Here is a 57,671-nt window from a genome sequence, read left to right on the forward strand (position 1 = left end):
CCAAATAAAAAATTAAATATTCGTCCTATGAAAATGTTTTCATTGGGGTATAAAACTCATAAATTTTTCGGTGCTTGTGATATTTACTTAGGTATTGTGAGACCATTTTTGATAAAAGGAAGGTTATTTTTGGGAAGAGAAGGATCATTTTGACATTGCCTCTTCTTCTTTATCAGTGTATAACACTTTCAAATTTTATGGTGTTTTTAAATAAAGCATTGTCATCTTTGGCATTGCTTTTTCTGTTTTAATGGATTTGGAGTGTCTTTTTATGGCTGTACCTAAACGAAAAACCTCTCCAGCGAAGAGGGGCATGCGCCGTTCGGCTGATGCTCTGAAGGCGCCGACTTATATCGAGGATAAAAATTCTGGTGAATTGCGTCGCCCTCATCACATTGATCTGAAAACCGGAATGTATCGTGGTCGTTCCGTTTTAGTGGTTAAGGATTGAGCATTTTATCTCTTTTGAGAATCGGGGTATGTGCCGTTTGGCTGGTGCTCTGAGGACGCTGGCTTATATCGATGATAAGAATTCTGCTGAATTGCGTCGTCCTCATCACATTGATCTGAAAACAAGAATGTAGTGTGGTCGTTCCGTTTTAGGGATTAAGACTTTAGCATTTTATCTCTTTTGAGAAGCGGGGCATGCGCCGTTTGGCTGATGCTCTGAGGGTGCTGGCTTATATCGAGGATAAAAATTCTGGTGAATTGCGTCGCTCTCATCATATTGATCTGAAAACAAGAATGTACCGTGGACGTTTTGTTCTCGTGGTTAAGGCTTTAGCGTTTTACCTCTCTTCACAAAAGAGAGGTATGCGCCGTTTGACTGGTGCTCTGAGGGCGCTGGCTTATATCGATGATAAGAATTCTGCTGAATTGCGTCGCTCTCATCACATTGATCTGAAAACTGGAATGTAGTGTGGTCGTTCCGTTTTAGGGATTAAGACTTTAGCATTTTATCTCTCTACCAGTGGTAGGTTTCTTTTGCTTCATTTGTGAATGCGCATGGTCGTGTGTGTTTTGTGTTCCTTGAAGGGTATGGGGGGTAAGGCTTTCCCGTAGACAAAGTGATTCTATTGTGGGGGATGATTTTCTTGTTTTCTTGAGAGAAGATAAAGAATTGTTGGTGTGCAGTGTCTTTTATGATGACTTCGTTAAGAGCGTGGGTATCGATATAAGCTTGTTCAATCATAGAATCATTTTTCTTAAAAATATTCTTAAAGAGCTACTTTCTAGGGAAGGTAAAAGGAAAGTATAAAAATAATTAATGCTGCCAGAAGGTGTAAAACCGTATATCCTACTTGTATCTCACTTCATTCTATACTTTAAGGGAGCACCTATTTCTTGCTCTATGAGACCGTAAAATATCGTCATTGAGGATAATTGATTCAATACTTTAAGCATGAGGTGTGTTTGTTAAGAATTTGTGATGAATAGCCAATGGTTTATCCATAGAGTTTATAGTGTAACACACGTTTCTCAGTAAAAGAATGGTGATTTATATCCACACAACATTGATTTATAAAAATCATTCATTGTTTTGCGTCTTAAATGAAAGGCCTCGATTTTTTCATTTCAAATCTGTTCTACGCTGAATCAATAACAATTATTTGCTTACACATTATAAGCGGGGCTTTGGCCTATGGGTAAAAATTGTATAAGAAAGAAAAATACCTATAATGGACACGCTCAAATGGAAGGGTGTTGAAGCATTGAGGACTCAATGGCTGTTGGGATCTTATAAGCAGAAAAAACTATTGTAAGACAGAAGGGGACTTATTCAATAATCTTTCGTGCTTTTGATGATAAAGGCGCATGAGATTTTTTTATGAGCATCACGCTTTCTTTTCATATTTTTGAGCTCATAACTTTTCAGATATCACGATCAATTTGATCTTATGCATAGTGATACAAAGAATATGAACGAACGCCTATCATGCTAAGCACACGCAAAGCCAATTGTATCATTGTTTTTTAACAGAGAGTTTGATCAAAAGCTGGAATATCTTTCTCATTTATCGCTGGTATGGTTGTAACCTTATGACGTTATTTTCCTTCAGAGAGCATGTACTTTTTCTATTGCTGGTAAATCAGCATCTAGTCCTAATGCTGTAGTTATGTGTGAGATAAAGATTGAAACGGATAAGGGCTGCTGTATTAACTTTTGTATGCTAAATCGGGGCGGGGTATTGGTGTATTTCTGTTTTGTGTCATTTCTAAAATAAGAAGGCGGCCTCATTTGGAAAGAATATAAAAGCTGTAAAAGTGCAAACCAACTTTCATTTTTAATTCAGTTTTACGGCTAAAACATCTATGGCAATGTCTTTTAAAAAATTGGAGATTATGGCTTGTTTCATACTTTTTTATCGTTCTTTTATGGGATCATGAGCATTATAAAAAATAAAACGCCCCAAACGGAATATAGAAATATAAATATACTTGTGTTGTACATCCACGTGTTTTTTTTTAAACCTCTCTCAATGTGCTTTTCAGCCCATTTTGCGACGGTACTTCTTGAAGGGTATAACGATAAAGCCCTAGGGAATACTATGAAATTTATTGCCCCTCTCTTTAGGCTTCATAAAAGTGTAAGCCAGCAATTATTATACACTTTGCCATCTCTCAATGTTTCAAAAGCCAAGAGCTGTTGAATGGTTCGTAAGAGGCATGCCTTTTTTGTAAAGCTTTTACTCACATGATTTTTCCGCTTGTCGTGGGTAAGCGAGTGTTTTTTATTGATTCAACATGGAATAGATTTGGAGTGAAAGAATTTTGCGATCTTCGGGATTTTAATTGAATATAAAAAACGATCTTTTTATAAATCAATATCTTGAATTATATGGGACGTGTAAGGAAGTCATTCAATGGTTTCATGTGAGAGAGTCTTCCTGTATTCAGCCTTATGATTAAAGATAAAAAATGATGCATGATGATGATTCATCAATGCGCTGGCTGTGAAGTAAAGCGCATGAGGCGGCGGCGGGGTCGAATTTATCAAAAAGTTAGATTGTTTATTGGTGCTTTAAGAAACTTTATCCTTGAGAGTGCAGAGGATGATAAAAAAATAAAACCAGCAAAGAGCTGGTTTTATCAAAATATTCTGTTTTTATGAAAGAATGTATTATGCAGCGTAGACAGCTTTGCTGTTTTCAACGGTTTCTTCTCTCTCCGTTTTAAATTCGCGTTTCGGCTTGTTGGAGAGATGCATCTCTATGAGATTAATCGCTTCTGTTTCAGAAAGGCTATTAATAACCGCAATTTCGCGGGCCATTCTTTCAAGAGCAGCGGTATAAAGTTGACGCTCAGAGTAGGATTGTTCAGGCTGTAGGTTAGAGCGAAAAAGATCACGGACCACCTCAGCAATACAAATAAGATCTCCTGAGTTGATTTTAGCATCATATTCTTGAGCACGGCGTGACCACATGGTCCGTTTAACACGTGCTTTTCCGCGTAAGACTTTTAAAGCGCGTTCGACGGAATCACCAGCAGATAATTTACGCATTCCAACGGAAAGGGCTTTTGCAATGGGAACTTTGACATCCATTTTATCTTTCGCAAAATGAATGACAAAAAGTTTTAATTTATGTCCTGCAACTTCTTGATCTTCAATCGCTATAATTTGCCCTACTCCATGTGTAGGGTAGACGATATATTCAGAGGTTGCAAATTCTTTAGTCTTGGAGGACGTTCCATGTTGGGATGCCATAATCTTAGTTTACTCCCTTATGATCAATAAATGCATCGGAAAACAGGTTATAAACCTGAGGGTTGAGTTTTCTTTAACCAAGTATATTGTACCAATTAAGTGAGCATAAAAGCCGAGTACTTTTAAATCCAAAAAAAATACATTGCTTTACTAAAAAAAGCAAAGAAAAATACTTAGAAAGATGATCATGTTAGAATAACACTAACATCAAACTTCAAAAGAATCAATCATTTCGCTTGAGGATTTTTTATTTTTACAAAAGAAGTCTTTCAATTGTTGAAGGAGGAAGCTGTACACTGTATCATTACTCTTCTCCACTTCCTGGATTTTCTGAAAAATACTTTTCTAGTTTGTTTGGAACACCATCCATTTCTTTTGCTTGAGGAAGAGGATCTTTTTTTGTGGTTAAATTGGGCCATTTGTTTGCATAAAGAAGATTAAGTTCTAACCACTTTTCTAGTCCTGGTTCTGTATCAGGTATAATGGCTTCTGCTGGGCATTCTGGCACACAAACACCACAATCGATGCATTCATCAGGATGAATGACCAACATATTTTCACCTTCATAAAAACAATCAACAGGACAAACTTCAACGCAATCCGTATATTTGCAATGAATGCAGTTGTCGGTTACTACGTGGGTCACGATCAAACTCCATTTGTTATTTTAATGCTCTTTAGAGGAAAGTGTTTGCGTGTTTTTATGGTTGGTGAGTTGATCGCGTAGCACAGCTAATTTTGCAAAAGGTGAATCAGGGTTAAGACGCTTTTCTTTTTGGAAAGGTTTATAATTCGCACGCTTGTCTTGGGATTTATGGAACTTATGAGAACGTTTGGTTTGTGATGGTGCTTCTTGAGGGGAATTTCCATGCGCATTGTTCCCTTTTTTTACAGCGCCCTTCGGTTTATTTTTCCATTGATGTCCAGATTTGTCACGTTTTTTTTGTGTGTGGTGGTGAAATGGGGGCCTATAATGCCATAATAAAATAACTTTACCTTCTGCTGTAGGAGGCGTGGGCTTGGCAAAATTTCCAACAGGTTCAGCAGCTGGTAAAGCATTGGTGTTATGGGCGTGTTTTTCAATACAAGAGGAGAAAGTATTCAAGGATGAGGTATTCTTTTCTTCTTGTGTTGTTTCTGAAATATTGATTGTTTGCCATAGACTGCCAACGCATTCTGCTGGTCGAACTGCTTGTGTTGTTGCATGGACAGAAAAAGAGCCTTGGTGTGCAAGAAGATTTTGTTCAAACACAGTATTGCTTATGCTGTATGATTGATAGCCAAGCCCTTTGAGAATTTCTTCCATATCATTTCCATTGGCTCCAAGAATGGACATCATGGCAGGGGTCACAAAAAAACTTTTGCCGTCATAGGCACCATCGGGTTTGGGATCATTTCCTTGTTTCCAATGAAGGGCGGGGCGGATAAGATTGGCAAGACGTTCTAAAATATCAATCCGTACAGCACGTTGTCCTAAGATTCGGTAACCGGCTAATTGATAAAATTGGCGGTTATAGGTAGGGTCAACAACCAAAGAGGTTCGACCAGCAGATAACGCTGTAAAAATTTCAACCAAACCCCTTTTGTCTTGTCCTGCATTTTGAAGATTCCACAAAAGGGTAATGGCTTGGACCGGAGCGGGTTTAAGCATTCCTGCAACATAGATATGAAAAGCGCCAAAACGCACACCTAGACGCCGAAGCACGGCACGTGATTCTTGCGCAAGGTTTTTGACAAGGTCTAAAACTTCACGGCGGGGTATAATCCCTAAAGAGTTAACCAGTTGTAAGGCAAGACTGTTGGTTGAATCTGTTAAATTATCAGCATTGCGCAAATCAAATAGGGGCTTTAAAGCCGTTTCAAAATGAAAGGTTACAAAACGCTCTAATCGTTTTACGACGTTGTCGCGGCCTTCTCCGATGAGTTGTGTGTCTGCTAAAACAATCAGTTTGGGGTTGAAAAAATCTTCTGTGGCAACAAGTTGCCCCACAGGTTGACCAATCCAGCGCACAATGCCATCAGAACTGAGGGTAAAATCGCCATTTGCACAAGTACAAAAACGTGTTGCACGTTTGGAAAACGCAAGAATCAAATTTTCATTCTCTATTGAACATTGCTGCTCAGCTGTTTGATCGCTATTGTTTTTTTTCGCATAAAAACGAAAACCTTCAAATTTACCTCTTCCGTATTTTTCAATGAGAATATCATCCTGAAGAATCTCATTCTGTTGAACAATCTTGCTATCCATGATCATTTTCTTTCTCAGTGCGACACTGGTAAAAAGCCTTTTGCGACAACTCCATAATGCTGCTCTTTAACACGTTTGTTGCGCTTGCTTCAATCACTCTTGTCGCTTTTTGATGTTTCTTTTTGCGCCTTTAAAACTTAAATGCTTCTTTTTTATTCAGTTTTCATTCAGTTGGGATATTTTATGTTTGTAGATTACACTTATTAGTTGTATTGTAAAGCTGAAAGCATAAATAGATTTTTTAAACTTACAAGGAAACGGAATCGGTCATCAAAAAAACAGCATGTGTTTTGTCTGATCATTTTATTTTTTTTTGCTGTTTTGTCATGAAAAGTGAAGAGAAAGTTTTTTTCAAATATTTCATAGGCTAAAAGGCATATTGCAGGGGCGTTTTGCAAGTGAAATTGTGTCTTATGAGAAGAAGTTTTACCCTGATAATGAAAAAAACAATTGCGATTATAAAATTACACGCTAAAGTAGTGAGCGCAGAAGTAGACAACTTTTGCGTTCTTTTTGAGAAAGAACAATGATGTCGTTGCCAAATCAATTTTGATAATTTTAATCGCAAGGGGTTATTATGGGTAATCTTTCAAATGCTGTTTATAAAAGCAGCAAAAATTATAGCGATGCAGACAAAAGCTTAGGACGTAATATGATGCGTTCTGCTATGCAAGCACCTTATCTTGAACGACAAAAAGAGCATGATTTGGCTCTGCGATGGAAAGATAAACGCGATGATGATGCCATGCATCAAATTGCGGCGGCTCATATGCGTTTGGTGATTGCTATTGCAAACCGCTTTAAACGTTTTAAAATGCCCTTAGGGGATTTGGTACAAGAAGGATATGTAGGACTGTTGGAAGCCGCTGCACGTTTTGAACCTGATCGGGAAGTGCGTTTTTCAACCTATGCAACATGGTGGATACGGGCTTCTATCCAAGATTACATTTTGCGAAATTGGTCAATTGTTCGAGGGGGGACCAGTTCTTCGCAAAAAGCACTTTTCTTTAATCTGCGGCGTTTGCGCGCAAAACTGGTGCAAGATGATAGTGCTTTATCAAAACAGGATATTTTTCGCACAATCGCTGAAAAACTCGGTGTTTCCGTACGCGATGTTGAAACAATGGATTTTCGTTTTTCCAGTTCGGATAATTCCTTGAGCGTTTCTGTTTCTGAGAACAGTGATAATCCTATTGCGAAGATGGATGTTTTGGTCGATGAGAGTCCTCTTCCTGATGCTTTAATTGAGCAAATGATTGATGGTCAACGGCGCACGCAATGGCTTTACGATGCGTTGCAAATTCTCAATGAACGGGAGTTGGAAATTATACGCTTTCGTCGCCTCAATGAAGAGGGGGCTACTTTGGAAGTTTTGGGTGAAAAATTAGGAATTTCAAAAGAGCGTGTGCGCCAAATTGAAGCACGGGCTTTGCAGAAATTGCGTGCTGCTCTCCTGACCGTTCATTCAGAAGATGCTTATGACATATAAGCTGTGAAAGGTTTTTTAGGGGGGATAGGCGCGGGGCGGCGTAAGGCATGATGAAGCTTCTGGTTAAGGGTTTGCGAGCTTTATCAAGTAAGACGCCTCCCTTGCTGGTGCCAGTGAGCAGTATTTATGAGCAGAGGGAGATTGCAGGGTGAGTTTGGTTTGAGAAGGTCTGTGCAGAAATACGCTCTCTTCTCCTTATGATTCATTTTAGAAGATCGTTACGATATATAAGCCGTGAAAGACTTTTTAGGGGATATAGATGCGGGCGGTGGGGCGCATGATGGAGCTGGTTGAGGGTTAGCCAGCTTCATTTGCGAATATATGGAGGAGGGCGTGATTAAGGACAGAAAAGAATCAAGGCTGTAGCAGATGAAAAAGGAAACTTATTCGGTGATAATTTTTACTTTTGTACCGGCGCGTAAAGTTTGAGTTGGTGAGAGGGCGTTGAGAATACGAAAGAGTTTTTCTTTGTCTGGTGTGTGTTGCATTTTATTGGCAAGGTTTGCAACATTTTCTCCTTGTTTAACGCGGACAACACTGATTTTTAAGGGTTTTAATTTTTTTAACTGTGAAGTTGAAAGAGGGTGAAAGCTTTGGACTGTTTTTTTGGCAATCTCTGCAAAATTTTGAGAATTATAGGGGGCGGCTGTCAGAAAACGAAAAATATAATTATTGAACAGAATGACAACAACATCAAATTGCCATTGTTCATGGGTTGCACGAGCTTGCGCTCCAAGTAAACTTTGGCCTAGGTATCCTTGATGAGTGAATCCTGGACGCGTAAATTCTTGATTGGGGCGCCCTTGAATTGTGAGGAGGCGGATCGATGATGGGTCTAGACCGATAATCCAACCGCTTTGCAAATAATCACTTGCAGACATTCCGGTGAGGCAGGGAACAGCATCAAAACGAATCGCAATTTTATTTGGTCCGCTGGCCCAAACTGTTTGTGCTGAATGTTCTATTGTAAAATTGTTGGGAACAGAAAAAGCAATGCGCCATTGTGGGTGAATAAATTGGTTGCCTCGTACAAACCCTGTATCAAAGCTTCCTCCAAAAGTCATGCCATCAATGCTTGTGAGAAAAGAATCACGATCAGTATTTCCACTATTTTGTTTACTGATTTTACGTGCTTTTTCTATTGCAAGCCGAATACGTTGAGGGGTGGTTGGGTGAGAGGTTAGAAAGTCTAAGGGAGCATTTTGGGTGCCAGAAATATTCTGAAAAGCACTATAGGCTTCCATTGTTTGAAGAAAGCGCGGTGAAGCAAATGGATCATATCCTGCTTGTTGGAGCATTTCAAGGGCAAGGGAATCAGCTTCTAGCTCTTGATTGCGGGAAAATTGCGCGAGTTGTTGCTTGTTGTGTATGGAATTGGGGAGTTTTTTGCCCATAGAAGAAAGAAGACGTGGAGATGTATGATTTGCCATCTTCAATTGGGCTTTTTTTTGCAGGCGTAAAATACCATGATTGGCTCTGATATGTGCCATCTCATGGGCTAAAATTGCTGCAACTTCTGAAGAATCATTGGCGAGGGACAGCATACCACGGGTGATGTAGATCGAACCATTGGGGAGTGCAAATGCATTGACACTTTCTGAGTTTAAAATTGTTACAGAATAGCTTTGATGAGAATGGTGGGATGCAATTGTTAGTTTACGGATAATTTTTGCTAAAAAGCGTTCAAGTTTCGCATTATGATAGACGCCACCATACATTTGCAAAATACGGGGGTGTTGCAGAGCACTTAATGTGACATAGATATTGTGATTGTTGGTACGTTTGATTGTTTCAGAAGAACTGGAAGAGGGCTTATCATTTTGGGAAAGGGGCGTGTGACAAGCAGAAAGGAGAAGCATAAAACTGATGAAAGTTGCTTTATACAGGGGAGAGCGAAAAAGAAAATTTCGTTGAAAGGCGGTGTGTGTTAGATAGCGGTGTAGGTTCGTTCTGTGGTGTAATTTGGCAAATTTCATGAGTATCTTTGTATCGTGTGTGTTTTTTTAGAGAAGCTTTAAAGATAAGGATTCGTTTGGCTATATCACGGTTATCGTTTATAAAAAATAGCTCTCATTGATAAAAGGATGCTAGAAAAAAAATTGTGAAAGGCAAAATATGTATGACAACATTTACGATATTGTTAAATGGCGCTCTTTTTATCACTGATCGTTTGCTTAATCAAATTCAAAACAGTCGAGTGATTGCTGCGGATGGTGGTATGCGTCATGCTGCCGCGCTTAATGTGAAGCCTGAGTTGTGGCTGGGAGATTTTGATTCGTCTGATCAGACTTTGATAGACAAATATAACCATATTCCGCGTGATGTTTTTCCCTCTGATAAAGATATGACAGATAGTGCTTTGGCTTGTGAAAGAGCGCTACAAAATGGTGCTAAAAAGCTTATTTTATGTGGAGCTTTGGGAGGGGAGCGAAGTGATCATAGCCTTTCTCATATGACGCAAGCGTTGATGATGGCTGAGAAAGGCATTTCAGTGTTGTTGACAAGCGGTTTGGAAGAAGGGTGGCCGGTTTTGCCAAAACTTGTGTCATATGATTTGCCTAAGGGGTGTTTGTTTAGTCTTATTGGTTTTTCTGACTTACAAGGCTTAACACTTGAAGGAGTAAAATGGCCAATTTGTGATAAAAATGTGTCATTTGGCTCTTCTTTAACACTTTCTAACCGTATTTGTGGAACCTTTTCTTGCCATTTAGGTTCTGGAAAAGCTATATTGTTAGCGTCTGTGCCTATTCCGTAAAGCTCTTCCGATATATTTTGAATAAGGCAGGGGGGGGCTTAGTGATTAAGTGCCGACATAAACGATATATTATGTATTTATCTTGAGAAGGAAAGGTTTTGATATGTTAAAATCAATTTTAAAAGTGGCCGTCGTTTCAGCGATTGGTTTCAGTTCGGTGGCTTGTACGACAAATGATGAACGCGTTGCACGTTACGGTGTTGGGGGAGCAGCAATCGGTGCTTTGGCTGGGACTGCTATTGGTGGAAGTACTGCTGGAGCAGCGCTTACTGGTGCAGCATTTGGTGCTTTGGCTGGAACAGTAACAGGGGCGGCTGCAAATCAAAAAAGACAACAAAAACAGGCATCACAATTGTGCACGTATCGTGGTCGTAGAGGACATGTTTACCAAGCACCTTGTGCGCAAAGAGTCCCAGTACAACAATTATGTACTTACCGTGATGCAAGAGGGGTGATGTATAAAGCACCTTGTCCGCGCCGCGTTCGTTAATGGCGGTGCCATTGCTGCGGCTTGACCGCATTTTCTTAAACGTGGGGACAACGCCTTTGCTCAACCAGGCATGTTTATCGGTTGAGCAGAGAGCACGTATCGCCTTGGTGGGCCGTAATGGTTGTGGAAAATCGACTCTGTTAAAAATTGCCGTAGGAATATTAGAGCCTCATGGTGGCGAAATTTTTCGCCACCCTCGGGTAACACTTCGTTATGTCGCTCAAAATCCGGATTGTTCAGGTTTTGAAAATATTAACGCTTATATGGAAGCGGGGTTGAATGAGACATCTGATGTCCAGTGGATCAATACACTTCGCACAAATTTAGGGTTTTCGGGGTCGGAAAAATTAGAAACGCTTTCGGGGGGTGAAAAGAGGCGTGTTTCATTATTACGGGCTATTGCAGCCAAGCCTGATATTTTGTTCTTAGATGAACCAACCAATCATCTTGATTTACCAACCATTGAATGGTTGGAAGGAGTTTTGTCTTCTTTGCCTTCAGCGATTGTGGTGATTTCCCATGATCGGCGATTTTTAGAAAATGTTACACGTTCAACGGTATGGCTTGATCGTGGCACAACCAAAAGACTGGAAAAGCGTTTTTCAAAATTTGAGAGTTGGCGTGATAAAGCACTGGAAGAAGAAGCCATCGAGCAGCATAAATTGGGGCGCCAAATTGCCCGTGAAGAGCAATGGTTGCGTTATGGTGTGAGCGCACGGCGTAAACGTAATGTACGGCGCTTGAGCGAATTAAAAAACTTAAGACAGCGTCATCAAACTTATAAAGGGCAGCCGGGAAGTGCACTGTTGAGCGCGGTTAAAAGTCATGACTCTGGTCAATTGGTGCTCGAAGCAAAGAAAATTTCAAAATCTTATGGTGAGCGCGTTATTGTGAAAGATTTCTCTTTACGCATTCAGCGGGGTGATCGAATCGGTTTGGTAGGGCCTAATGGTATCGGAAAGACAACGCTCCTTTCCGTATTGATTGGGCAAGAAGCTGTGGATAGTGGAACGGTGAGGCATGGCTATAACCTCTCCATGGCATTGCTTGATCAGCAACGCATTATCAATGAAGAAGAAACTTTGGCGCATTATCTCACAGGGGGGCGGGGTGATACTCTTGTGATCAATGGGCAGGAACGGCATGTGGTTTCTTATATGAAAGACTTTTTATTTTTGCCGGAACAAGCGCGCACCCCCCTTAAAGAATTTTCAGGGGGAGAAAGAGCGCGTCTCATGCTTGCGCGTCTTCTTTCGCGTCCTGCAAACTTTTTAATTCTTGATGAACCGACCAATGATTTGGATATGGAAACTTTGGATTTGTTGCAAGAATTTATTGCTGATTTTGCGGGAACAGTGTTGTTGGTAAGCCATGACAGAGACTTTTTAGATCGTACTGTAACGCATATGTTGGCACCGGAGGGCGATGGTCATTGGGTTTTGTATGCAGGCGGCTATAGTGATATGGTGGCGCAAAATAAGCAGGCTCTCCGTTTACAACGCAAAGAAATAGAATTATCGCACCGTAAAGCATCTTCAAAATCTCGTGCAAGGGAGGACGGAAAACGTGTCCCATCAACAGATCTCAGTTTGGATAGTGCGGGAGAAAAAAGAACACGAGGCAAATTGTCCTATAAGCAGGTTTATGCATTGCAAAAATTGCCTGAAGAAATCGCTGTTTTGCAAAATGAAATAAAAAAAATTGAACAAGAGCTCTCTGATCCAACCCTTTATCGCCGTGATAAAGAGCGTTTTGAGCGTTTATCAACAACGTTGGAAAAAAAGAAAAATACTTGCACACAAAAGCAAGAAGAATGGCTAGAACTTGAAATTTTACGCGAAGAAATAGAAGCGCGTTCATGTTAATGTCTTAATATTCATCTAAGCATTTTAAGAGATTCGTATTATCTCATCACTTTAGGTCGAGTGTTTAAGTGTATTGAAGGACGACGCCAGTATCATAAATTTATAGTGTTATTAAATTTATAAAGAACAGATTTTGGCGACACACTTTTGACTGCAACTAAAAGTTATGGCGCTGGTTCTTGGGGTTTTTGAAGCGAACTTTACTGTTTATGTTTGGTTTTTTTGCACAATTCTTGATAAAAAAAATTATTGGTGCGGTCGTTTTGTCAAAATGTTCTGTATGCAAGGATGCTGGCACCATCACGCACTTTATTTAGCTTCTAATGTGCGATAATTCTTGCGTTTAAGAAGATTGGATTCATAGGAGGTATTTTAGTCTTTCTTAGTTTTTATCTCTACGTCGTTTCTCGCTTGTAAGCCAACCTAGCTTGTGATGTGCAAGAGATGTAATTTTATGATTTAAAATAAGAAGATTTGAAATGAGGAAATCCTATGATTGTCGAAGTTCTTATTTAAGAAGGATAACGGTAAATTATCACTATGAATAAATATATTATAATGAGTGAATGATTTATCAACAGAGGGTCGTTTTACGGGGGCGGGAGAAAGGAACACGGGGAAAATTGTTCTATAAGCAGATGTAGGCATTGGAAAAATTGTCTGAAGAAATCACTGTTTTGCAAAATGAAATAAAAAAAATTGAACAAGAGCTCTCTGATCCAGTCCTTTATCACAGTGATAAAGAGCGTTTTGAGTGTTCATCAACAGCGTTGGAAAAAAATAAAAACACTTGTACACAAAAAGAATGGCGAGAATTCTTACGTGAAGAAATGGAATGTAAAAACAGGGAGTGCGAAGATTGCACCTTTTCGCAAGGTTTTCGTGTTGTTCTGCTTCATTGCTGTTTATCCTTATTGTCTCTATAAAATGCCATCATTGAGGGGAGGCATGGATTTATCCATGATCTTTTGCGTTGCGTAAAACAGAGTCCTTTGAAATGTTGTCATGTGAATTCCATGAAATGGTTAGGAGGGGCAAGAGATTTTAAGAAAAACTGGATAAACCATTATTGGCAAAATAGCGCGAGGAGAAGAGTATCCTTGAGGGAGGGGAACCAGTTGGTATATTTAAATATTTTGTGAAAACACTCTATAGCGTTTTACGATAGTGTTTTATCGTTTGTTTAGGATAAACCATTCATTCGGGAGGTGAGAATGTGATCTCGCCATTTGCCAGAAATCATGAGATAGTCTTTGGCATAGCCTTCTTTTTCAAAATGAAGGCGTTTTAATAAGAGTTCGCTTTTTATGTTCTCAGGTCTATAATTTGCCATCACTCTATGTAGGTGATAAACGTCAAAGATATGGTGTATCAGAGCCGATAAACTCTCAAACATGAGTCCTTTGCCTTACTGTTTTTCATCAAGAGAAAAACCAAGATGACAGGCTTGGAAAACACCACGAATTACATTTGTAAAGTTTACAACACCAATGATTGTGTTTTCATTTTTTAATCGTACGGCGTATCGGTAGGCTTGTCCTTTTGCGCTTTCACAAGAATAAGCATTGGCTCGTGCTTCCCAAGCTGTTAGGCTGTGGTCATCATCAGATCTTAATGGTTCCCAAGGATAAAGATGATTCGCATTACGCAGGTAATAAGCAGACAGTTCAGCGGCATCTTTTACACCGATTAATGTGGCAATTGTTCGTTTTGTTTTAATTGCCATCGTTTTCTCCTCCTAGAAACGTTACAATAACACGTTGATTTATCGTTCCAAATCATCATTTTCAACTTAAATCATAACATCGAATACAGTAAACTTTTCTCATCAGAGCATCTCTCACTTTAAAATCAATGCGGAATATTTTCTTTTCTGTCACAAAGGGGTTGGTGGATTGGGGGGGGTGTAAAGGAATGCTTCTTATGAAGTTCAAATAGCAAGGGCTGTCGCAACATTTTAGGGATGTGTGTAATGGTGCCCGATTTGCTCTTTTATGAAGCGTCAAGATGGGGCTGCTTAAGGGATTTTATACCCTTCATAGGGGATTTACCATTATATCCTTCACACCATTAATATTATTTACGGGGAATTAATATCATTGATGGAGACCACCGCGGAATGGGGGCGAGGGACGTTAAGAGATGCCTTGTTAAAATAAACACCTGCAATACAATAGCACTCTGTAATAATAGCGCTCTGTACACCGAAACTGCCTTTTTTCATACAATTTTTCAAATGGCTTTTTGTTTTTTGCAAAGAAGCCATTTCTTTATGAAAATTGTCCAGTGCATCAAACTGCTTCCTAAGACAATTTTCCTCGTATTGTTTCCTTTTGTCCTATCGTTGCGATTTGTTGATGGCATGGCTTGAAGATTTGATAACACGTTATGCAGCGATGATTCTCTTTTTATCAAGAAGTGTGCCAAAACGCTCAGTGTGAAGAGCGCGAAAAAGCGATGATATTTCTTACAATATTTTAGATATTAAGAGGGGGAGAAATCTTAAGGGGGCATTGTCTTTGCGTAAAAGTGTAACACTTCTGCTCTTTTTAGCATCAGCATTTTTTTTAATGTTTTTAATTTGGTTGCAATGATGCAATCGTTTCATAAGAAGCTGGTTATCTTATTTTAAAGGGAATTTACGGTTTAATCTGCAGCAGCTCTCTTGCCATGTGATTTGTGTAAAATCTATTATATTTCAAAGCGATCTGGTACTTTCATGTTTCTGTTTCACTGGATGTCTTAATAACGGGTTGCGCTATAAAAATAATTCTGGAGGCGACAAGATATCATGTCATTTCCAGTTATCTATACTTAAATTATTGATCATATTGATTTATAAAGATAATTTATATTTTTCATGTTGGGTGTCTTTTCAGAGTATCGTGAGATTTTCTCATTTTAAATATGTTTTTAGTTTAAAGTACTCAAAACGCTTTTGCTTGTACGCACAAGTGGGGTTGGCTTACAAGGGAGGACCCGTATGGATAAAAATGCCCGTATGGATAAAAATGATTGGAGAATAAGAATAAAAATGCGCTTTTCATGAATCCTTTAAAATGTGAGGGCTGTTGCAATTTTACGCATCCTGTGACCAGATGTCTCGTCACAAGTTACATGAATTGTTCGTTATTTTGCACAAACTGCTCACGGTTAGCAGAATTTTTGTGCATTCACGCATTTTTTTCCATTTTTCATTTTCTTAAGAAAATTTCTATTGGTGTTAACTCATCCCAAGCGCATTTTTATAAAGCTCAATAATGGCTTCTTCTTCCATTCGTTCATGCTCTTCTTTTTTACGCAACCGTATAATGCTTCGAACAGCTTTACTATCAAAACCAGAGCCTTTAAGTTCCGTGTATACGTCTTTAATATCATCAGAAATGGTTTTTTTTTCTTCTTCTAGTCGTTCAATCCGTTCGATAAAGGAGCGTAATTGGTTGACGGATATAGCGTGTGTTTGGTCGGTTACTGTATCATTCATTGTATTTTTCTCCAGGTTATATGTTTTAAGTTGTTTTTTCGACGACAAATTCATATTGGAAAAGCTTGAAAAACAAAAAATCAATCAAGCACCACAATTTTTTTACAAATTGACTTTAAATATTTTGTAAAATTTTTAAGATAAAATTTTTAAAATATATGCATTGATAAAAGGGCTATAAAAAGAAAAATATATATTTTAGACTTTGAAAGGCTTTTGAAAAAAGATGTATGATTTGTTTTGAGAATTGGCATTATAGAGGAAGTTTTGTGATTTTAAAAAGACAATATTGGGTGTTTGAGACAAAATTAAAGGTTTTTTTCTTGAGCATTTTGCTCTTGTTTCCCCTTGTTGTTTGTGCAAAAGCTGATTTTAGGGTGTGTAATACAACCCAACAGTCTGTAGGGGTTGCTCTTGGATATCGTACGTTTTCAGGGTGGGTGAGCGAAGGCTGGTGGGTGGTTCCCGTGACAGAATGTAAAACCTTAATCGAAGGACCTCTTGCCTCACGGTTTTATTATTTTTATGCGGAAGGAGCACAAAAAAAAGGAAGCTGGGCTGGCTCCGTAACCATGTGTGTGCAAGATAGCCAATTTACCATTCAAGGGGTTCATGATTGTTTTCCTCGAGGATATCAAAAGGCTGAGTTTAAGGAAATCGATACCGGTAATCAAACCAGTTGGATGGTACAGTTGACAGATGATTCCTTGTTCAACAATTCAGTTGTTCCTTCTTTTTCAGGAAATCCTCCACCGTGAAACGTGCCCGTAAAGTAAAAATTATTGCGACTCTTGGTCCTTCTTCTTTTTCTCGTTTAATGATTGAGAAGCTTTTTAGGGCAGGAGCAGATGTTTTTCGACTTAATATGAGTCATACGGATCGTGACACAATGGAGGATTTGGTCAAGTCTATACGGGAGGTTGAAAAAGTTGTTCAACGGCCCATCGGTATTTTGGTGGATCTTCAGGGACCGAAACTGCGTGTTGGTCGTTTTGCAAAAGGTCAAGAGGATTTGCGTGTTGGGCAAAGTTTTACGTTAGATAATCGCGATGTCGCTGGTGATGCGCAGCGTGTTTTTTTCCCTCATGAGGAAGTCTTTTCGGCACTTAAACCAGGGGATCGCTTGTTAATTGATGATGGAAGGGTGGAACTGCGTGCTGAAGTGTGTGATGATCATTTTGTTCAGTGTCGTGTGGTTTCTGGAACCCGTATTTCTGATCGAAAAGGTGTGAGTTTTCCGGATACAATTTTGCCTTTTGATTCGATGACCTCAAAAGATAAGGCTGATCTTCAGGCTCTGTTACAGCTGCCTGTTGATTGGGTTGCCCTTTCTTTTATCCAGCGTCCAGAAGATATTATAGCGGTGCGCAGGCTAACGAAAAACAAGGTGTCTTTGATGGCTAAAATCGAAAAGCCTCAAGCCTTGGAACATATAGAAAAGATTATTGAAGTCTGTGATGGTATTATGATTGCACGCGGAGATCTCGGTGTGGAAATGCCTTTGGAAAGGGTTCCAGCACTTCAGATAGAGCTGATAAAAGCTTGTCGTTTAGCTGGAAAACCTGTTGTGGTGGCGACACAAATGCTCGAATCAATGATCACATCTCCTGTGCCAACGCGTGCAGAAGTATCCGATGTTGCTACAGCGGTTTATGCTGGAACAGATGCGGTGATGTTGTCGGCTGAATCGGCTTCTGGTCGTTATCCGGAAGAAGCGGTTCTTATGATGGACAAAATCGCACGGCAAATTGAACAAGATCATACTTATGCTGCTCAAGTTGGCGCACAACATCCAGCACCAGAATCAACAGGAACGGATGCGATTTCTCTTGCAGCACGTCAGATTGCTGAAACACTTTCACTTGCCGCTATCGTTGCCTATACGGCTTCAGGAACAACGGGTGTGCGCGCCTCTCGTGAGCGTCCCAATAGACCGATTATTGCTTTATCTCCCATTGTGGAAACAGCACGGCGTTTGGCACTCGTTTGGGGGCTTCATTGTGTGGTTACTGCGGATGCAAAGAATTTAGAGGATATGGTTGATCGTGCAGCTACCATTGCCTTTCAGGAAGGTTTTTGCCAAGGAGGAGATCGCTTCCTTGTGACAGCCGGTGTTCCCCTTGGAACGCCTGGTGCAACAAACCTTTTGCGTATTGCCTCTGTCTCTCAAGATGGAACGAAAGGGATTTGATCCGTTTACGCCTAGTGTTTTTTCATGTGTCTTTTAAACAGGTTTTAGGAACAACGGGTGTGCGCGCCTCTCGTGAGCGTCCCAATAGACTTCATTCATTGCTTTGATCTTCCCTTGTGGAAACAGCACGGTGTTTGAGCATAAGATTCTGGCGCGGGATGCGGTGATGTTGTCGTTTTATCTATTGAATTTGTCTTTCGTTTTGAAGATGTTGTGCTTATGGGGCATTTAATGCGAGAAATTCTTTAATCTCATTGAGGCATGGGATTACTTTATTGGGCCCGCTTCCGAGCGGGATATTCATTGATCATGACAATTCATTCTTTTGCTGTTTGAATGAGAGCTTTAAAATTTTTCTCACTTTTAAGCTTTTATGCGTGGGTGAAATTTTTGCAAATAGAATTGAATCAAATTATGTGTCTCAAAAAGTCATGAAGGTCAGGCATGAGAATAAAGTGATGGGTGAATGTGTTTTTAAAAATATGCTTTTCGTGCGTCGTTTTTATGTAAAAGCCGTTTGCTTTATGCTTTGTTGGATTGATCATCACTGTGATTTTTTTTGAGAATGATGGATGTTGGTTTTGGTCGTTTGTTGTGCGAGATCCCTTATTGGAAGCATGATGATATAAGGCGACCTCTTTGATATATGACGTGTTTGTGTGTCAGCAAAATATTCAAGGATGGGCTTTTTGATCGGGCTTTAAGTCAATTTCATGCGTGCTATGCGTGATCAGTCATTGGAATCCTCGTTCGATAAGAAATCAGACTGTTTATGGGGGTGATTTAAGAATTTTTATCCTATGAGGCGTAGAAGGCAAGTCAAATCGCAAGTTTATTCATGGAGCTGATGTGTGTTTAGAAGTCTTCCTGTTCTTGTTCTTGAATGTTCGTGCTGTTTTGATCATCTTTGAGTAATTGATTGGTGAGCTTTTCAATGCGTTGTGTGGTATCACGCATGATTTTTCCCATGGTGTGCTCCTTTTCATGGTGAAGTCTTAAAAGAGCATCGTAGTCTTCTTGTAACTTTTTATTTTCTCGTTTTATTTCTTCCATTTCATCAATAATCATGATGCCCGCCATTACCGATAAACGATGATCACCAATTTCACCAAAATTTTTCTTTAAATGGGTGATATATTGATCCAATTGAGCGGCAAGCGCAATAAGATGACGCTCTTGTCCTTTATTACAAGCCATGCGATAATTTTTACCATCAATGGTAACGGAAACTGTTTCCATACATTCAAACCTTTATCTATCAATGACGACACGAATCGTTTCCATTGCTTTAATAAGACGTTTGGAAACTTCTTTGTTAACAGATTCTAAGCGTTCAATTTGGGCTTCAGCTTTGTCAAGCGCTTGGGCAAGATGGCTGCGGTCAGCATTCATTCGTTGAATTTCTTCTTCCCATTCGTTATTTTTATCAATAACGGCGTTGCGGTTTATTATAGTGATCTCTAAGGTCCTAAGTGCTTTTTCTAGGTGTTCTAGAGCATCTTGTAGAACCGTAGTCTCTTGGTTCATGCTTTTGTCCTTTGGGTAATTGTATCCTTTATCAATGCGTTATGCAAAAACGAATCACTTACATTCTTATATTGTGTGTGTTTTATTTTTAAGTATGTAGGATATTTTAGCAAGCAAAGCAGGGGTGAGATATAAATTAAAAGCTGGATTTTTTGCGCGTGTTGGCATAAATGACATGGATATACAGGATGCGTGAGGGGAATGTATTATTAATGTTATTGAAGTGGTGACAAAAAGTCTCACGCTGATGGTTAAAAAATAGTTTTCTTAAGGAATTTTAAGAGAATACGGAAAAAGCAACAAAATAACGTATTTAACGAAATGGTCGATTATTCATGACAAATACCCTCCAACAGAATCAGATGGCCAATGCTATCCGTTTTCTTGCTATTGATGCGATTGAAAAAGCGAATTCTGGTCATCCCGGTTTGCCAATGGGAGCAGCCGATATTGCTACGGTTCTTTATACACAATTCCTTGCTCATGATCCTAAAAATCCTCGTTGGCCTAACCGTGATCGTTTCGTCTTATCAGCAGGACATGGATCTATGTTGCTTTATGCTCTGCTGTATCTTTCTGGTTATGAAGATATCGGTATTGAGGATCTTAAAAATTTTCGCCAATTAGGGGCAAAGCTTGCGGGGCATCCAGAATATGGGCATGCGGCAGGAATTGAAACAACGACGGGACCTCTCGGACAAGGGTTGGCTAATGCTGTGGGGATGGCTCTTGCAGAACGTCTGCAAAATGCCCGTTTTGGTGATCTTGTCAACCATTATACTTACGCGTTGGTAGGGGATGGATGCCTGATGGAAGGGATTTCGCAAGAAGCAATTTCCTTGGCAGGGCATTTAAAACTCCACAAGCTTATCGTGTTGTGGGATGATAATAATATCTCTATCGATGGAGAAATTTCTCTTGCCGATAGCACAGATCAGAGTGCGCGTTTTAAGGCATCTGGTTGGAATACACTCAAAGTCGATGGACATAGCCAAACAGCAATTGCACATGCCATTGAGGAGGCGAAAAATTCTGATAAACCAACTTTAATCGCTTGTAAAACAATGATAGGTTTTGGAGCACCTAGTAAAGCTGGAACCAATAAAGTTCATGGATCACCTTTAGGTGTGCGAGAAATTGCTGAGACCCGTATCGCCTTGGGGTGGGAGGCGGAGCCTTTCGTTATTCCAGCCGATATTCTCGATAATTGGCGCTTAGCAGGCCTTAATGCTGCTAAAAGGCGACAAAAGTGGGAAGAAAAATTGAGCAATCTTCCTGTCTCAGAACGGGTGGAATTTGAACGATTGATGCGTGGTGATCTCGTGGGTGGATTTGATGGAGCTGTCGATGCTTATAAACAGAAACTTGTTGAAGAGTCTCCTGTTGTTGCTACGCGTAAAGCTTCGGAAATGGCTCTTGAAGTGATCAATGAAGTTGTTGGTGAGACTATTGGTGGGTCTGCTGATTTAACGGGTTCTAATAATACAAAAAGCAGTCAGATGAAAAGTATCTCTGCGAATGATTTTTCAGGACGCTATGTCCATTATGGCATTCGTGAACATGCCATGGGTGCTATAATGAATGGGCTTGCTCTTCATGGGGGCTTTATTCCTTATGGGGGAACGTTTTTATGCTTTTCTGACTATATGCGTCCTGCGATGCGTTTGTCTTCTCTTATGGGATTGCGGGTGATTTATGTCATGACCCATGATTCTATCGGGCTTGGAGAAGATGGTCCGACCCATCAGCCCGTAGAACATTTAGCTTGCTTACGCGCTATGCCTAATCATCTTGTGTTCCGCCCTGCTGATGCTATGGAGACAGTCGAGTGTTGGCAATTGGCTTTGAAAGCACGCGGGACGCCTTCCACCTTGGCTTTGAGCCGACAAAATTTGCCGCTGCTGCGTCAAGAATATGAAGAAGAAAATCTCTGTATGCTTGGGGCTTATGAATTGTTAACGGCCAGTGATGAGGCGCAAGTGACACTGTTTGCTTCCGGTTCGGAATTGCAAATTGCGGTCAAAGCACATGAAGTCTTAGAAGAAAAAGGCATCCCAACACGTGTGGTTTCTGTGCCTTGTTTTGAGCTCTTTTCTCAACAGTCTTGTTCCTATCAACGGGCTCTTATTGGAGATGCTCCGATTAAAATCGCCATTGAAGCGGCCATTGCCCAAGGATGGGACCGTTTTATTGGCTGTGATGGTGTGTTTATTGGTATGGAGGGCTTTGGGGCAAGTGGGACAATTGATGCCCTTTATGAACATTTTGGTATTACTTGGGAAAATGTCGTTGCTACCGCTGAAGGAGAGCTGGAAAAGATCAAAGAAGAAAAAACAAAATGACAGCTTGCGTTGTCATCAGTGGAGGTGCTTATAGGGCATCATATTTTGTGCACTGTTGTGGATAGTGTTGTGTATTATTGTGGATAAGTGTTTGATTGATCAAGGTCTTAACGTCTTGGGAATTCATGGTTTGGGATTGGAAAATGCCCATTTGTTGTGTTTTAAATGTTGTGCTTTAAAAAATTAAATGAGGAAACATGTGAAATGACAGTTCGTGTTGCAATTAATGGGTTTGGTCGTATTGGACGCAATATTTTACGGGCGCTGGTAGAAAGTGGACGAAAAGATATTGAAGTCGTCGCAATTAATGATTTGGGATCGGTGGAAACAAATGCCCATTTGTTGCGCTATGATTCAGTTCATGGGCGTTTTCCTGGAGACGTTAAAGTGGTGGGGGACGCCATTGATGTGGGGGGTGGTTTAATAAAGGTATGCGCAGAGCGTGATCCTGCACAATTGCCTTGGAAAGATCTGGATATCGATATCGCGTTGGAGTGTACGGGCATTTTTACGGCGCGGGATAAAGCAAAGGCTCATTTGGATGCAGGGGCAAGGCGTGTTCTGGTTTCCGCACCTTCAGAAGGCGCAGATCTGACGGTTGTCTATGGGGTTAATCATCAGTCTTTAAGCGGAGAACATCGCGTTGTTTCAAATGCTTCTTGTACAACCAATTGTTTGGCGCCTGTTGCACAAGTTTTGCACAACACGGTGGGCATTGAAAATGGATTTATGACAACAATCCATTCTTATACCGGTGATCAACCTGTGTTGGATACCATGCATCGTGATCTTTATCGGGCGCGTGCGGCCGCTCTTTCGATGATTCCTACCTCAACCGGGGCAGCAAAAGCTGTGGGATTGGTTTTGCCAGAATTAAAGGGATTGCTTGATGGGGTATCGATTCGTGTTCCAACCCCTAATGTTTCTGTGGTAGATTTGACATTTACTGCTAAGCGTTCCACAACAATTGAAGAAATTAATACGGCTATTGCAACTGCTGCACGAGGTTCACTCAAGGGCATTTTAGATACTACGCAAGAAAAGCTAGTGAGTTGTGATTTTAATCATAATCCGCATTCAGCGATTTTTCACAATGATCAAACCAAAGTGATTGATGGTAAACTCTGTCGTGTTCTGGTTTGGTATGATAATGAATGGGGCTTTTCTAACCGTATGAGTGATACGGCGGTGGCTTTTGCCAAGACAATGTAAATACTCTAAGAAGGACCTTCGGGTCCTCTTTTTATAGGAAAAAGCCTCGTTTTTGTACAAATTAAGGCGCATTCTTTTGAGAAAAATAGAGAAAAGTTGTTGTTTTTATGCGCTAGAGAGAAGATGCTGTTAAAGAGTGATGGTATTTTTTAAAGTGCAAGCCAATATATGCTTTTAAAAGCCGCTTGAAAGAGTAAACTTTGAAAAAGAAACATCTGAACGAGACAACGTTTGAAAAAACGTCAGAAAATAAAAGACGTAAACTATTTTGCATAAAAGTAAAGGGGCGTTTTAGTAGAAATAAAATTGAGCCAATGCATTTGTCTGCAACAATGGATTATGAAAATTAAGAACAATGAGAGGCTTTTGTACACTTGATGATGGAAGCTTTGGATTTTCAGGCTGATAGTGAGAGAAGAGTGATTTGTCGTGAATTTCTTTTATGAAAAAGTAAAGGTGTGGCATACACAAGTAAAGTAGGGGCATACAAAAGCAAAGAAGAGATTTTAGAGGAAAGAAAATTAAGCAGGTTTGTTTGATGCGTTTTTATTTGAAACAATGGAAAGTGAAGAGGAAACAGTGATGGTGTTTCGTACGCTTGATGATGTTGATGTTTTGGGCAAACGTGTTCTTGTGCGCGTGGATTTTAATGTTCCTATGGCACTGGGAAAAGTTTGTGACGAGACGCGTCTTGTACGCCATAAAGAGACACTCGTTGAGCTGCAAAAGCGTGGTGCTAAGCTTATTCTGCTTTCTCATTGTGGTCGCCCCAAAGGAAAGGTAGAGCCGGAATTTTCACTCCGCCCTGTTGTACCAGTGCTGGAAAAGATTATCAATCAGCTGGTTGCTTTTGCTCCGGACTGTATTGGCTCGGTGGTGCAGGTGGCGGTGGAGGCATTGCAAAACGGGGGTGTTTTACTACTCGAAAATGTTCGTTTTTATGCCGGTGAGGAAAAGAATGATTGTTCTTTTGCCGAAGCTTTGGCCCATAATGGGGATCTTTATGTCAATGATGCTTTTTCGGTTTCTCATCGTGCCCATGCTTCGGTGGAGGGAATAACGCATTTGTTGCCCTCTTATGCGGGGCGATCGCTGCAAGGTGAGTTGCAGGCCTTAGAAAAAGGACTTGGAAATCCAATGCATCCTGTCGTTGCCATTGTGGGAGGGGCAAAAGTTTCCAGTAAGCTTTTTGTTCTTAATCATTTGGTAGAAAAAGTCGACACCTTGGTGATTGGGGGAGGGATGGCCAACAGTTTTTTAGCTGCGCAAGGTATCCATGTGGGAAAGTCACTGTGTGAACACACATTGATGGAAACGGTCAAAAAAATCATTAAAAAAGCGCAAGAGTGTCACTGTACACTTCTGCTTCCTGTGGATGCTGTCGTTGGATTTCGCTTTGAAAAAGATGCTCCACATCGTCTTTATGATATTGGCGATATTCCTGAAGATGGCATGATATTGGATATTGGGACGCGCTCTATTGCGCATATCAATAGCGTGATAGATAAGGCTGCTACCCTTGTGTGGAATGGCCCCCTTGGTGTTTTTGAGATGTCTCCTTTTGATAAAGGGACAATTGCCGTTGCACGCCATGCCGCAGAACGCAGTCTGATGGGCAAATTGGTTTCAATTGCGGGAGGAGGCGATACGGTTTTTGCCCTTAATCATGCTGGTGTTGCCAATGATTTTACTTATCTCTCAACTGCTGGAGGGGCTTTTTTGGAATGGATGGAAGGGAAGGTTCTGCCTGGAATTCTTGCCCTTATGCAGCCTTAGAGGGATTATTTGAAAAGCAGCTTTAAAGCTGTGTGTCGTTCCTATAAGGTGAGTTTAAGCGTATTGCACACTTTTGGAAAATTTTAAGACGAAATAGAGAAAATAAAGAGGAATTTTTTATGACTGAACGGCTTGAAGATATTGCACTTTCTCTTGTGCAGGCGGGTAAAGGTATTTTGGCGGCAGATGAAAGTACGGCGACCATTGGAAAGCGTTTTACAAGCATTGGTGTTGAATCCAATGAAGATAGGCGCCGTGCTTATCGTGAAATGCTTTTTAGTGCAAAAGAAGCTATGGAAAAAGCTATCTCGGGAGTCATTTTATTTGATGAAACCATTCGACAAAAAGCATCAACAGGGCAAATGTTGACGGATCTTATTCGTGATGCAGGCGCATTACCAGGAATTAAAGTTGATACGGGTGCGAAACCCTTAGCTGCTTTTCCCCAAGAGACAATTACCGAAGGGTTGGATGGTCTTCGTGAACGGTTAAAAGACTATTATGCTTTGGGCGCGCGTTTTGCTAAGTGGCGGGCGGTGATTGCCATTAATGCAGATACTTTGCCAACAAGAGGCGCCATTAATCAAAATGCACAAGCCCTCGCACGTTATGCTGCTTTATGTCAGGAACTCAATATTGTGCCGATTGTGGAGCCGGAAGTGCTGATGGATGGACCGTCGTGTCAGCATTCCATTGCACGTTGCTTTGAGGTGACAGGCGCTGTTTTGACAACTGTCTTTAAAGAATTATTTGAAGCCCGTGTTGTTTTAGAGGGGATGATTTTAAAACCCAATATGGTGATTGATGGCAAGGATGCGCGCAAGGCTGGTGTTGAAGAGGTGGCTGAAAAGACTGTCCATGTGCTTAAACAAACTGTCCCTTCTGCTGTTCCAGGAATTGCTTTTCTCTCTGGTGGGCAGTCAGATCAGGAAGCAACGGCGCATTTATCAGCCATGAATTCTTTGGGCGCATTGCCTTGGAAATTGACCTTTTCCTATGGACGTGCTTTGCAAGCGGCTGCTTTAAAAGCATGGGCTGGAAAAGATGAAAATATTGCTGTTGCACAAAAAGCATTTCATCACCGTGCGCAGATGAACCATCTTGCGGCTTTAGGACAATGGACAAAGAGCCAAGAAAAGGTGAGTGCTTGAATTGCCATAGACTTGAATTCCCATAAGGGGGCCGGTGATTGTCCTTGATGCAAACGCTTTGCTTGGCAGGAAGGGCAATCAAAATGCACAAGTTTTTGCATGGCCCATGCTCCTTGATAAAGAATACAGATTTTTTTGCAATTTCGGGATTGGGGTATGCTGACTTCTGAATGGATAGTGCTAATGGATGGACCGTCGTGCGGGCATTCCATTGCACGTTGCTTTGAGGTGACAGGCGCTGTTTTACAGACTGTCTTTAAAGAATTATTTGAAGCCCGTGTTGTTTTAGAGGGGATGATTTTAAAACCCAATATGGTGATTGATGGCAAGGATGCGCGCAAGGCTGGTGTTGAAGAGGTGGCTGAAAAGACTGTCCATATGCTTAAACAAACTGTCCCTTCTGCTGTTCCAGGAATTGCTTTTCTTGTCTTACGGGCAGTCAGATCAGGAAGCAACGGCGCATTTATCAGCCATGAATTCTTTGGGCACATTGCTTTGGAAATTGACCTTTTCTTAATCGACGTGCATTGCAAGCGGCTGCTTTAAAAGTATGGGCTGGAAAAGATGAAAATATTGCTGTTGCACAAAAGGCATTTTGTCATCGTGCGCGGATGAACCATCTTGCGGCTTTAGGACAATGGACAAAAGAGCAGGAGAAAATGAGCGCTTGAAGCACAAGCTATGCCTCAATGCGGGGAGATTTTGCATGTTTCTGGGTGATTTGGGATGTTCTCATTGTGATAAAAATGGCGAGGACCCTTTTAGGCTTGAAAGGTTTCTCAGAGCGTTTTCTTTTTGGATATTTTAAAAGTCTTTATAGGTTGCCATCGAGAGATAAGATTGCGGGAGAGGTGTGATTGTAGGAAGGGGAGATAGTGCTTTAAAGGAAACTTATGAATGTACAATATCTTCGTTGTGTTGTGGTTCGTGAGGTGGAGTCTTGTTTTTTGAAGTGAAAATCATAAAGTTGGTACTATCTTAAGAAGAGTTTGATATTGTGATATTCCTTCTTTTTCATGTTATTATTGCTTGTCATCAGCACAATCCATTTGAGTGCAGTCTCAAAGGTTGGGTAAGCGGGTCGATTGAAGAGTTGTGATTTCTGATTGGATTAGACATACAGCTTATGAAGCTTTTTTGCATCAGGATAGCTTCTTCTTCAAGGGGGTGTCTTTTTATTAACGAGCGGATTTAGTTGCTTTTGCTAACAAAAATGGATTGGCATCTCAATAAAATGCATGTTTTTTTGTTAAAATGAATAAATTTTTCTTGTATTTGTGATGCTATAATGGAAAATGACGCATTCTTATAAGACTTACAGTAGCGCGGCTGAAGAATAGAGGGGGGAGTCGTGAACGGCATATCTGCTAACAAGGACAATATCCAAGAGAAAAATCCAGATGCAAAAAAGAGTATTCCTTCAATTATAATACGTAAAGTATTCAATATAATACGTATAATATTAGCTGGGATATTTAGACTGTTTATTTTTACAATTTTTCTTATCATGTTCCAAATGCGTGGACTGGTTCATATCGCACTAAGCTTCATTGCGGGTGCGAGTGGACTCGCGTGCTTTTTCTTTTTTTTCGGATACCTCTTACAACGCCACGAAGCAACAGCCGATGAAGCTGGGATATCGCTCACATTACTCTTAGCAATTGGTGAAGGGGTTTTTTCTGTTTGCTCTCTGTATGCTATGTGGGGTACGACGCTCTCTTATTACGTTTGGCACCTGAAGGGTATGAACTTACTCTCTTTGAATAAATAGAGCGCACTTTGTTTGCACACAAATTAAAATGGGAGGCGGACAGCTTCTGAAATTCTTAATAATCGCTCTCCAAAACATGACATCAGATTTGCATTTAATGAAGGAATTAATAAGCTTTTATTCTTAAGATCAAGACAATCCTTACGGGACGCTTAACAGCGTTTTTACCCTAAGATACAAAAACAGCTTGTTTTGTCTTTTTCACGTGGCTTTGAAATCACGATATAAGAGGAAAGCTCTGTGCCTTTCTTACAATCACCCGAGCCATACCAATGCGCTGCTTTTGTTCCCCCAGAAAGCATGGTCCCACGTTCTGCTACTTGTGTTTCCAAACCATGGGATAAAACTTGAATACATTCAAGTGCATTTGCCGCTTTAGCAGCGGCAAGAATTTCTTCTTCCATAGCATTTTCAGTTCAAAAAAGATGAATGGTCTGCAATCATTTTATTTGAAATTTTTGTGCCCCATGAGAAAGGGGCTTATGCTGATCATTTCAAAATGACCTTTGAATTCAAAAACGCAACCATCACACTTTATAAGTGCTTCAGATCTATCTATTTCTGTTGGATGCGTTTTTAAATCACTCTTTAAAGTGCACTCTATTACAGCACAAAAAGCCTCATCGCTTAATGAGGCAATCGTTTTGTTTAAAATCTTTGTACCTCACGAAGATGAGGTTTTTACATACCAATATTACCAAAACGATTTTTGAACTTAGAAAGGCGACCGCCACGGTCTACAAGTGTTTGGGACCCACCTGTCCATGCTGGATGCGTTCTTGGATCAATATCTAGATTAAGGGTATCCCCCTCTTTTCCCCAAGTGGAGCGCGTTGTATATTGAGTTCCATCCGTCATAACAACGGTAATTTTGTGATAGTTAGGATGAATATTCGCTTTCATGCGTCAAACCTTTTGCGTTTATAGAATGAAAGAACACTTACTCTATTTTTTTAAGTGCGCTTCCTTTGTCTTTTTGATACATTGATTAAAGTATTTATTCCTATAGCTGAGCACGCATTAAAAAACAAGTGTTCAAGATACATCATTGTGTCACGTGTTATAAATCATTCAATATAGTGAGCGAAACCTTATGAATCTCCTCAATCATTCAGAAAAATCTGCAAATTCTTCAGCAAAAAAATCTTCATTGTCTTCGCTTGCAACTTTCGTCCCTTATCTTGTGCGTTATCGGTGGTTGTTTATCTTTGCCTTTGTTGCTTTGTCTGTTGCGGCCCTTGTCACACTGGCGTTACCTGTTGCCATCGGCAAAATGTTTGATCATGGTTTTTCCACTTCAAGCCATGGTTATATCAATTTTTATTTCTTTATTTTATTCGCTTTAGCTTTACTGTTGGCACTTGCTTCGGCTTGCCGTTATTATTGTGTCATCACTTTAGGAGAACGGATTGTTGCCGATTTACGCCGTGATGTGTTTGTTCATATTATGAAACTTTCGCCTGCTTTTTTTGATAAATCTCATTCTGGTGAACTTGTCTCAAGGCTCCTTACTGATACAACACAAATAAAATTAGCCGTTGGCTCAACCGCCTCTACGGCTTTGCGTCATCTGATTGTGGTGATCGGCGCAATTGTGATGATGGTGATCACCAATGCCAAATTATCCGCATTGGTGCTGCTTGCTATCCCCTTTGTTGCACTTCCATTGGTGGCTTTTGGACGCAAGGTTCGTACACGCACACGCGCGGCGCAAGATCGTGTCGCCGATGCTAATGCTGTTGCAACAGAACAGGTCAGTGCTATTCGCACGGTGCAAGCTTTTACTGCTGAAAAACTTGTTGCGACACGTTTTTCACAGTTGATAGAACGCGCTTTTCAGACAGCACGGGCTTCTGTAATTTTGCGTTCCTTTTTTACTGGTTTTGCAATTTTTTTGGTTTTTAGCAGTGTGGTTGCTGTTTTGTGGATTGGATCGCGGGATGTTTTGAATGGAACGATGACAGGGGGGACATTAGGGCAATTTGTCCTTTATGCCGTTTTTGGAGCCTCAACCTTTGCGCAATTATCAGAACTGGGGGCAGAACTCATTCAAGCCGCAGGCGCAGCTGAACGATTGGCTGAATTGTTGCAAGAACAGCCTATGATTTTAGCGCCAAAAGATCCTGTCTCTTTGGCAAAACCGGTTCGAGGTGAACTTGTTTTTGATCATGTTGATTTTACCTATCCTTCTCGACCACAAGAGAAGATTTTACGCTCGCTTTCCTTTTCTATCAAAGCCGGTGAAACAGTTGCTTTTGTCGGTGCTTCAGGGGCGGGGAAAAGCACACTTTTTTCTTTAATCCTGCGTTTTTATGACCCAACAAGTGGAAAAATTCGGCTAGATGGTCTGGAAATTGATCGCCTTTCTCTGCAAGATTTACGTGGTGCAATCTCTTATGTTCCGCAAGATATTGCTATTTTTGATGGTACATTGCGCGATAATATTGTTTTTGGGTCTGAAAATGCTATGGAAGAGGAAATTATTGCGGCCGCTAAAGCAGCCAATGCCTTTGAATTTATTGAAACTTTTCCTGATGGCTTGGATACACAAGTTGGAGAACGTGGGACCATGCTTTCTGGGGGGCAAAAGCAGCGTATCGGTATTGCACGGGCGATTTTAAGAAATGCACCGCTCTTGCTGCTGGATGAAGCAACATCTGCCTTAGATGCAAACAGTGAAAAACTTGTGCAAGATGCTTTAGAAGGCTTGATGCAAAACCGTACGACATTGGTGATTGCGCACCGTTTGGCAACAATTTTAAAAGCGGATCGTATTCTCGTGATGGATAAAGGCGCTCTTGTGGAAGAGGGAACCCATGCCGAACTTGTGGCGAAAAATGGCGTTTATGCTTATCTGGCAAAATTGCAATTTTCACCCGAATAAGGGCTCTTGATGAAAGAGTAGCCCATGGGGGGTGAATACCATGCTTTACAAGCAGAGGATTATCAAATTAAGAGCTCATGGGGAAAATGAGAGGCAAGCGTTAAGATAAAAAAGAGGGGCAAAAATTGAGGCGTTTCCTTCTTGAATTTTAGCTATTTTTTTCTCTGCTTGAGATGGAGCATTTTTTATAAAAAACGCTTTCTTTATGTAGAATATAAAATGATGCCCACTTAATCTCTATGAATTAAAGGGGAGAGCTCTCTTTATAACAGCACTTTCACGTTGATTTATAATGATAATTCATTGTTTTATTCGTTGGATGAGAGCTTCTAAAATCATAGGATTTTCTTATTTCAAACCTATGTATGGTGAACCAATCAAAATCATGTCTCTTACATATATCAAGCGGGGAAGTCTGTATGGCGTAAAACACTTGAGAAAGAACAATGCTTCTTATGAATCCTCTCAAGTTTTAAGGGCTGTAGCAACATTGGAGGGTGGCAAAGTGTGTGATGATGCTGGCTTATGGAAAAAGAGCCGATAAATGGGCTGAGAGATGCTTTTTATCGATTTTACAAAACAGAGCTAAGAGAGCACGCAGCCATGTTTTTTGTGTTAAGATTTTTAGTATTTTTTCCCATATTTCATAGATCATGTATTGTGAGGTTTTAAAAGGCTTTTCTTTAAAGCGTATAAAGCACAAGAGCAGTATAATTAAAATACGAATTGTTTGTATTTATCAATGTGAGTATCTATATTTTGTATGCTAATTTTATTAAAATAGAATATGTAGCAGCCCGTGAATCACATTTACACATAATGATATAATATCGGGAAGTCGGTGAGAGAGCTGTGTGAAATGTCGGTGAGGAGAAAAAGGAGCGAGGATGGGTGATCACGATACTTTCATAGTTATAGTAGGAATAATCATAGCAGGGGGCATAATCTGTAGTCTTTGGTTAGCAAATTATCAAAAAAAGCAATTAAGTGAACAGCTTGAGCAATGTGAGAAATTACTGCAGCTGAAAGATCGAGAGTGCGCGATATATGAAAATATTATTACACAATGGGAACAAAGGCTTTTTCAAAAAACTCGAAGAATACCGAAAGAATGGATTAAGCAATGGGATGAAGAAGTAAGACATTGGGAAAGGGATATACTGGAGATAAAAAATCCTGGGCACATTTCTGAATCTAAAGAACAGCAGCATCCAATGATACGAGATATTTGTGCTCAAGGATATGCAGATACGTTTTTTCTCTATGAAAAGGCGATGGAAGTGGAATTTACTGCTGAGCACATCGAAAGAATAAATGAATTAATGAAGCGTCCAATTTTTAAGGAAACTTATCCTAAAGTTGTGCGATTGATGAGAAAGAATGGGATCATTTTGCAAAAGTTTTTAGATCCACTCACGAAAAAAAACGATATAAACATACAATGCTGTCGCTTCATTGGTGTTTATATGTGGTTGATGATATGCTTAAAGCTGAATATGAACAACAACTACAAGATAAGGCTTCAGGGCTCTATCGTGACTTAGCATCTATGGAAATTTGGTTTGAAGATATACCTAAATATACAGAATATGAAACGCTAAAAAAGATACTGCAAGGATTTGGGACCATGCCTGGTGACTGTGATGTACTATGCGTTTGTAAAAGAGAACTTTTATCATTATTGTATGATATTTCCAGTGATTATAAGGCGGCGAGAGAGACTTTTATTTACTATAAGATGCTTATTGATACGGTGAAAGAAGGATATATGGCCTTTGATAAGGATTGTCGTTACTCCACGGTTGAAAAGGCAATGAAGGCTTGTAGAAAGAGAGATAAAGAAGAGAAAAAAGACCTAGTAGTCCTTAATGAAAAGATACCGACATTTGAAGAAGCTTATAAATTAGGCATTAAAGAATGGATGAAATCATCAAATGAGAAATGCGATAACCGGTTGATTTTTTGGGAGCAGCTTACCAGACAAACAAAATTAAAAGCTATCTTCGGTGAGGAGAGGGTAAAGAAATTGGAAGAGGCTATCGAAAAAGATCAAAAACAATTCGTGAATGAAATACAGGAAGCAATTCTCGAGAACAAAAATGTGCATTTTCATAAGTCTCATGCGTATTTGATACAGTATTTGGAATGAGGGTAAAAAAATGAGAGGCATATGTGACAGTTCTTATGGGAGAGCAGAGGTAGGCTTTTGGAGGCAATCTTTTTTCGGCAGTGTAAGGTGACCTCTTAAGAAGGGTAGGGTAGGTTTTTGCAGCAGGTGTATTTATTGTTTTTGAGAGCGTTTTGTTGTGATGGTGATTTTTGTTTTCTGGTTTGTTTGCAGGGGAACTGAGGAGAACAGCAGCGTCAATAATATTGGCTAAGCTGTCATTATATCTTTAAGGGGGTATAAGGGCTTGATCGTTGGTGATGGTTTTGTGAACTATTTGTATGCGGGGTGTTCTATTGCAAATTTGCGGGTTGTCTTTCCAAAAGTTCTCGGCTCGACTAGCGGATAAGCTCAATCAAGAGCAGCAGTGTCAAGACAAGCGAAGTTCTGTAGGCTTTCTCATCACAATTTTCCGAATTTTTTCATCATTTTCATCATATTGTGTAATTTGATGAGATAGGTTGCGTGATGAGAGTATTCAGAGGGGGCTCGTATTGCCTTTTGAAAAGACGTCCTTTTGAGAGCTTAATGTGAGGACTAAATGCCTTTTTTGAGGGTTTTTTCTAACTTGGTGCGGATGTGTTCATTGCCGGCGATGATGTTTTTTTTGCGGAAGATATCATCACCGCCTTCTTTATCGGTGACAAAACCTCCGGCTTCGCGAACCATCAATATTCCAGCAGCCATATCCCAAATTTGCAGGTTGTCTTCCCAATAGCCATCAATTCTTCCAGCAGCAACATAGGCTAAATCAAGAGCCGCAGCACCAAAACGGCGAAGTCCAGCAACTTCCATCATCACATTGCGCAATTCAATAAGATAGGTTCCATGACCTGGGCGTCCAAAATGAGGCATGCCTGTGGCAATGACACAATCTTCTAATCTTTTCCGCGCAGAAACGCGACAGCGCCGGTCATTGAAAAAAGCACCACTGCCCCGTTCTGCGGTAAAAAGTTCATCATTCACGGGGTTGTAAATGACACCCGCAACAATTTTACCTTGGCTTTCTAAAGCAATGGAAATAGCAAAAAAAGGAATGCCATGGAGAAAATTTGTGGTGCCATCTAAAGGGTCAACAATAAAACGATGTTGCGAATCTTCTCCAATGATTTCCTCAGACTCTTCCATCAGAAAACCAAATTTGGGGCGTGCTTTGCTTAATTCGTTGAAAATAATTTTTTCCGCTTTGCGATCGGCTTGGCTGACGTAATCGGCTGGCCCTTTTAGGGACACTTGCAAATTTTGCACTTCACCGTAATCACGCACCAACGAGCGTCCTGCTTTCATGGCAGCTTGCACCATGACATTCATGATTGCAGAATGGGCCATTTTTTATTCCTTTATTTATCTTTTTCATTTGCACGACGCAAATAAATCAATTCGTTGGTGTCGACAATGATACGCTCACCGGCATTCATAAAAGGAGGAACAAGAATACGAATCCCGTTTTCAAGAATGGCAGGTTTATAAGAAGCGGTGACCGTTTGTCCTTTGAGAGCCGGATCAGCTTCCAAAATCGTGACAGCAACTTGATCAGGAAGTGAGATGCCGATAGGCTTTTCTTGATAAAGTTCAACTGTGACAGTCATTCCATCTTGCAAGAAAGCAGCACGTTCACCAACAAAATCCTTTTGAAGTTCAAGTTGTTCATACGACTCTGAATCCATAAAGACTAAAGCATCTCCTTGTTGATAAAGAAAGGTGAAATCCTTTTGTTCAAGGCGGACGCGCTCAACCGTCTCTGCGGCACGAAAGCGTTCATTCAGTTTTGTCCCATCCAGTAAATTTTTTAGTTCAACTTGATTAAATGCACCACCTTTTCCTGGTTTAACGGCATTACATTTCACTGCAACCCACAAGCTTCCTTGATGCTCTATCACATTACCAGGACGAATTTCATTGCCATTAATTTTCATCGTTTCTATCCAATTCTATTTTTGCAAAAAGAGCTCTCGTGTTGCCTTTATGGCGCTTTTCTTTGCTGCCTTTAACAGTGAGCGCTTTTGTTATTTTGGGGCTCAAATTCCTTTGTTCGTCTTGCGACTTTCTCATGGTTCCCTGTGTGCTCTTTATTATTTTCGCTCAAACTCCCTTTGCGCATGGTTTTTGCAAAGAGAAAAGCTTAAGGACAAAAGGACCTTGATGTATTTTTGCTTCTCAACTCTTTGCAAGACCATAAAAAGTGCCAAGACGCAAGCTTTTTAAAAATTTGTGCAAAATTTTTTGAGACTTTTGGGAAACTTTTTTGGGGTTTTTGGGAAATTTTATTTCATTGTATCGTAAAATATTATTGAGATTAATGATAGAGGTTCTGTAAAACCATGAGGTGTTTTTTATGAGAATGCGTGATGAATATGAGAAGGGGGAGCTTGTCCGGATAATTTTGTTGAATAAACACCATGAAATGGGAAGCGCAATGAGTTGCGTTCTGAGAATCCGGATTGCTGAGAAATTGGGTCGGGAAGGGACTTGTGTCCCTTAAGGTGTATGAGGTCTGTTAAGAACAGAGCGTGTAGCACCTTATAGCGCGTATCGCGTTATAGAGAATGTGGTGCACAATTACGTAAGGTTAGCTTGCATTCTCATCCATGATGAGCTGTAGAATGGCTCTTTGTTTTATCGAGGTAAGCGTTCTAAACCTTTTGAGCAACAGGTATTCCTCTGTGTTTGAGATGACTTCATCGTGATGGTATGGAGGCTGTTATTTTGTGATGATATCGGCATAAAAAAAGGAAATCGGAACATTCAAAATATCGGAAATTTGCATTAAACGCCCCGCGCTGACACGATTTAAGCCTTTTTCGTATTTTTGAATTTGTTGAAAGCTTATACCTAAAGCATGCCCTAAAGTTGTTTGAGACATTTTTAGCATTTGTCGTCTCAAGCGAATTTTCTTGCCAACAAAAAGATCAATATTAAGATTTTGAGATTGCATTTTACCCTCCCGCCGGTTGCGAGCGCCCTCGCATGAGTATTCCGGGAGTCAAAAATACTGAACTCGAATCAGCTTTTTTGCTTTTAGTGCTGGTAAGCACCTGGACATAGCAAAAACTCCCGGAATTCCGGGATACCCACAAAGTGGGACAAATTAATGTACGAGTTTTCGGGTTTTTGAATCCCTATTGGTCGTTGCGTATGCGACCAAAACACCTTCTTATTCATAAAGTAATTTCAGCAGATTGGCAATAAAAAAACAGCTTTTTAAACGAGAGGCGCTGTGTTTTTCTTACGCAATCAAAAAGAAGGCAGCGCTCTTCTGATCCTCTGATCTTTCCATATTTTGAGAATAATATTTTACAAGCGGATAGCTTATTTTGCTGAGGTGTGGAGCACTTGTATCGTTACAAGATGTGATAAAATTTATCTATTCTCGCTAAAAAACAAGGTTCTTTATTGAGATGCAAATCTCTTTGCCTTTCGCAAAAACTTTTAAGTCTTTACATTTAAAATAGAGAGAATGCCCATATTCAAAGAGCGGGTTCATTTGGGCTGAGTATTTATATAAGCACGTGGTTCTCCGTTCACATTATACTGAAAAAGAGATACTATAGTGCTACTATTTAATCTTATTCTATAACTCAAATTCACACCCATGTTTTGTTGTTTTTGAGGTTGATCTGTATAGATCACATTATATCCATTCCGTTGCAACAGATTGATAAATAAAGGCGTAAAGCTGTCTACTGTATTATTTTTCTTTATAAGAAGTGTGGTTGTAGCTGGTGGTAAAATCCCTTTGTTACCGCTAATAAATTTGTTAGCAACTAATTGTGCCTGACGCTTTGTAAGACTTTGATCAACATAATTTGATGAATAACTGCCTACAGACGCACAACCAGCCATCACCACAACCGGTGACAGCAATAAATATTTTAACATTGTTATTCCCCTCTTTTAATTCTACATCTTATTGTCAGTAATTCTATACCTTATAGGCTCTCCTGCGAAGCTTCTATTCCAGAAATAAGAGCAACTTCGCTTATAGCTATACTACAACGTATCGGCTTCAAATCAAGCGGTAATTTATCAATGAATAATGGTTCCAGTTTTAATTTAAGGCTGTTTCATGTGCTTTTGGCGGTGTCTATTTTAAATAAACGGCTGCTTTTGGTGATTGTGATAAAAAAATATTGTTTTGCGCTTTCATGTTAAGATTATGTTCTCTATCGCCATTATAAAATGATGCGTTAGGTGCGGGTTTAGGTTGACCAAATAAATTTTCAAACATTACTTTTTGAGGGCTACTTTTTAAAAATATGCATGAATACTTACATTGTTTGCTGTAAAATGCTATCGGTTGAGGCGTCGTGCTGTAAGACATAAAATTTTGTATATGTGATGTTTTTATGAGAATGCGTGATGAATATGTGAGGGGGAGCTTGTTCGGACAATCGTGTGTAATAAACCCTATGAAATGGGAAGCGCAATGAGTTGCGTTCTGAGAATCCGGATTGTTTGCCAACAAGATCGTGAAGGGGCTTCTTTCCGTTGAAGATGTGTAAGGCAAGTCAAGAATAGCGCATGGTGCGCCCTATTGATATTAGCTTGCGTTTTCATCCATGATAAGCTGTAGAATGGCTCTTTGTTTTATCGAAGTGAGCGTTCTAAATCTTTTGAGCAACAGATATTCCTCTGTGCTGGAGATGACTTCATCGTGAGGGGAGAGGGCATGTTGTTTTGGCATGATATCCGCATAAAAAAGGAAACTGGGACATTAAGGATATCGGAAATTTGCATTAAACGCCCCGCGCTGACACGATTTAAGCCTTTTTCGTATTTTTGAATTTGTTGAAAGCTTATACCTAAAGCGTGCCCTAAAGTTGTTTGAGACATTTTAAGCATTTGCCGTCTCAAGCAAATTTTTTTGCCAACCAAAAGATCAATATTAAGATTTTGAGATTGCATTGCTCCCCGCCGGTTGCGAGCGCCCTCGCATGAGTATTCCGGGAGCTTGAAAATACTGAAACCTAATCAGCCTTTTTTGCTTTTAGTGCTGGTAAGCACCTGGACATAGCAAAAACTCCCGGAATTCCGGGATACCCACAAAGTGGGACAGATTTACGCGTAGGTTTCGGGTTTTCAAGGCCCTCTTGGTCGTTGCGTAGGCGACCAAAACACCTTTCAACTCATAAAGGAATTTCAGCAAATTGGCAATAAAAAACAGCTTTTTTAATGAGAAGTGGTGTTTTTCTCATGCAATTGAAAAGAAGTATAACTATTTTGATCCTATGATTTTTCTGTAGCATGAGGATCATATTTTACGGTGCGCGGATAGTATCGTTTTTTATGTTTATTGGATAATGCTTGCTTTAAAAACAAATGATACAGTATGTTTTCATTCTTATGAATTTTTCTTGCCAATGCGTTTTCTTGCCAATGAAAATGACGTTATAAAGACCCCTTTTGCATTGTTCCCTTGCCGGTTGCGAGCGCCTTTTTATGCGTATTCCGGGAGTCAAAAATACTGACCTCGAATCAGCTTTTTGCTTTTAGTGCTTATCGCCCCTGGACAGAGCAAAATCTCCCGGAATTTCTATCAACTTTATCTCTTTGAAGCAAAGAATAGCATTTCTCTCAAGCGTTTTTATAAAAATAAAAATGTGTTTTATTGCTTTTTTGCATGCTTTTTCTCATTCGTATGTGTCTATACCGTAAAATGCTGTATAACATACTGATTTAAATGATAGTTTACTATTTTAAATGTTGTATGCTTGAATATTGTACGACTATCCCATTTTAAACTTCTTACGGTGAAGCAGTTAAGAGCATTTTCTTACACGTTACAAGCCGATATTTTGTGGAGCAAAATAATTGATAAAGAAATAAAAATGTATTTCATGAATTTTCTAAAAGATTAAAGGCTTCTACAATATTGAGGATTAGGAAAGCCTATGATGGTGCGTGTTTGCATTTTTATGAAGTAAAGAAGGGGCATGAAGTAAAGAGGACAGGAGCATGAAATAAAAAGGGAGGAGCATTCTTTCAAGATCAGGGGCTTTTTGCCAGCTTTAGCAGGCATAGAGCATGGTGTTGTTGGTATAGAATATGGCGTTGTTTTTGTGTCTGCTGCCTTCTATTTCTTGAAGCATCATTTTGTTTATTCTTTTGATAAAGCCTTTCTGAGAGAAATTTGTGCCAAGAAAAATTTAAGCTTGTTAAGTGCTTTTTAAAAAACAGGAAGGAGCTTTATGGCTTCTTTTTGCGCCTTTTCTCGTTGTGTGTTGTCCATACCTTGGAGCATTATTTCAAGATCTGGGGCTTGCATTTTTGCCTCCTTTGCAAGCAGATACCATGCTGCTGCCATGATCGTATCGCCTTTTGTTCCGATGCCGTCTCGATAAAGTCTTGCAAGGGAAATTTGTGCTGGGGGGACCATGTGGGTGGCATTGTGAAGCAGCAAATGAAAAGCACGGTCAAAATCTTTTTCTCCTCCACGTCCCTGTATAAGCCATTGTGCTAAATGAAGTTGCGCTTTTAAGTGGTTGTTTTGAGCTGCAACTTCCAGCAGTTTGCGGGCATTACGCTCATCCTTTGGTCGATTTAAAGTGCCTAAGGAAAGAATTTTTGCCGCTGCAAAAGCAGCTTCTGCATCCCCAAGAGCAGTGCCTTTTAAGTGCCATTTTAAAGCTTGCTCGATGGCTTCATTTTCACTGCTTTGAGAAGAAACGCCGGGGAGAGTTTGTTTTTCCTGTGAAGCTTTATAAAGAAGAAGTTGTCCATAATAAAAATAGGCTTCTTTGACACCTGCGTTGACAGATTTTCGAATAAATTGTTCACCAAGTTCTTGATTTTGTTTTACAAAATTACCATCAAACAACATAAGTCCATAGCGGAGTTGGGCTTGGGGTTCCCCTTGTTTTGCTGCGCGTTCAAACCATAAAGCAGCTCGCGCCCCGTCAACAGGAACAGCGCATCCTTCCATATAAATTCGGGCAAGAAGCGTTTGCGCAAAAGGATCATTTTTTTCAGCACGGCGGAGGGCTTCACGAAAAGCTTTTAAATAATAGCCTTGAATGTAATAGTCATAAGCTTGGTCATAGTCTCCAGCTTTTAAGGGCTGAAAAGGTTCTTCTGGGTTTGAAGATTCTTGAATCGTATTAAAAGAGTGTTCAAAATCTGAGAGTTCATCAGTGTTTCCAGCAGAATTTACAACAGAACTTGCAAGTCCCATCATACCTAGGATAAGCAGTTGAACACTTCTTTTGATCATCGATTTCTCCTCCTCATTACCAAACAGAATTTTCACATTTTTTTTTCATCATTACAAGCCGAATCCCATTGCTCTCTTATTTTTTATTTCCGTTAAGGGAGGTTTAGGCACCTTTATAAAAATAGCATCAACGTTGATAAGAAACAGACTATTTTAAACAGTGCTATTCTTAATAAATATCCATCACTTTAAAATAAAAAAGCGTCTATGATGAGGCTATCCTTTTACGAATACGTAACTGAATTGTTGATGAAGAGCGGGGGAATTGGTTATGAAGAACATGGAATGTTGATAAAGAGAGGTCTGTGGGCTCTAGAGTGCGTGTCATATTATAGAGAGCGTGTTGCATTCTATTGCATGATTTTAGCTTGCATTCTCATCAGAGAGTAACTGCAAAATGGCTCTCTTTTTTATCGTGGTCAAAACTCTAAATTTTTTGAGCAGTTGGTATTCTTCTGTGCTGGAGATGATTTCATCATGATGATAAGGAGGCTGTTGTTTCGTGATGATATCTGCATAAAAAAAGGAAATCGGAACATTGAGGATATCAGAAATTTCCATTAAACGCCCCGCTCTGACACGATTTAAGCCGTTTTCATATTTTTGAATTTGTTGGAAACTGACGCCTAAAGCATCTCCTAAAGTTGTTTGAGACATTTTGAGCCTTTTTCGTCTCAAGCGAATTCTTTTGCCGACCAGAAGATCAATATTAAGATTGTTGGTTTGCATTTCACCCTCCCGCCGGTTGCGAGCGCCCTCGCATGAGTATTCCGGGAGTTAAAAACACTGAGTCCGAATCAGCATTTTGCTTTTAGTGCTGGTAAGCACCTGGACATAGCAAAATCTCCCGGAATTCCGGGACCCCCACATCAGTGGGTTCATTTTTATGTATCGGACCTTAGGGTTTTTAATCCCCGTTGATCGTTGCGTATACGATCAAAAATACCCTTTCATTCATAAAGTAATTTGAGAAGATTGGCAATAAAAATGAAGATTGTTTTATTTTATGAAAGAGTGTGTGGTTTGGTGCAATGAAAAAGCGTCCATATTGAAGAGGGAGATATCCTTAAATATGGATAACTTCTGATGAATAAAGCCTATTGTATTCACATGATATTAAAAGCTTTCATTGGGTTCAGAGAGTAATTGTAAAATGGCTCTTTGTTTTATCGAAGTGAGCGTTCTAAATCTTTTAAGCAGCAGGTATTCTTCAGTGTTCGAGATGGCTTCGTCGTGAGGGTAGGGTGCATGTTGTTCGGTGGCGATATCCGCATAAAAAAAGGAAACCGGAACATTGAGGATATCAGAAATTTCCATTAAACGCCCCGCGCTGACACGATTTAAGCCGTTTTCATATTTTTGAACTTGTTGGAAACTGACGCCTAAAGCATCTCCTAAAGTTGTTTGAGACATTTTGAGCCTTTTTCGTCTCAAGCGAATTCTTTTGCCGACCAGAAGATCAATATTAAGATTGTTGGTTTGCATTTTACTCTCCCGCCGGTTGCGAGCGCCCTCGCATAAGTATTCCGGGAGCTTGAAAATACTGAGTTCTAGTCAGCCTTTTTGCTTTTAGTGCGGAAACACACCTGGACATAGCAAAAACTCCCGGAATTCCGGGATACCCACAAAGTGGGTTCATCTTTACGCTAGAACTTAGGGTTTTCAAGGCCCCTTTTGGTCGTTGCGTATGCGACCAAAACATCTTTTAATTCATAAAGTAGTTTCAGGAGGTTGGCAATAAAAAATAGTTTTTAATGAGAGGCCGTGTGATTTTGATGCAAGTAATAAAGCATAACTATTTTTCTTATTGGAGATTGTTTGCGCGGGTAAATGATATAGTGTGTTTTCTTTGTCAATGAAAATGCCGTTAATTAAGCTTGTTGGTTTGCATTGTCCCCGCCGGTTGCGAGCGCCCCCTTATGCGTATTCCGGGAGTTAAAAACACTGAACTCGAATCAGCATTTTGCTTTTAGTGCTGGTAAGCACGTGGACATAGCAAAAGCTCCCGGAATTCCGGGATACCCGCAAAGCGGGATCAATTCATGTTTAGATTTAAAGCTTTAGAGCTCTCCTTACTGTTGTGTATGAAATCAAAACATCCCTCAATTCATAAAGTAATTTTTAGGGGAATGGTAATAAAAAAGAGCGTTTCTTAACGTATAGGGTTTGTAAAGCAAAAGGTAGCGTGTTTTTTGATGCAAGCAATATAAAGCGTTCACAAAAGGGGTGACTTTGAATAGAGCTTAGTGTGCGCTATCGCATGATTTTAGCTTGTATTCTCATCAGAGATGAGCTGTAGAATAGCTCTCTTTTTTATCGTGGTCAAAACTCTAAATTTTTTGAGCAGTTGGTATTCTTCTGTGTTCGAGATGATTTCATCATGATGATAAGGAGGCTGTTGTTTCGTGATGATATCTGCATAAAAAAAGGAAACTGGAACATTGAGGATATCGGAAATTTCCATTAAACGCCCCGCGCTGACACGATTTAAGCCGTTTTCATATTTTTGAACTTGTTGGAAGCTTATCCTTAAAGCATGCCCTAAGGCTTTTTGAGACATCTTTAGCATTTGTCGTCTCAAGCGAATTTTCTTGCCGACAAAAAGATCAATATTAAGAGTGTTGGTTTGCATTTTACCCTCCCGCCGGTTGCGAGCGCCCTCGCATGAGTATTCCGGGAGTTAAAAGTACTGAACCTAAATCAGCATTTTGCTTTTAGTGCTGGTAAGCACCTGGACATAGCAAAATCTCCCGGAATTCCGGGATACCCGCAAAGCGGGGTAAATTCATGTTTAGGTTTCAGGCTTTTAATCCCTATTGGTCGTTGCGTATGCGACCAAGACACTTTTTAACTCATAAAGGAATTTCAGGAGGTTGGCAATAAAAAATAGTTTTTAATGAGAGGCAGTGTGGTTTTGATGCAAGTAATTTTGATGCAAGTAATAAAGCATAACTATTTTTCTTACTGGAGATTATTTGCGCGGGTAAATGATATAGTGTGTTTTCTTTGCCAATGAAAATATCGTTAATTAAGCTTGTTTTTGCATTGTTCCCTCGCCAAGTGCGCGCGCCTTCGCATAGTATTCTGGGAGTCTAAAAATACTGAAACCTAATCAGTCTTTTTGCTTTTAGTGCTTATCGCCCCTGGACAGAGCAAAATATCCCGGAATTCCGCGATACCCAAAAAGTTGGTCAATTCATGTTTGAGTTTTCAGGCTTTAGAGCCCTCTTGATCGTTGCATATGCGACCAAGAGACCTTTTGATTCATAAAGGAATTTGAGATATTTACAATAAAAGATAGTTTTTTAATGAGAGTCTATCCGCCTTTTAATCTCTCTGAAACGATAACCAAAATCATGATATCAGAGCCGTGCTTATCAAAAGGTCTAAAATGATTTTTTCCACGGTAATGAATTTACAAGCGGTTTCTTTATTAAAATTTGCACCATCGCTTGGCTATTGAAGAAGGATATGTGCGTAATAGCTTTTTTGTCTTTAAAGAACGTGGTGGCTTTATGGGCTGCGGTGAAGTGTCATGGTTTTATGGGGGCGTGCGTTTTAAAAACTAAAGATTAAGTGTTATTCACATAGAATTTAATGCACAAGGAATGGCATCTTGACTAAAAGGGACCTCCGCTCCTTTTAAGCGATTAATAAGTTTGGGAAATGTCTCTTGTACGTGTTTTTCAAAAGAAAGGTAGTAAATTCCATTAACATCTGAAGGTATTTCAACGCCTTCTTTGTATAAAATAGCTATTTTATCAAAAGGAAGTATGGAGATTAACATTCCCATCTCGAGAATAACATTTTGTCGTGCACGGGGGTGCGCTTTTGTTTCACCGTCAGATATAGCATAGCCTATATCATCGGGAGTTAGCAGTACAATGCCAAATCCTATAGAACCTTTACAAATTTCTTTTTTCAAAGTTTCAATGATGGGAAAGCCATTACCACCAGTATTTTGTAAAATGTATGGTTCGAGCTCAAGTCTGCGAAGAATAAGTTCAAGTTGCTCTAAGGCAACGTGGTCATGACCATGAACGATAAAAATTTTTTTATTTGAGGTATTGGAAGCAATTTTTGGAAAAGGAGTCGTTGATTTTGTTTCTATATATTGAACTAAATCTTCTCTCAACTTTTGTTTTGTGTTTTCTTTGCCTTGAAAGCTAAGTGTTCCTGTACTTTCATACCAATTAATAATTCCTCCATCGCAGGTTTTGATCTGATATCCTCCAGAAGAATTAAGTGATAGAGACTTAATTTCTTTAATTTTATATCCACACTTGCAAACTATGTTTTGAAGATCTTCAAACGTTCCTCTGTATTTCATTTTTTATGTCCCCTGCATATTTCCATCATTCGTTGTTGGTATGCATTAACCAATATCAACAATGATGAGTTTCCCCAATCATAATGGCTTCTTTTTATAAGACATTGAACTAGAAAGTTTTGATGATTCTTCTCTATATATTATGTAAAAAAAGCGCAAGCTTTTTCATCTCATTTGATAGAATTGCGGAAAGAAAAACACATTTTTCTCCCCTTTAATCTGTTATTGTGTATTCTATATAAGTAATATAGTGGCGGGTGTTTGGATTTTTATTAACACTTAATTTATGAATTCCCCTCCCACATTACAAGGGGGTGTTTTCACATTTTTCTTGCATTGTTTTAAGCAATATTAAAGGATTGTCGTTCCCCAAAATAACTTCTTCTACAGCGACAAATTCACATCCAGTTTTTAAGGCTTCATCAAAGGTTGCGAAATCGCTTCCTACTTGGATAATGGCAGGGGTTTCCATAATCTCTGCCCACCACGCTGCCAATTGGAGATTACGGGGGTGCGCATGGGGTTTTTTATCAGCTCCTAATTTGCCAAACAGAAGATAGTCAACACCTGTTTCTGCTGCAAGCATGGCGCTATGACGATTGCGTAGATTGCCAAAGCCTAAGATTTTTTGTTCCTTTTGCTGATTTTTAAAGCTTTCAAGAGCGTTAAAATCATCTTCTATGTGCAAACCATCAGCCTTTATGCGTCCCGCAATGCGGCTGTCATCAGTGATGAGAAGAGCGGCGCCATTGTTTTGAATATCTTCTGCGTAAATTTGTGCTTGTTGCTGTAAAAAAGAGCCATCATCTTTTTGCTTTTCAGAATCGTAAAGAATGACGCATGCAAAGGATTTTGTTTGCAAAATGGGACGCAAAAAACTGTGCGGGGTGTTGCGTCGAACATTGAGGGTTAAAACCAATTGAGGAAAAAGAGGGGATTCAATCGGTTTATTTTTTTGTTGTGTCATGCTATATCCCTGTTTCTTAGAAAAAAATGATGCTCAAAAATTAAAGCTTCATCCTATTGATGCTTGTTTGCGATGAGGGTAACCACTATTTTCCCATGATTTCAAGGGGAGAGGTGTGGGAGTGCTTTGATGAAATAGCAAGATGTTTGAAATACCAAGCTGTTGTTAAGCATACGATACAACCTTTTCGTCGTCATACATGTATGGGTGTTTTTCATCCTTTTACCTTAAAAAATAACACTTAAAAAGAAACTTGACTCTTAAAAGTTAAAGTTTCATCCTATCTTATTTGTGATGAGCGTAACGACTTTTTTTATGTGACTTAGGGGCTTTGTGACGTGTGGGAGTCCATTTATGAAATACCAAGCTGTTGTTGATCATAATAGGCAGCCTTTTCGTCGTGATACACGCATTGATGTTTTTCGTTCTTTAGCCTTATTGACGATTTTCATCAACCATATTCCCGGGACTCTCTATGAGCATATAACCCATAAAAATTTTGGTTTTTCCGATTCTGCAGAGATTTTTGTTTTGCTTTCAGGAATTTCGCTGGGGTTAAGTTTTCATGGGCGGTTACAGCAGAAGCCTTTTACTTTTATTATCCGAAAATATTGGCAGAGAGCTTTTCAGCTCTATGGGGCGTATCTTTTGACCACTTTTGTCACATTCAGCCTGTTTTTAGGGGCTTTTTTCTTATGGCAAACAGAAAAGCTGTTATCAATGAACAATGTGGGGCTCTTTTTTACAGAGCCTGTTATCGCATTTTTAAGCACTTTAAGCTTGGGGCATCAATTAGGCTATAATAATATTCTGCCGCTTTATATCGTTTTGATGTTTTTTGCGCCTTTTATCCTTTATTTGAGTTGTAAACAGACAAAGTGGCTGCTTTGGGGTTCGTTTATACTCTATCTTACTTGCGGATTTTATAAAATTGCTCCCCCTTCTTATCCTATAGAGGGAAAATGGTTTTTGAATCCTCTTTCTTGGCAGTTCTTATTTGTTATAGGCTTGACCAGCACTTTAGCACTCAAACAAGGTAAAACAATCGCTTTTCAGTCTTTTTGGCTGGTTTGTGCGGCAGCGTATCTCTTGTTGGCGCTGTTATGGGTGCGCTTAAATTGGTGGGGCGTTTTGGGAGGGCTCGGTTGGTCTTGTGCGTTGATCAACTTTAATAAAACCTTTTTAAGCTTGCCACGTTTGCTCCATGTTCTTGCATTATCCTTTCTCATTCTATGCTTACCGCGTGTCAATAAATGGTTTTATGTTTCAGAGCAACATCCTTTAGCAATCTTAGGAAAACATAGTTTACCGGTCTTTGTAACGGGAACCATTTTTGCGATGTTTGGACAAATTGTAAAAACAGTGATGACAGGAACGTTTTTTTCCGATAGCCTCTTAATGATAACGGGGATTGCGCTGCAATTTGGAGTGGCTTATTATTGTGAAAAACGGCGGTCTTTGCAGGGGGCCTTTTCAAGGAAACTGATCCGTTTATAAGAAAAACGCTCCCATGGGGTTTGTTTGGTGGCGTTAACCTTAGTATAAAAAGCGCATTGCGCAAAAAATTTAAAAGAGGTAGTCAATTTTAAAAAAAAGCATTCTATACAGCAACACAAAGAAACTTTTTATTACTCTGTTCGTTGAGTGGTGTGGTTTTGTGCTGATACTTGGAGTATAAAAGCGTGAGTGTACATAAATGTCCCTATGATGAACCTATTATCATGATTGAGCATAATGCTTTTGAAAATGCTTTTAATCGTCTCTATGAAGAAACAATGGCGCTGATTGAAAAAACCGCAGCGTATATTGATTCAGAAGGGAAATTAGTAGCACGTTCCCTTTCGGCAGAAATTTCTGCAATCTATGCAAAAGAGGCGATGTATTTAAGTACACGACTTATGCAAATTGCCTCTCAACTCCTTCTTCTTCGGGCAGAGCGTGAAGGGGAAATGTCACCAGAACAAATAAAAAAAGAAATCGTAAAAGTCTCCCTTCAAACACCAACCTTAGAACTTGAAACCCCTTATTGGAACGACCTACCAGAAATTTTCCGCCAATTTGTTGCTCATTCACTGCGTTTGGAAGCACGCATCAAGTATATGCGCGCAGGATGGGAGACGGCTGCTTCCTGTACTTTAGAAGATGAAAATCCAGTGGGAAAACAAATCGAATTGCTGAAAACAGCCTTTGGGCGTTCTTAGAGCATATTTCCTTGGGTTTTAGCCTATTCGCTTCGTTTGAGAGGCGCTATGTTTTTTGTTTAGGATATGCGGCTGTTGTTTATGTGCTTTGAAAAGTAAGAGGCGGCTCGTATCTTGGGTGATGAAAATCCAGTGGGAAAACAAATCGAATTGCTGAAAACAGCCTTTGGGCGTTTAGGGATATTTTCTTGGCTTTTTTTTGTGATATTTTGAGCGGTATATTCGTTGTCGTGACTAAAATTAATCTGGAGAGTTTTTTCTGTTTAGCTTCTCTTTGAGTGTGGAAAAATATCTTGAGTTTATGACAAAGAGGGGGCATTGATTTCGAATTATGGTGTGGAGTATGGGCTGTGGTCGGCTTCAGTTTATTGTTGCTGGAACGCTTTCTTTTGATATTGTGTGATTTTATTTTAGCTATGAGAATGATCAGGCTATGCCGGATATTAGCCAAGCTCTTGGACATCGATTATCCTATTCTATCGTAAAATACTCTCGTTTAAGGCAGAGATATAAGGCACATAGCTGTGATGTATTCAGTATTTAAAATTACAGTACGTATGTGTTGAGAGCAGGGCTTATCCTTAGTGCTTATGAAGGGGGGCACATAAGTGGTCAACAGTAAGAAGCTATCGAGAGTCGTTGTTTTTTATAAGATAACGCTGGTAGGAATCTTCGTCCTTTGAGAGGTGGGGAGGAGGGAAAGCTCTATAATTTATTCCTCATAAAATTGCTGGAAAATGTGTGTTATAATAAACACCCCAAACGGAATATATTTGTGTTGCTAATCTGCGCGCTTGCTTTAAAGAAATATCTCTGAAGGCGCGTCACACCTCCCTTTCGTGACGGTCGTCCGTGAATGGCATAACGGTAAATTCCTCCATGAAATGTATAAAATTTCCCATAAAGTGTCTAAAAGCTATTGTGCTCTTCTATTTTTACGCTTCATAAAAGAGTAAAGCCCCATCATTCATTTTGCTAACCTCTCATGTTGTGACAGAGCTTTATATTTGAGATGGTTCATAAGAAGCATGCCCTCTTGTAAAGTTCCATGCCACATGGCTCTTCCGCTTATGATGTGCAAGGGAATGGTTTTGATAGATACAACATAAAAATAGGTTGGGAATGAGAGAAACTTTCGATATTTGGGGCTGTCATTCAACATAAAGAATGCTAGGGTATTCTTGTCAATCAATGCGTTTTCTCATGATCATGATGCATTGTTTTCATTTTTGGGGTTTTCGTTTTTGAGTTCTCTCAGTTTTAATAGGAGGGGCTCTCTTCACGGAAAATAAAACATCTAAAATCACAAAATAAATTGTCTTAAAAAGCTCTACGGGGGATTATGGGGGGCTTTATGGGCCCCGTGTTGCTCATGCAATACTCTCCCTATAATGCTCTTGTGTTGTGAGGGGTATGTAAAAAATACCTCGCAATGTTTGTTCACGTCCATATCATGGGGAGTATAATGTAAAAAGATCCCGTGAAGTCTATACCGTTCATAGAGGAGCATCTTTACATTTATATATCCAAAGACAACCCCTCTCTTTGTTTGCTTGTGGTGGTTTAATCGTTATGACATTGAAGATCAGATAGAAGGGAGTGAGTATATCGAAGGGGAATTTTTATGGGTTCCTTTTGCTTTCTTGTAAGGTGAGAATGGTTTTGTTTGATGGCATTTGTGTCTCATAAAGTTGCTGTTTGTTCGTGTGTTATACTGTATAAATTCATAACATATGCCCTTCTTTTTACTGGTTTTGCCCTTTGCTGCTGCTTTCTTTGCGGCTTTAAGCCTTTATTCAAAAGGGGGAAACGTGTATAAACTAGCGCTTATGGCAGAGACGATTCGTATTATAGGCATTGATCCCGGACTACGGTATACTGGATGGGGCGTTATCGATCTTGCGGGCAATCGTCTTCAGTTTGTCGCTGCAGGGACGGTTTCTTCTGATGTACAGTGTGATCTGGCTTCTAGACTCTATCAGATCCATAAAGGTCTTTCAGAGGTTGTGCATCAATTTATGCCCCATGAAGCGGCGGTGGAACATGTGTTTGTCAACAAAGATGCTACAGCAACGCTAAAACTTGGGCAGGCGCGTGCGATTGCACTGCTGGTTCCTGCGCAAGCAAATCTTCCTGTTTTTGAATATGCACCCAACAAAGTGAAAAAATCGGTTATTGGTGTCGGGCATGGTGCTAAAGAACAAATTCATATGATGGTAAAGGTTCTCCTCCCACGGGCTGAATTTGATAGCAATGATGCGGCGGATGCCCTTGCTCTTGCTCTTTGTCATAGCATGCATCGTAAGAGAATTGATCAATCTTATCAGGCAAGGGTGGCGATATGATTGGAAAGTTAAAGGGCACGCTTGAACATATCTTTGAAGATTATATCGTTCTTGATGTTCATGGTGTGGGGTATGTCGTTTTTATCTCAAATCGGTTGCGTCCTTCTTTGCCTTCTGTTGGGGAGACTTTAAGTCTCTTTATTGAAACGCATGTTCGCGAAGAGGCAATCCGCCTTTTTGGTTTTGCGACAAGAGCTGAACAGGAGTGGTTTTGTATGCTCCAAAATGTTCCAGGCGTAGGAGCAAAGGTTGCTTTAGCAATCTTGGGGACTTTATCGCCAGATGAACTTGCACAAGCTATTGCCCTAAACGATGTGGCGATGATTAGTCGCGCGCCGGGCGTTGGTAAAAAAGTCAGTGAAAGAATTGTGAGTGAGTTGAAAAGTAAAACACTCCCCTTTGAACAAGCGGTCAAGACTGTTTCGATTCCTCAGCGCGAGATAACTCATCAACCAGCCCATGATGCGCTTTCCGCATTGATGAAGCTAGGCTTTGAACGGGAGCAAGCCGCCCGTGCTCTTGCTCTTGCGATGAACGCTCTTGAGGGGGAGTCTGTGTCTTCTGCCCTGCTGATCCGCCATAGTCTCAAATTGCTTTCTTCTCCTACTTAAATAAAAGGTAACAATGCATAAAGATGAAGATCAACGCCTTCTGGGTCCCGCACCTCTTCCCAACGATCCGGATCGTTCCTTAAGACCACAAGTTCTTGATGACTTTATTGGTCAAGAGGCGGCACGGGCGAATTTAAAAATATTTATTGAAGCCGCAAAAAGGCGGCAAGAAGCGTTGGATCATGTTTTGTTTGTAGGACCACCAGGACTGGGAAAAACAACGCTCTCACAGATTATGGCAAAAGAATTAGGTGTTAATTTTCGCTCTACTTCAGGTCCGGTCATTGCTAAAGCAGGAGATTTGGCTGCTCTCTTGACCAATCTTGAAGAACGCGATGTCTTGTTTATTGATGAAATTCATCGCTTAAATCCGGCGATTGAAGAAATTCTTTATCCAGCGATGGAAGATTATCAACTCGATTTGATCATTGGAGAAGGTCCGGCTGCACGCTCGGTTAAAATTGATCTGGCTAAATTTACTTTGGTGGCGGCAACCACACGGTTGGGGCTTTTGACAACACCGCTGAGAGACCGTTTTGGCATCCCCATTCGTCTTAATTTTTATACGATAGAAGAATTAGAATATATTGTGCAGCGTAATGCGCGGCTTTTTGCTGTCAAGATCAGTGATGATGGTGCGCATGAAATTGCACGCCGAGCACGGGGAACCCCGCGCATTGCCGGACGGCTTTTACGGCGCGTTTGTGATTTTGCTTTGGTGAAACAAGCAAAACAAATTGATCAAAAAATCGCTGACGAAGCGCTTTCACGCCTTGAGGTGGATCATCTGGGGCTTGATCCACTGGATCGTCGTTATTTACTCCTGATTGCACAAACTTTTTTAGGGGGACCGGTGGGAATTGAAACCATTGCTGCTGCTTTATCAGAACCACGCGATGCTATTGAAGATATTGTTGAGCCCTATCTTCTCCAACAAGGCTTTATTCAGAGAACGGCTCGTGGTCGTATTCTCACTGAAAAGGCTTGGAGCCATTTAGGACTTTCTGCGCCTGCTTCAACATCTATACAAAAGCGTACTCAACTTTCTGATGCTCAAGATAATGCATCATTTCAGACAACTTTATGGGATGGGGAAGATGACTGAGGCATTTTTTTAAAAAAATTGTGCAGATAGTTTATCGCAAACGCTTATAAGGATCAGAGGTGTTCTGCTTGTCCGTGTGTTTTGGCTGAAAAGATTTGGAACGATAAAGGATTTTGTGCTTTGGCTTTTCACAACTTCAACACAAAAATGTGTTGAATCTTTTGATTGATAAACAATTTTCTATCTTAAATAACTTTATGGGACATGAAGTCAATGACAAAAGTAATGCCTTTCAAGAGCAATCATACAAATGCTTTTCATAATTTTCAGGTGCGTGTTTATGTGGCTGATACAGATTTTTCTGGTGTGGTTTATCATGCGCGTTATCTGGAATTTTTTGAACGGGGACGTTCAGAGTTTTTACGGGATACCGGTTTTAATAATAAGATGTTAGCAGCAGGGGTTGAAGGGGAAAAACTGTTTTTTGTTGTGCGCCATATGGAAATTAGTTTTTTGCGACCAGCCAAAATTGATAATCTTTTAGTCGTTAAAACACGTGTTGATCATATCCAAGGAGCACGCTTTTTTATGGAACAATCTATTGTGTATGAGGAGATCACGCTGGTAACAGCGAAAGTTGAAATTGCTCTGATTAATGAGGATGCAAAACCACGACGTTTACCCAAAGAGCTTTTTGCAAAAATGCTGAGTTAAAAGGGTTGTGCATTGAAGATACAACAGTTTTATTTATAAAGATAATATAACGTTATTCAGCTTGAATGAAAACTTTGCGTGTCGTAAAATTTTCTCATTTCAAATCTTTTCCCTATTGAAATAATGAAAACTATCCGCTTACATTTTCATAAGAGAGTAATGTATAAGCACTTGAAAAATCTGTAAAAATTTAAATAGATACTCTTCAATGTTATAATGGCTCAATATTGCAAGTGAGCGAAGAGAGTGAATGGGGCGGTTTTCATGAAGGAGAAAGAGTGAAAAGGCTTTTTTCACGTTAGGGAGGCTTTGAAGTTATCCCATGGTGCCAGAGACATAATGCGCATTGAAAGGGGCTACAGCACAATGAGATTATAGGAGACTGATACGAGATTATAGGAGATTTACCTGGGGAGGCATTAAATGAGCGACATTGGGTGAGGCATTTTATGGTGGTTTATTTTTGGTTTTTTTTGTGTATACTTGGGGTGTAACCTTATTAAACTTAAGGAAAAATGAGAGAAACAATAGCCTAAGGTAATGCATCATCTTTCATGATGCCCCCTATTGATTGATCATGATCATTCATTGCGTTGTCATTTTCACAGAAGGCTTGTAAGATTTTCTCTTTTCAAGCTCTTTTGTGAATTCATCAAAATCATTTTCTGATCTGTTACATTTTTTTCTTGTCACAGACGGGGTTGGTGCATGAGGGGAAACGAGGATTGAGAAAGGCATAAAATTGCCTTTTATAAAGCTTTTCAAGAGCCAAGACTTATTGCAACATTTTGAGCTTGGAACGCCACATGATGGTTTAGCGTTCTTTTCATACACGTAAAGATGGGGACGCATAGCAGATTTGATATCATGCTTTATATTATTTATGGACGGGGAGGGGTTTATGTCGTTGGGAAATAGGGGTGAGGTGTATTGAGGGATGCTTCTCGTGATCACTTTTTAAAGAAATTTAAGAAACAGGTCTTGTTTTAGCGCATGGATTTATGTGACACTAAAGTTTTTTACTTAAATTTAGAAACTATAAAACAATCTGTTTTATAAAATTTTAAGGAATGCACCTTTCATTTAGAGGGACAAGAATTATGCCGCATGTAGAACTAACGAATCCGGAAACAATGGGAATGTTGCATTTGTTTATGCAAGCGAGTCTCGTCGTTAAAGTTATTATGGTTTTGTTACTGCTTGCTTCCGTCTGGAGTTGGGCCATTATTTTTGATAAAATTTTTACCTATCGGAGAATACGGCGTGAAATAAAGCAATTTGAACGTACATTTTGGTCAGGCAAAGCACTAGAAGATCTTTATGCATCATGTAAAAGTCAACGTACCAATAGCATATCTGCCGTTTTTATGGCGGCAATGGTTGAATGGAAAAAATCTCTTGAAAAAGGAACCCATACTTCAACAAGTTTGCAGAGCAGAATTGATAAGGCGATGGATCTAACACTGGGACGTGAAAGTGAAAAAATAGAATCAAAGTTGAGTTTTCTTGCGACACTGGGATCTGCGGGACCCTTTATCGGTCTTTTTGGAACAGTGATTGGGATTATGGAGTCTTTTCTTTCTATTTCAGCTTCTCAAAATACGTCTCTTGCCATTGTCGCGCCAGGGATTGCAGAAGCACTTTTGGCAACGGCGATTGGTTTGTTTGCAGCAATTCCAGCTGTTATTGCCTATAATAAGTTAACCCATGAAAGTGCACGCATCATTGCACAAATAGAAAATTTTGCTGATGAGTTTTCAACAATTGTCTCGCGGCGTATTGATGAAACACGCACAGCACCTTCGCCTTTATAAAAAGGAGCTTATAGCCATGGGAATTTCTGTTGCTTCTTCTTCTCGAAAAAATACACGTAGGCGGCATCATTCACGAAGCCAACTGATGAGTGAGATCAATGTTACCCCTTTTGTGGATGTGATGCTGGTGTTGCTCATTATTTTTATGGTCTCAGCTCCTCTTTTGGTGAACGGTGTTCCTTTGGATTTGCCACGCAGTCAAGCGGGGCTAGTCCGTGCGCAAAAAACGCCCCTTACGGTTTCACTTGACGCGCAAGGGCGCTTTGCCATTCATCAAGATTATTATGAAACATCACAAGCGTTGATTGCACAGCTTAAAGCTCTTCTGGAAGCAGACGCAACACAAAAAGATCAACGGATTTTTGTGCGAGTTGCTAAAACTGTTGAATATCAACAAGTCTTAAAACTGCTTGCAGATATTCAAAAGGCAGGTTTTTCTCAAGTGGCACTAGCAAGTCTCGCACAATAAATAACAAACAATAAAATTGCCTATAACTAATTGTTTTTGAAATGTTTTAAAAGAGAACAGCGTGATTAAAAGTGAAAAATACAAGGTATCAATTAAGGCATAAAGAATGAACAAAGACTCCTATCATAGCATGAAACGAGGCTTGGCGTTATCCCTTGTGGTCCATGTTATTTTTCTCAGTTGGGGCGTTGTTCAGTTTATGAACTCTGTTTCTTTACCACAACCATTGGAAGCAATTCCCATTACTCTTGCGCCTTTGATGGAAGAGTTTTCCTCTCAACAAGGCTCCGTGAAAGCGCCACTCCATGCAATTCCTGCTGTTAAACCAACCACTAAACCCCAAGAGAAAGAAGATGCACGCCATATTGGAGAGGGAGAACGAGATAGTCTGGCACCTTTTCAACCAAAGGAAAAGCCGCGCTCCGTTGAGACAACACCGTTGCTGCCAAGCAATCCGTCAGAAATATCCAAACTTATAGAACCAGAATTATTAGAAGCAAAAACAGAAGAGATTTCAAAAGTGCTAGAAGATGTGCAGAAGGTTGCGCCTGAGATGCCTTTGAAAGCAGTGGAAGATGCGCAGAAGGTTGCGCCTGAGATGCCTTTGAAAGCAGTGGAGGATACGCAGAAGGTTGCGCCTGAGGTGCCTTTGAAAGCAGTGGAAGATACGCAGAAGGTTGCGCCTGAGGTGCCTTTGAAAGCAGTGGAGGATACGCAGAAGGTTGCGCCTGAGGTGCCTTTGAAAGCAGTGGAAGATACGCAGAAGGTTGCGCCTGAGGTGCCTTTGAAAGCAGTGGAAGATACGCAGAAGGTTGCGCCTGAGGTGCCTTTGGAAGCACCAGAAGATGCGCAGAAGATTGCGCCTGAGGTGCCTTTAAAAGCACCAGAAGATGCCTCCAAGCTTATCCTTAAGCCTGCTTACAAAAGTGAAGAGATGATATCGCTAAAAGAATTGGCTCCAACGGTACAAAAGGTCCCAGCAGAGCCGGTTGTACAGCAAGCGCCCAAAATTGCACTTCCAGAAAAACCTCTTCTTCCGCAGTTTAAACCAAAATTTGACGAAGAATTTCCAATAAAGAAAGAGGGGGCATTCAATCAAAAGGCGCCAAAGCTTAACAAGAAAAATCAAGAGAAACAGACTATCGAAGATATTTTAGCCATGGAAGAAAATAATTTGCTCAATCGTGCGCGCTCACAAGGAGGGGGAGCAAAACGTTCCCATACACCAGAAGCTTTAGGTGCACGAAAAAATATCAATGATACCACAAAAATGGCACAAACATTGGTCAATATCGCGGGGGGATGTATTCAACAGAAGCTTAAACTTGTGGCGCTTGGTGGCGATTTAAAAAACCGTCCCGTTGTGCGCTTGCGATTTTACTTAGACCGTGAAGGGATGGTTGTGGGTGATCCTATCATTGATCCCATAAGCGGTCTTGAGAGTCAACAAGCGATTATGATCAGGCAGGTGTATACGGCTGTCTTTTCATGTCAACCTTATGCAGATCTTCCCCGTGAGCAATATGACCTGTGGGGGCAGGGGTTTGACTTTAATGTTGATCCCCTCCAAGAAATAAGATGATAAATGAGAAAAATCGCTTAACGAAAGGACACATTCCATGATGACTATAATGAGACATAAAGTTTTTACGTGGTTTATAGTCACTTGTGGTTTGTGGCTTTCAAGTCTTTCATCAGTTTATGCGCAGTTGAAAGGCACGATTTCAAGCGCTGATTTTAACCCTATTCCCATTGCAATTACAGATTTTATTTCCAATGATTCGATTGGATCTAAAATAACGGCTGTGGTGACAGCCGATCTTGAACGGTCGGGGCTTTTTTTACCGCTTGACAAGGAAAATTTTTTTGAAAAAATTTCTAATCCGAATAAACAACCGCATTTTTCTTCGTGGCAGAAAATAAAAGCGCAGGGTTTGGTGACGGGGCAAGTCATGAGAGAAATCGACGGACGTTTGAGGGTTGATTTCCGTTTATGGGATGTTTTTGGACAGCGACAATTGAAAGGACGGCGTTTTTATACCGCGACAGAACGTTGGCGGCGTGTGGCTCATATGATCGCAGATGAGATCTACAGTGAGATGACAGGAGAAAGTGGTTATTTTGATACAAGAATTGTTTTTATTGATGAAACAGGCCCTCAAAATGCACGCATTAAACGCTTAGCAATGATGGATCAAGATGGCGCAAATTTGATTTATATGTCTGATGGAAGTGAATTGGTGCTTACACCGCGTTTTTCACCTAAAAGACAAGAAATGACCTATATGGCTTATGAGGACAATCAAGTGCCTCATGTTTATCTCCAACAACTTGAAATGGGACAAAGGGAGTTGATTGGAACGTTTCATAACATGACAATTGCTCCGCGTTTTTCTTCTGATGGACAAAAGGTCATCATGAGTTTGTTGCAAAATGACGGCAGTGCAAATCTTTACACCATGGATTTACGGACCCGTACAATGACGCGCCTTACAACAACTTCTGCTATTGATACCTCTGCTTCTTATTCACCGGATGGAAAACAAATCGTCTTTTCTTCAGATCGTAGCGGAAAGCCACAAATTTATAAAATGAATGCGGATGGCAGTGATATTCAGCGTATTTCTTCAAACGAGGGGAGTTATTCGACACCTATTTGGTCGCCACGGGGGGATTATATCGCTTTTACAAAACAATCAGGTGGACAATTTTCTATCGGTGTTATGCGCCCGGATGGACAAGGAGAACGAATTTTAACCACAGGGTTTCACAATGAAGGACCGACTTGGGCTCCCAATGGTCGTGTACTGATGTTCTTTCGCAAAAATCCCGGTATGGGACCCAAAATCTATACCATTGATATTACGGGACACAATGAACGCCAACTCCCCACACCCAATGATGCTT

The 57,671-nt window shown here is 40.1% G+C and carries 46 protein-coding genes and 6 pseudogenes (1 of these 52 only partly in view); 31 read left to right on the forward strand and 21 right to left on the reverse strand.

Annotation, left to right across the window (positions count from 1 at the left end):
• The first annotated feature begins 271 nt into the window (after window positions 1–271).
• The 4 genes and pseudogenes from rpmF (PVV66_RS03415) (at window position 272) to rpmF (PVV66_RS03430) (ending at window position 918) form a co-directional block, all read left to right on the forward strand.
• On the forward strand, window positions 272–451 hold the full coding sequence (gene rpmF, locus PVV66_RS03415) for a 50S ribosomal protein L32 (protein ID WP_005774555.1): 180 nt from the start codon (window positions 272–274) through the stop codon (window positions 449–451).
• Window positions 452–479: 28 nt separating this feature from the next.
• Window positions 480–584 (forward strand): 50S ribosomal protein L32, encoded by a 105-nt coding sequence (locus tag PVV66_RS03420; RefSeq protein ID WP_273718715.1) that lies wholly within the window; start codon window positions 480–482, stop codon window positions 582–584.
• Window positions 585–624: 40 nt separating this feature from the next.
• A pseudogene (rpmF, locus tag PVV66_RS03425) lies at window positions 625–777 on the forward strand (50S ribosomal protein L32); the annotation flags it as partial.
• Window positions 769–918: a 50S ribosomal protein L32 gene (gene rpmF / locus PVV66_RS03430; RefSeq protein ID WP_338070260.1), complete on the forward strand. Its 150-nt coding sequence runs from the start codon at window positions 769–771 to the stop codon at window positions 916–918. The pseudogene rpmF (PVV66_RS03425) and the gene rpmF (PVV66_RS03430), both read left to right, overlap by 9 nt.
• A 2,203-nt stretch (window positions 919–3,121) precedes the next feature.
• On the opposite strand, the gene PVV66_RS03435 is transcribed toward rpmF (PVV66_RS03430), so the two are convergent.
• From PVV66_RS03435 to PVV66_RS03445, 3 genes are all read right to left on the reverse strand, one after another.
• Window positions 3,122–3,706: a CarD family transcriptional regulator gene (locus PVV66_RS03435; protein WP_012232472.1), complete on the reverse strand. Its 585-nt coding sequence runs from the start codon at window positions 3,704–3,706 to the stop codon at window positions 3,122–3,124.
• Between the two features lie 304 nt (window positions 3,707–4,010).
• A complete protein-coding gene (fdxA, locus tag PVV66_RS03440; protein ID WP_273718718.1) occupies window positions 4,011–4,352 on the reverse strand; it encodes a ferredoxin FdxA in 342 nt (113 codons plus the stop codon).
• A 21-nt stretch (window positions 4,353–4,373) separates the two neighbouring features.
• Window positions 4,374–5,954: a hypothetical protein gene (locus PVV66_RS03445; protein WP_273718720.1), complete on the reverse strand. Its 1,581-nt coding sequence runs from the start codon at window positions 5,952–5,954 to the stop codon at window positions 4,374–4,376.
• Between the two features lie 577 nt (window positions 5,955–6,531).
• Between PVV66_RS03445 and PVV66_RS03450 the strand changes: the two genes are divergently transcribed.
• Complete coding sequence (locus PVV66_RS03450) at window positions 6,532–7,443, forward strand: RNA polymerase factor sigma-32 (RefSeq protein WP_273718722.1); 912 nt, start codon at window positions 6,532–6,534, stop codon at window positions 7,441–7,443.
• Between the two features lie 383 nt (window positions 7,444–7,826).
• Here the strand turns inward: PVV66_RS03450 and PVV66_RS03455 are convergent, their stop codons facing one another.
• The gene (locus PVV66_RS03455; protein ID WP_273718723.1) at window positions 7,827–9,419 is read right to left on the reverse strand and encodes a M48 family metalloprotease; all 1,593 of its coding nucleotides are present in this window, start codon (window positions 9,417–9,419) and stop codon (window positions 7,827–7,829) included.
• Between the two features lie 143 nt (window positions 9,420–9,562).
• On the opposite strand from PVV66_RS03455, the gene PVV66_RS03460 reads away from it, so the two are divergent.
• The 4 genes and pseudogenes from PVV66_RS03460 to PVV66_RS03475 all read left to right on the forward strand — a co-directional run.
• On the forward strand, window positions 9,563–10,198 hold the full coding sequence (locus tag PVV66_RS03460; protein WP_273718725.1) for a thiamine diphosphokinase: 636 nt from the start codon (window positions 9,563–9,565) through the stop codon (window positions 10,196–10,198).
• Between the two features lie 103 nt (window positions 10,199–10,301).
• Window positions 10,302–10,688: a hypothetical protein gene (locus PVV66_RS03465; protein WP_273718727.1), complete on the forward strand. Its 387-nt coding sequence runs from the start codon at window positions 10,302–10,304 to the stop codon at window positions 10,686–10,688.
• Window positions 10,688–12,553, forward strand: a complete 1,866-nt coding sequence (locus PVV66_RS03470; protein WP_273718789.1) for an ABC-F family ATP-binding cassette domain-containing protein — start codon at window positions 10,688–10,690, stop codon at window positions 12,551–12,553. Before PVV66_RS03465 ends, PVV66_RS03470 begins: the two co-directional genes overlap by 1 nt.
• Before the next feature lie 599 nt (window positions 12,554–13,152).
• A pseudogene (locus PVV66_RS03475) lies at window positions 13,153–13,392 on the forward strand (ABC transporter ATP-binding protein); the annotation flags it as partial.
• Between the two features lie 344 nt (window positions 13,393–13,736).
• Here the strand turns inward: PVV66_RS03475 and PVV66_RS03480 are convergent.
• Both PVV66_RS03480 and PVV66_RS03485 read right to left on the reverse strand, forming a co-directional pair.
• Window positions 13,737–14,279, reverse strand: a pseudogene (locus tag PVV66_RS03480) (GNAT family N-acetyltransferase).
• Between the two features lie 1,497 nt (window positions 14,280–15,776).
• Window positions 15,777–16,037, reverse strand: a complete 261-nt coding sequence (locus tag PVV66_RS03485; RefSeq protein ID WP_039760779.1) for a DUF2312 domain-containing protein — start codon at window positions 16,035–16,037, stop codon at window positions 15,777–15,779.
• A gap of 230 nt (window positions 16,038–16,267) precedes the next feature.
• Here PVV66_RS03485 and PVV66_RS03490 point away from each other — a divergent pair, with 230 nt between their 5' ends.
• Both PVV66_RS03490 and pyk read left to right on the forward strand, forming a co-directional pair.
• Window positions 16,268–16,795 carry a DUF1036 domain-containing protein gene (locus PVV66_RS03490; protein WP_273718728.1) on the forward strand — a complete coding sequence of 176 codons (528 nt, stop codon included), beginning with the start codon at window positions 16,268–16,270 and terminating at the stop codon, window positions 16,793–16,795.
• Window positions 16,792–18,228, forward strand: a complete 1,437-nt coding sequence (gene pyk / locus PVV66_RS03495; RefSeq protein WP_273718730.1) for a pyruvate kinase — start codon at window positions 16,792–16,794, stop codon at window positions 18,226–18,228. The genes PVV66_RS03490 and pyk overlap by 4 nt, the downstream gene beginning before the upstream one ends.
• An 855-nt stretch (window positions 18,229–19,083) precedes the next feature.
• Here pyk and PVV66_RS03500 read toward each other — a convergent pair.
• Window positions 19,084–19,467: a cell division protein ZapA gene (locus PVV66_RS03500; protein ID WP_273718731.1), complete on the reverse strand. Its 384-nt coding sequence runs from the start codon at window positions 19,465–19,467 to the stop codon at window positions 19,084–19,086.
• A gap of 12 nt (window positions 19,468–19,479) precedes the next feature.
• Window positions 19,480–19,755, reverse strand: coding sequence for a DUF4164 domain-containing protein (locus tag PVV66_RS03505; RefSeq protein ID WP_005774573.1), 276 nt, complete (start codon window positions 19,753–19,755; stop codon window positions 19,480–19,482).
• Window positions 19,756–20,090: 335 nt separating this feature from the next.
• Between PVV66_RS03505 and tkt the strand changes: the two genes are divergently transcribed.
• The 6 genes and pseudogenes from tkt to PVV66_RS03535 all read left to right on the forward strand — a co-directional run bounded on the left by tkt (window position 20,091) and on the right by PVV66_RS03535 (window position 28,007).
• On the forward strand, window positions 20,091–22,097 hold the full coding sequence (tkt, locus tag PVV66_RS03510; protein ID WP_273718735.1) for a transketolase: 2,007 nt from the start codon (window positions 20,091–20,093) through the stop codon (window positions 22,095–22,097).
• Between the two features lie 204 nt (window positions 22,098–22,301).
• Entirely contained in the window at window positions 22,302–23,309 is a 1,008-nt protein-coding gene (gene gap, locus PVV66_RS03515) for a type I glyceraldehyde-3-phosphate dehydrogenase (RefSeq protein WP_273718738.1), read from the forward strand.
• Between the two features lie 582 nt (window positions 23,310–23,891).
• Window positions 23,892–25,085, forward strand: a complete 1,194-nt coding sequence (locus PVV66_RS03520; protein ID WP_273718791.1) for a phosphoglycerate kinase — start codon at window positions 23,892–23,894, stop codon at window positions 25,083–25,085.
• Between the two features lie 119 nt (window positions 25,086–25,204).
• Window positions 25,205–26,236 (forward strand): class I fructose-bisphosphate aldolase, encoded by a 1,032-nt coding sequence (locus tag PVV66_RS03525; RefSeq protein WP_273718740.1) that lies wholly within the window; start codon window positions 25,205–25,207, stop codon window positions 26,234–26,236.
• Between the two features lie 177 nt (window positions 26,237–26,413).
• Window positions 26,414–26,907 (forward strand): annotated as a pseudogene (locus PVV66_RS03530) (class I fructose-bisphosphate aldolase); the annotation flags it as partial.
• A gap of 680 nt (window positions 26,908–27,587) precedes the next feature.
• On the forward strand, window positions 27,588–28,007 hold the full coding sequence (locus PVV66_RS03535; protein WP_273718742.1) for a hypothetical protein: 420 nt from the start codon (window positions 27,588–27,590) through the stop codon (window positions 28,005–28,007).
• Between the two features lie 164 nt (window positions 28,008–28,171).
• On the opposite strand, the gene PVV66_RS03540 is transcribed toward PVV66_RS03535, so the two are convergent.
• Window positions 28,172–28,411: a hypothetical protein gene (locus tag PVV66_RS03540; RefSeq protein ID WP_404977271.1), complete on the reverse strand. Its 240-nt coding sequence runs from the start codon at window positions 28,409–28,411 to the stop codon at window positions 28,172–28,174.
• A 277-nt stretch (window positions 28,412–28,688) separates the two neighbouring features.
• Complete coding sequence (gene rpmE, locus PVV66_RS03545) at window positions 28,689–28,910, reverse strand: 50S ribosomal protein L31 (protein ID WP_005774581.1); 222 nt, start codon at window positions 28,908–28,910, stop codon at window positions 28,689–28,691.
• A 190-nt stretch (window positions 28,911–29,100) separates the two neighbouring features.
• On the opposite strand from rpmE, the gene PVV66_RS03550 reads away from it, so the two are divergent.
• From PVV66_RS03550 to PVV66_RS03565, 4 genes are all read left to right on the forward strand, one after another.
• On the forward strand, window positions 29,101–30,891 hold the full coding sequence (locus tag PVV66_RS03550; protein ID WP_273718745.1) for an ABC transporter transmembrane domain-containing protein: 1,791 nt from the start codon (window positions 29,101–29,103) through the stop codon (window positions 30,889–30,891).
• Window positions 30,892–31,276: 385 nt separating this feature from the next.
• The gene (locus PVV66_RS03555; protein ID WP_273718746.1) at window positions 31,277–31,435 is read left to right on the forward strand and encodes a hypothetical protein; all 159 of its coding nucleotides are present in this window, start codon (window positions 31,277–31,279) and stop codon (window positions 31,433–31,435) included.
• Window positions 31,436–31,778: 343 nt separating this feature from the next.
• Window positions 31,779–32,435: a hypothetical protein gene (locus tag PVV66_RS03560; RefSeq protein ID WP_273718749.1), complete on the forward strand. Its 657-nt coding sequence runs from the start codon at window positions 31,779–31,781 to the stop codon at window positions 32,433–32,435.
• On the forward strand, window positions 32,360–33,040 hold the full coding sequence (locus PVV66_RS03565) for a hypothetical protein (protein ID WP_273718751.1): 681 nt from the start codon (window positions 32,360–32,362) through the stop codon (window positions 33,038–33,040). The genes PVV66_RS03560 and PVV66_RS03565 overlap by 76 nt, the downstream gene beginning before the upstream one ends.
• 555 nt (window positions 33,041–33,595) lie before the next feature.
• On the opposite strand, the gene PVV66_RS03570 is transcribed toward PVV66_RS03565, so the two are convergent.
• The 11 genes and pseudogenes from PVV66_RS03570 to PVV66_RS03620 form a co-directional block, all read right to left on the reverse strand.
• Window positions 33,596–34,387 carry an inositol monophosphatase family protein gene (locus tag PVV66_RS03570; RefSeq protein WP_273718753.1) on the reverse strand — a complete coding sequence of 264 codons (792 nt, stop codon included), beginning with the start codon at window positions 34,385–34,387 and terminating at the stop codon, window positions 33,596–33,598.
• An 11-nt stretch (window positions 34,388–34,398) separates the two neighbouring features.
• Window positions 34,399–34,974, reverse strand: coding sequence for an elongation factor P (efp, locus tag PVV66_RS03575; RefSeq protein ID WP_273718754.1), 576 nt, complete (start codon window positions 34,972–34,974; stop codon window positions 34,399–34,401).
• A gap of 653 nt (window positions 34,975–35,627) precedes the next feature.
• Window positions 35,628–35,993, reverse strand: a pseudogene (locus tag PVV66_RS03580) (helix-turn-helix domain-containing protein).
• Between the two features lie 545 nt (window positions 35,994–36,538).
• Window positions 36,539–36,937: a hypothetical protein gene (locus PVV66_RS03585; protein ID WP_273718755.1), complete on the reverse strand. Its 399-nt coding sequence runs from the start codon at window positions 36,935–36,937 to the stop codon at window positions 36,539–36,541.
• Between the two features lie 661 nt (window positions 36,938–37,598).
• Window positions 37,599–37,963, reverse strand: a pseudogene (locus PVV66_RS03590) (helix-turn-helix domain-containing protein).
• A 1,261-nt stretch (window positions 37,964–39,224) separates the two neighbouring features.
• Entirely contained in the window at window positions 39,225–40,268 is a 1,044-nt protein-coding gene (locus PVV66_RS03595; protein WP_273718757.1) for a tetratricopeptide repeat protein, read from the reverse strand.
• A gap of 363 nt (window positions 40,269–40,631) precedes the next feature.
• Entirely contained in the window at window positions 40,632–40,997 is a 366-nt protein-coding gene (locus tag PVV66_RS03600; RefSeq protein ID WP_273718759.1) for a helix-turn-helix transcriptional regulator, read from the reverse strand.
• A 387-nt stretch (window positions 40,998–41,384) separates the two neighbouring features.
• Window positions 41,385–41,753: a helix-turn-helix transcriptional regulator gene (locus PVV66_RS03605; RefSeq protein ID WP_273718760.1), complete on the reverse strand. Its 369-nt coding sequence runs from the start codon at window positions 41,751–41,753 to the stop codon at window positions 41,385–41,387.
• A 781-nt stretch (window positions 41,754–42,534) separates the two neighbouring features.
• The gene (locus PVV66_RS03610) at window positions 42,535–42,900 is read right to left on the reverse strand and encodes a helix-turn-helix domain-containing protein (RefSeq protein ID WP_273718761.1); all 366 of its coding nucleotides are present in this window, start codon (window positions 42,898–42,900) and stop codon (window positions 42,535–42,537) included.
• A gap of 951 nt (window positions 42,901–43,851) precedes the next feature.
• Entirely contained in the window at window positions 43,852–44,598 is a 747-nt protein-coding gene (locus tag PVV66_RS03615; protein ID WP_273718763.1) for a TIR domain-containing protein, read from the reverse strand.
• 304 nt (window positions 44,599–44,902) lie between these two features.
• Window positions 44,903–45,565 carry a thiamine phosphate synthase gene (locus PVV66_RS03620; protein ID WP_273718764.1) on the reverse strand — a complete coding sequence of 221 codons (663 nt, stop codon included), beginning with the start codon at window positions 45,563–45,565 and terminating at the stop codon, window positions 44,903–44,905.
• Window positions 45,566–45,919: 354 nt separating this feature from the next.
• Between PVV66_RS03620 and PVV66_RS03625 the strand changes: the two genes are divergently transcribed.
• The 10 genes from PVV66_RS03625 to tolB all read left to right on the forward strand — a co-directional run.
• The gene (locus PVV66_RS03625) at window positions 45,920–47,062 is read left to right on the forward strand and encodes an OpgC family protein (protein WP_273718765.1); all 1,143 of its coding nucleotides are present in this window, start codon (window positions 45,920–45,922) and stop codon (window positions 47,060–47,062) included.
• Between the two features lie 185 nt (window positions 47,063–47,247).
• Window positions 47,248–47,766: a DUF1465 family protein gene (locus tag PVV66_RS03630; RefSeq protein WP_273718766.1), complete on the forward strand. Its 519-nt coding sequence runs from the start codon at window positions 47,248–47,250 to the stop codon at window positions 47,764–47,766.
• A 1,829-nt stretch (window positions 47,767–49,595) separates the two neighbouring features.
• Window positions 49,596–50,111 carry a crossover junction endodeoxyribonuclease RuvC gene (gene ruvC / locus PVV66_RS03635; protein ID WP_273718793.1) on the forward strand — a complete coding sequence of 172 codons (516 nt, stop codon included), beginning with the start codon at window positions 49,596–49,598 and terminating at the stop codon, window positions 50,109–50,111.
• On the forward strand, window positions 50,108–50,722 hold the full coding sequence (gene ruvA / locus PVV66_RS03640) for a Holliday junction branch migration protein RuvA (protein ID WP_273718768.1): 615 nt from the start codon (window positions 50,108–50,110) through the stop codon (window positions 50,720–50,722). The genes ruvC and ruvA overlap by 4 nt, the downstream gene beginning before the upstream one ends.
• Before the next feature lie 13 nt (window positions 50,723–50,735).
• Window positions 50,736–51,827 (forward strand): Holliday junction branch migration DNA helicase RuvB, encoded by a 1,092-nt coding sequence (ruvB, locus tag PVV66_RS03645; protein ID WP_273718769.1) that lies wholly within the window; start codon window positions 50,736–50,738, stop codon window positions 51,825–51,827.
• Window positions 51,828–52,040: 213 nt separating this feature from the next.
• Window positions 52,041–52,481, forward strand: a complete 441-nt coding sequence (gene ybgC, locus PVV66_RS03650; protein WP_273718770.1) for a tol-pal system-associated acyl-CoA thioesterase — start codon at window positions 52,041–52,043, stop codon at window positions 52,479–52,481.
• A 1,100-nt stretch (window positions 52,482–53,581) separates the two neighbouring features.
• Complete coding sequence (gene tolQ, locus PVV66_RS03655) at window positions 53,582–54,295, forward strand: protein TolQ (RefSeq protein ID WP_273718773.1); 714 nt, start codon at window positions 53,582–53,584, stop codon at window positions 54,293–54,295.
• 16 nt (window positions 54,296–54,311) lie between these two features.
• On the forward strand, window positions 54,312–54,764 hold the full coding sequence (gene tolR / locus PVV66_RS03660; RefSeq protein ID WP_273718775.1) for a protein TolR: 453 nt from the start codon (window positions 54,312–54,314) through the stop codon (window positions 54,762–54,764).
• Between the two features lie 106 nt (window positions 54,765–54,870).
• Entirely contained in the window at window positions 54,871–56,346 is a 1,476-nt protein-coding gene (locus PVV66_RS03665; protein WP_273718894.1) for a cell envelope integrity protein TolA, read from the forward strand.
• A gap of 37 nt (window positions 56,347–56,383) precedes the next feature.
• Window positions 56,384–57,671, forward strand: partial view of a Tol-Pal system beta propeller repeat protein TolB gene (tolB, locus tag PVV66_RS03670; protein WP_273718779.1) — the 5' portion only. Its footprint extends 38 nt past the window's final position; the window shows 1,288 of its 1,326 coding nt (coding positions 1–1,288); its start codon is at window positions 56,384–56,386; its stop codon lies beyond the right edge, outside the window.

Source organism: Bartonella sp. AU16XJBT, from assembly GCF_028618665.1.
Taxonomy (GTDB): Bacteria; Pseudomonadota; Alphaproteobacteria; order Rhizobiales; family Rhizobiaceae; genus Bartonella.

What these genes read in the sequence shown, in the direction of transcription:
- PVV66_RS03625 (WP_273718765.1), top strand. Translation starts at nt 45,920, where the DNA reads ATGAAATACCAAGCTGTTGTTGATCATAATAGGCAGCCTTTTCGTCGT.
- gap (WP_273718738.1), top strand. Translation starts at nt 22,302, where the DNA reads ATGACAGTTCGTGTTGCAATTAATGGGTTTGGTCGTATTGGACGCAAT.
- tkt (WP_273718735.1), top strand. Translation starts at nt 20,091, where the DNA reads ATGACAAATACCCTCCAACAGAATCAGATGGCCAATGCTATCCGTTTT.
- PVV66_RS03445 (WP_273718720.1), bottom strand. Translation starts at nt 5,954, where the DNA reads ATGGATAGCAAGATTGTTCAACAGAATGAGATTCTTCAGGATGATATT.
- PVV66_RS03600 (WP_273718759.1), bottom strand. Translation starts at nt 40,997, where the DNA reads ATGCAAACCAACAATCTTAATATTGATCTTCTGGTCGGCAAAAGAATT.
- PVV66_RS03540 (WP_404977271.1), bottom strand. Translation starts at nt 28,411, where the DNA reads ATGGAAGAAGAAATTCTTGCCGCTGCTAAAGCGGCAAATGCACTTGAA.
- PVV66_RS03555 (WP_273718746.1), top strand. Translation starts at nt 31,277, where the DNA reads ATGTCTCTTACATATATCAAGCGGGGAAGTCTGTATGGCGTAAAACAC.
- PVV66_RS03435 (WP_012232472.1), bottom strand. Translation starts at nt 3,706, where the DNA reads ATGGCATCCCAACATGGAACGTCCTCCAAGACTAAAGAATTTGCAACC.
- PVV66_RS03450 (WP_273718722.1), top strand. Translation starts at nt 6,532, where the DNA reads ATGGGTAATCTTTCAAATGCTGTTTATAAAAGCAGCAAAAATTATAGC.
- PVV66_RS03605 (WP_273718760.1), bottom strand. Translation starts at nt 41,753, where the DNA reads ATGCAAACCAACAATCTTAATATTGATCTTCTGGTCGGCAAAAGAATT.
- tolQ (WP_273718773.1), top strand. Translation starts at nt 53,582, where the DNA reads ATGCCGCATGTAGAACTAACGAATCCGGAAACAATGGGAATGTTGCAT.
- PVV66_RS03470 (WP_273718789.1), top strand. Translation starts at nt 10,688, where the DNA reads ATGGCGGTGCCATTGCTGCGGCTTGACCGCATTTTCTTAAACGTGGGG.
- PVV66_RS03460 (WP_273718725.1), top strand. Translation starts at nt 9,563, where the DNA reads ATGACAACATTTACGATATTGTTAAATGGCGCTCTTTTTATCACTGAT.
- ruvA (WP_273718768.1), top strand. Translation starts at nt 50,108, where the DNA reads ATGATTGGAAAGTTAAAGGGCACGCTTGAACATATCTTTGAAGATTAT.
- efp (WP_273718754.1), bottom strand. Translation starts at nt 34,974, where the DNA reads ATGAAAATTAATGGCAATGAAATTCGTCCTGGTAATGTGATAGAGCAT.
- rpmF (WP_005774555.1), top strand. Translation starts at nt 272, where the DNA reads ATGGCTGTACCTAAACGAAAAACCTCTCCAGCGAAGAGGGGCATGCGC.
- PVV66_RS03525 (WP_273718740.1), top strand. Translation starts at nt 25,205, where the DNA reads ATGACTGAACGGCTTGAAGATATTGCACTTTCTCTTGTGCAGGCGGGT.
- PVV66_RS03520 (WP_273718791.1), top strand. Translation starts at nt 23,892, where the DNA reads ATGGTGTTTCGTACGCTTGATGATGTTGATGTTTTGGGCAAACGTGTT.
- PVV66_RS03570 (WP_273718753.1), bottom strand. Translation starts at nt 34,387, where the DNA reads ATGGCCCATTCTGCAATCATGAATGTCATGGTGCAAGCTGCCATGAAA.
- rpmE (WP_005774581.1), bottom strand. Translation starts at nt 28,910, where the DNA reads ATGAAAGCGAATATTCATCCTAACTATCACAAAATTACCGTTGTTATG.
- ybgC (WP_273718770.1), top strand. Translation starts at nt 52,041, where the DNA reads ATGACAAAAGTAATGCCTTTCAAGAGCAATCATACAAATGCTTTTCAT.
- PVV66_RS03595 (WP_273718757.1), bottom strand. Translation starts at nt 40,268, where the DNA reads ATGATCAAAAGAAGTGTTCAACTGCTTATCCTAGGTATGATGGGACTT.
- ruvB (WP_273718769.1), top strand. Translation starts at nt 50,736, where the DNA reads ATGCATAAAGATGAAGATCAACGCCTTCTGGGTCCCGCACCTCTTCCC.
- PVV66_RS03550 (WP_273718745.1), top strand. Translation starts at nt 29,101, where the DNA reads ATGAATCTCCTCAATCATTCAGAAAAATCTGCAAATTCTTCAGCAAAA.
- PVV66_RS03420 (WP_273718715.1), top strand. Translation starts at nt 480, where the DNA reads ATGTGCCGTTTGGCTGGTGCTCTGAGGACGCTGGCTTATATCGATGAT.
- PVV66_RS03665 (WP_273718894.1), top strand. Translation starts at nt 54,871, where the DNA reads ATGAACAAAGACTCCTATCATAGCATGAAACGAGGCTTGGCGTTATCC.
- tolR (WP_273718775.1), top strand. Translation starts at nt 54,312, where the DNA reads ATGGGAATTTCTGTTGCTTCTTCTTCTCGAAAAAATACACGTAGGCGG.
- PVV66_RS03560 (WP_273718749.1), top strand. Translation starts at nt 31,779, where the DNA reads ATGGGTGATCACGATACTTTCATAGTTATAGTAGGAATAATCATAGCA.
- PVV66_RS03585 (WP_273718755.1), bottom strand. Translation starts at nt 36,937, where the DNA reads ATGTTAAAATATTTATTGCTGTCACCGGTTGTGGTGATGGCTGGTTGT.
- PVV66_RS03500 (WP_273718731.1), bottom strand. Translation starts at nt 19,467, where the DNA reads ATGGAAACAGTTTCCGTTACCATTGATGGTAAAAATTATCGCATGGCT.
- PVV66_RS03485 (WP_039760779.1), bottom strand. Translation starts at nt 16,037, where the DNA reads ATGAATGATACAGTAACCGACCAAACACACGCTATATCCGTCAACCAA.
- PVV66_RS03620 (WP_273718764.1), bottom strand. Translation starts at nt 45,565, where the DNA reads ATGACACAACAAAAAAATAAACCGATTGAATCCCCTCTTTTTCCTCAA.
- ruvC (WP_273718793.1), top strand. Translation starts at nt 49,596, where the DNA reads ATGGCAGAGACGATTCGTATTATAGGCATTGATCCCGGACTACGGTAT.
- PVV66_RS03490 (WP_273718728.1), top strand. Translation starts at nt 16,268, where the DNA reads ATGATTTGTTTTGAGAATTGGCATTATAGAGGAAGTTTTGTGATTTTA.
- PVV66_RS03465 (WP_273718727.1), top strand. Translation starts at nt 10,302, where the DNA reads ATGTTAAAATCAATTTTAAAAGTGGCCGTCGTTTCAGCGATTGGTTTC.
- PVV66_RS03615 (WP_273718763.1), bottom strand. Translation starts at nt 44,598, where the DNA reads ATGAAATACAGAGGAACGTTTGAAGATCTTCAAAACATAGTTTGCAAG.
- PVV66_RS03505 (WP_005774573.1), bottom strand. Translation starts at nt 19,755, where the DNA reads ATGAACCAAGAGACTACGGTTCTACAAGATGCTCTAGAACACCTAGAA.
- PVV66_RS03610 (WP_273718761.1), bottom strand. Translation starts at nt 42,900, where the DNA reads ATGCAAACCAACACTCTTAATATTGATCTTTTTGTCGGCAAGAAAATT.
- PVV66_RS03455 (WP_273718723.1), bottom strand. Translation starts at nt 9,419, where the DNA reads ATGAAATTTGCCAAATTACACCACAGAACGAACCTACACCGCTATCTA.